The organism is Micromonospora lacuserhaii (assembly GCF_036902735.1).
Taxonomy (GTDB): Bacteria; Actinomycetota; Actinomycetes; order Mycobacteriales; family Micromonosporaceae; genus Micromonospora.
In genome coordinates this window covers 1-57671 of record NZ_JBAKHO010000017.1, presented here as the reverse complement: position 1 = coordinate 57671, position 57671 = coordinate 1, and the positions used below count along the sequence as shown (strand labels likewise).

50 protein-coding genes (1 of these 50 running past the window's edge) are annotated in these 57671 nt (G+C 73.6%); 28 read left to right on the top strand and 22 right to left on the bottom strand.

Annotated features, from left to right (window positions below; all coding sequences use genetic code 11):
* The 4 genes from V6U81_RS14160 to V6U81_RS14145 form a co-directional block, all read right to left on the bottom strand.
* On the bottom strand, window positions 1–900 hold the 5' portion of the coding sequence (locus V6U81_RS14160; RefSeq protein ID WP_334489199.1) for an ABC transporter substrate-binding protein. Its footprint begins 774 nt before the window's first position; the window shows 900 of its 1674 coding nt (coding positions 1–900); the start codon lies at window positions 898–900; the stop codon falls past the left edge of the window.
* Between the two features lie 111 nt (window positions 901–1011).
* Window positions 1012–2013: a LacI family DNA-binding transcriptional regulator gene (locus tag V6U81_RS14155; protein WP_334489195.1), complete on the bottom strand. Its 1002-nt coding sequence runs from the start codon at window positions 2011–2013 to the stop codon at window positions 1012–1014.
* Window positions 2014–2296: 283 nt separating this feature from the next.
* Window positions 2297–3859 (bottom strand): Na+/H+ antiporter, encoded by a 1563-nt coding sequence (locus V6U81_RS14150; RefSeq protein ID WP_334489192.1) that lies wholly within the window; start codon window positions 3857–3859, stop codon window positions 2297–2299.
* Window positions 3860–3985: 126 nt separating this feature from the next.
* A complete protein-coding gene (locus V6U81_RS14145; protein WP_334489190.1) occupies window positions 3986–5182 on the bottom strand; it encodes a PucR family transcriptional regulator in 1197 nt (398 codons plus the stop codon).
* A gap of 93 nt (window positions 5183–5275) precedes the next feature.
* On the opposite strand from V6U81_RS14145, the gene V6U81_RS14140 reads away from it, so the two are divergent.
* Complete coding sequence (locus tag V6U81_RS14140; protein WP_334489188.1) at window positions 5276–6934, top strand: FAD-binding dehydrogenase; 1659 nt, start codon at window positions 5276–5278, stop codon at window positions 6932–6934.
* 97 nt (window positions 6935–7031) lie between these two features.
* On the opposite strand, the gene V6U81_RS14135 is transcribed toward V6U81_RS14140, so the two are convergent.
* The 4 genes from V6U81_RS14135 to V6U81_RS14120 form a co-directional block, all read right to left on the bottom strand.
* On the bottom strand, window positions 7032–7976 hold the full coding sequence (locus V6U81_RS14135) for a sugar phosphate isomerase/epimerase family protein (protein ID WP_334489186.1): 945 nt from the start codon (window positions 7974–7976) through the stop codon (window positions 7032–7034).
* Between the two features lie 423 nt (window positions 7977–8399).
* Window positions 8400–9851: a cellulase family glycosylhydrolase gene (locus tag V6U81_RS14130; protein ID WP_334489183.1), complete on the bottom strand. Its 1452-nt coding sequence runs from the start codon at window positions 9849–9851 to the stop codon at window positions 8400–8402.
* A 230-nt stretch (window positions 9852–10081) separates the two neighbouring features.
* Window positions 10082–10717, bottom strand: coding sequence for a TetR/AcrR family transcriptional regulator (locus V6U81_RS14125; RefSeq protein WP_334489180.1), 636 nt, complete (start codon window positions 10715–10717; stop codon window positions 10082–10084).
* Window positions 10714–11928, bottom strand: coding sequence for an acyl-CoA dehydrogenase family protein (locus V6U81_RS14120; protein ID WP_334489178.1), 1215 nt, complete (start codon window positions 11926–11928; stop codon window positions 10714–10716). The genes V6U81_RS14125 and V6U81_RS14120 overlap by 4 nt, the downstream gene beginning before the upstream one ends.
* 127 nt (window positions 11929–12055) lie before the next feature.
* On the opposite strand from V6U81_RS14120, the gene V6U81_RS14115 reads away from it, so the two are divergent.
* The 9 genes from V6U81_RS14115 to V6U81_RS14075 all read left to right on the top strand — a co-directional run bounded on the left by V6U81_RS14115 (window position 12056) and on the right by V6U81_RS14075 (window position 21327).
* Window positions 12056–12808 (top strand): SDR family NAD(P)-dependent oxidoreductase, encoded by a 753-nt coding sequence (locus tag V6U81_RS14115; protein ID WP_334489365.1) that lies wholly within the window; start codon window positions 12056–12058, stop codon window positions 12806–12808.
* Between the two features lie 88 nt (window positions 12809–12896).
* Window positions 12897–14426: a long-chain-fatty-acid--CoA ligase gene (locus V6U81_RS14110; protein WP_334489175.1), complete on the top strand. Its 1530-nt coding sequence runs from the start codon at window positions 12897–12899 to the stop codon at window positions 14424–14426.
* Entirely contained in the window at window positions 14426–15505 is a 1080-nt protein-coding gene (locus V6U81_RS14105; RefSeq protein ID WP_334489173.1) for a phosphotriesterase family protein, read from the top strand. The genes V6U81_RS14110 and V6U81_RS14105 overlap by 1 nt, the downstream gene beginning before the upstream one ends.
* A gap of 140 nt (window positions 15506–15645) precedes the next feature.
* Window positions 15646–16479 (top strand): ABC transporter ATP-binding protein, encoded by an 834-nt coding sequence (locus V6U81_RS14100; protein ID WP_334489170.1) that lies wholly within the window; start codon window positions 15646–15648, stop codon window positions 16477–16479.
* A complete protein-coding gene (locus tag V6U81_RS14095) occupies window positions 16476–17192 on the top strand; it encodes an ABC transporter ATP-binding protein (protein WP_334489168.1) in 717 nt (238 codons plus the stop codon). The genes V6U81_RS14100 and V6U81_RS14095 overlap by 4 nt, the downstream gene beginning before the upstream one ends.
* 25 nt (window positions 17193–17217) lie before the next feature.
* Window positions 17218–18096, top strand: coding sequence for a branched-chain amino acid ABC transporter permease (locus V6U81_RS14090; protein ID WP_334489166.1), 879 nt, complete (start codon window positions 17218–17220; stop codon window positions 18094–18096).
* Entirely contained in the window at window positions 18093–19226 is a 1134-nt protein-coding gene (locus V6U81_RS14085) for a branched-chain amino acid ABC transporter permease (RefSeq protein WP_334489163.1), read from the top strand. Before V6U81_RS14090 ends, V6U81_RS14085 begins: the two co-directional genes overlap by 4 nt.
* Before the next feature lie 52 nt (window positions 19227–19278).
* The gene (locus V6U81_RS14080) at window positions 19279–20550 is read left to right on the top strand and encodes an ABC transporter substrate-binding protein (RefSeq protein WP_334489160.1); all 1272 of its coding nucleotides are present in this window, start codon (window positions 19279–19281) and stop codon (window positions 20548–20550) included.
* A gap of 150 nt (window positions 20551–20700) precedes the next feature.
* The gene (locus tag V6U81_RS14075) at window positions 20701–21327 is read left to right on the top strand and encodes a TetR/AcrR family transcriptional regulator (RefSeq protein WP_334489157.1); all 627 of its coding nucleotides are present in this window, start codon (window positions 20701–20703) and stop codon (window positions 21325–21327) included.
* A gap of 13 nt (window positions 21328–21340) precedes the next feature.
* On the opposite strand, the gene V6U81_RS14070 is transcribed toward V6U81_RS14075, so the two are convergent.
* Entirely contained in the window at window positions 21341–22780 is a 1440-nt protein-coding gene (locus tag V6U81_RS14070) for an ATP-binding protein (protein ID WP_334489154.1), read from the bottom strand.
* Window positions 22777–24435 (bottom strand): NAD(P)/FAD-dependent oxidoreductase, encoded by a 1659-nt coding sequence (locus V6U81_RS14065; RefSeq protein ID WP_334489151.1) that lies wholly within the window; start codon window positions 24433–24435, stop codon window positions 22777–22779. Before V6U81_RS14065 ends, V6U81_RS14070 begins: the two co-directional genes overlap by 4 nt.
* Before the next feature lie 217 nt (window positions 24436–24652).
* On the opposite strand from V6U81_RS14065, the gene V6U81_RS14060 reads away from it, so the two are divergent.
* On the top strand, window positions 24653–25696 hold the full coding sequence (locus tag V6U81_RS14060) for a zinc-dependent alcohol dehydrogenase family protein (RefSeq protein ID WP_334489147.1): 1044 nt from the start codon (window positions 24653–24655) through the stop codon (window positions 25694–25696).
* A gap of 58 nt (window positions 25697–25754) precedes the next feature.
* Here V6U81_RS14060 and V6U81_RS14055 read toward each other — a convergent pair whose 3' ends face one another.
* Window positions 25755–26351: a TetR-type transcription factor C-terminal domain-containing protein gene (locus V6U81_RS14055; protein WP_334489145.1), complete on the bottom strand. Its 597-nt coding sequence runs from the start codon at window positions 26349–26351 to the stop codon at window positions 25755–25757.
* 154 nt (window positions 26352–26505) lie between these two features.
* Here V6U81_RS14055 and V6U81_RS14050 point away from each other — a divergent pair, with 154 nt between their 5' ends.
* From V6U81_RS14050 to V6U81_RS14020, 7 genes are read left to right on the top strand one after another with little or no spacing between them, the layout of a single operon-like run.
* Window positions 26506–27276, top strand: a complete 771-nt coding sequence (locus V6U81_RS14050; protein WP_334489142.1) for an SDR family oxidoreductase — start codon at window positions 26506–26508, stop codon at window positions 27274–27276.
* On the top strand, window positions 27276–28058 hold the full coding sequence (locus V6U81_RS14045; RefSeq protein ID WP_334489139.1) for an SDR family oxidoreductase: 783 nt from the start codon (window positions 27276–27278) through the stop codon (window positions 28056–28058). The genes V6U81_RS14050 and V6U81_RS14045 overlap by 1 nt, the downstream gene beginning before the upstream one ends.
* Window positions 28055–29071, top strand: a complete 1017-nt coding sequence (locus V6U81_RS14040; RefSeq protein ID WP_334489136.1) for an NADPH:quinone oxidoreductase family protein — start codon at window positions 28055–28057, stop codon at window positions 29069–29071. Before V6U81_RS14045 ends, V6U81_RS14040 begins: the two co-directional genes overlap by 4 nt.
* Window positions 29071–29523, top strand: a complete 453-nt coding sequence (locus tag V6U81_RS14035) for a MaoC family dehydratase (RefSeq protein WP_334489132.1) — start codon at window positions 29071–29073, stop codon at window positions 29521–29523. The genes V6U81_RS14040 and V6U81_RS14035 overlap by 1 nt, the downstream gene beginning before the upstream one ends.
* Entirely contained in the window at window positions 29520–30548 is a 1029-nt protein-coding gene (locus tag V6U81_RS14030) for a phosphotransferase family protein (RefSeq protein ID WP_334489130.1), read from the top strand. Before V6U81_RS14035 ends, V6U81_RS14030 begins: the two co-directional genes overlap by 4 nt.
* Complete coding sequence (locus tag V6U81_RS14025) at window positions 30548–31783, top strand: acyl-CoA dehydrogenase family protein (RefSeq protein ID WP_334489129.1); 1236 nt, start codon at window positions 30548–30550, stop codon at window positions 31781–31783. The genes V6U81_RS14030 and V6U81_RS14025 overlap by 1 nt, the downstream gene beginning before the upstream one ends.
* A gap of 51 nt (window positions 31784–31834) precedes the next feature.
* Window positions 31835–32761, top strand: coding sequence for a diacylglycerol kinase (locus V6U81_RS14020; protein ID WP_334489362.1), 927 nt, complete (start codon window positions 31835–31837; stop codon window positions 32759–32761).
* On the opposite strand, the gene V6U81_RS14015 is transcribed toward V6U81_RS14020, so the two are convergent.
* From V6U81_RS14015 to V6U81_RS14000, 4 genes are all read right to left on the bottom strand, one after another.
* Window positions 32724–33698 carry an EamA family transporter gene (locus V6U81_RS14015; RefSeq protein ID WP_334489127.1) on the bottom strand — a complete coding sequence of 325 codons (975 nt, stop codon included), beginning with the start codon at window positions 33696–33698 and terminating at the stop codon, window positions 32724–32726. The two genes, V6U81_RS14020 and V6U81_RS14015, sit on opposite strands and share 38 nt — an antisense overlap.
* A gap of 10 nt (window positions 33699–33708) precedes the next feature.
* Window positions 33709–34710 (bottom strand): AraC-like ligand-binding domain-containing protein, encoded by a 1002-nt coding sequence (locus tag V6U81_RS14010; protein ID WP_334489124.1) that lies wholly within the window; start codon window positions 34708–34710, stop codon window positions 33709–33711.
* A 121-nt stretch (window positions 34711–34831) separates the two neighbouring features.
* Window positions 34832–35521, bottom strand: a complete 690-nt coding sequence (locus V6U81_RS14005) for a TetR/AcrR family transcriptional regulator (protein ID WP_334489121.1) — start codon at window positions 35519–35521, stop codon at window positions 34832–34834.
* Window positions 35522–35601: 80 nt separating this feature from the next.
* The gene (locus tag V6U81_RS14000; RefSeq protein ID WP_420884020.1) at window positions 35602–36366 is read right to left on the bottom strand and encodes an HAD family hydrolase; all 765 of its coding nucleotides are present in this window, start codon (window positions 36364–36366) and stop codon (window positions 35602–35604) included.
* An 86-nt stretch (window positions 36367–36452) separates the two neighbouring features.
* On the opposite strand from V6U81_RS14000, the gene V6U81_RS13995 reads away from it, so the two are divergent.
* Together V6U81_RS13995 and V6U81_RS13990 are read left to right on the top strand one after the other, a co-directional pair.
* A complete protein-coding gene (locus V6U81_RS13995; protein ID WP_334489117.1) occupies window positions 36453–39254 on the top strand; it encodes a DEAD/DEAH box helicase in 2802 nt (933 codons plus the stop codon).
* A 166-nt stretch (window positions 39255–39420) separates the two neighbouring features.
* Entirely contained in the window at window positions 39421–40311 is an 891-nt protein-coding gene (locus V6U81_RS13990) for an MHYT domain-containing protein (protein WP_334489115.1), read from the top strand.
* Between the two features lie 45 nt (window positions 40312–40356).
* Here V6U81_RS13990 and V6U81_RS13985 read toward each other — a convergent pair whose 3' ends face one another.
* Window positions 40357–41277 (bottom strand): 5'-3' exonuclease, encoded by a 921-nt coding sequence (locus V6U81_RS13985; RefSeq protein WP_334489113.1) that lies wholly within the window; start codon window positions 41275–41277, stop codon window positions 40357–40359.
* A gap of 55 nt (window positions 41278–41332) precedes the next feature.
* Window positions 41333–41572: a hypothetical protein gene (locus tag V6U81_RS13980; RefSeq protein ID WP_334489110.1), complete on the bottom strand. Its 240-nt coding sequence runs from the start codon at window positions 41570–41572 to the stop codon at window positions 41333–41335.
* Between the two features lie 82 nt (window positions 41573–41654).
* Between V6U81_RS13980 and V6U81_RS13975 the strand changes: the two genes are divergently transcribed.
* Complete coding sequence (locus V6U81_RS13975) at window positions 41655–42725, top strand: DUF4037 domain-containing protein (RefSeq protein ID WP_334489107.1); 1071 nt, start codon at window positions 41655–41657, stop codon at window positions 42723–42725.
* 77 nt (window positions 42726–42802) lie between these two features.
* Here the strand turns inward: V6U81_RS13975 and V6U81_RS13970 are convergent, their stop codons facing one another.
* On the bottom strand, window positions 42803–44110 hold the full coding sequence (locus V6U81_RS13970; protein ID WP_334489104.1) for an MFS transporter: 1308 nt from the start codon (window positions 44108–44110) through the stop codon (window positions 42803–42805).
* A gap of 44 nt (window positions 44111–44154) precedes the next feature.
* Between V6U81_RS13970 and V6U81_RS13965 the strand changes: the two genes are divergently transcribed.
* Window positions 44155–45069 carry a winged helix-turn-helix transcriptional regulator gene (locus V6U81_RS13965; RefSeq protein WP_334489101.1) on the top strand — a complete coding sequence of 305 codons (915 nt, stop codon included), beginning with the start codon at window positions 44155–44157 and terminating at the stop codon, window positions 45067–45069.
* Here V6U81_RS13965 and V6U81_RS13960 read toward each other — a convergent pair.
* Entirely contained in the window at window positions 45053–45385 is a 333-nt protein-coding gene (locus V6U81_RS13960; protein ID WP_334489098.1) for a cupin domain-containing protein, read from the bottom strand. The genes V6U81_RS13965 and V6U81_RS13960 overlap by 17 nt on opposite strands.
* A gap of 324 nt (window positions 45386–45709) precedes the next feature.
* On the opposite strand from V6U81_RS13960, the gene V6U81_RS13955 reads away from it, so the two are divergent.
* On the top strand, window positions 45710–50158 hold the full coding sequence (locus V6U81_RS13955; RefSeq protein ID WP_334489360.1) for a hybrid sensor histidine kinase/response regulator: 4449 nt from the start codon (window positions 45710–45712) through the stop codon (window positions 50156–50158).
* A gap of 82 nt (window positions 50159–50240) precedes the next feature.
* On the opposite strand, the gene V6U81_RS13950 is transcribed toward V6U81_RS13955, so the two are convergent.
* On the bottom strand, window positions 50241–51275 hold the full coding sequence (locus V6U81_RS13950; protein WP_334489096.1) for an aldo/keto reductase: 1035 nt from the start codon (window positions 51273–51275) through the stop codon (window positions 50241–50243).
* 155 nt (window positions 51276–51430) lie between these two features.
* Here V6U81_RS13950 and V6U81_RS13945 point away from each other — a divergent pair, with 155 nt between their 5' ends.
* From V6U81_RS13945 to V6U81_RS13925, 5 genes are all read left to right on the top strand, one after another.
* Window positions 51431–52894, top strand: a complete 1464-nt coding sequence (locus V6U81_RS13945; protein ID WP_334489093.1) for a hypothetical protein — start codon at window positions 51431–51433, stop codon at window positions 52892–52894.
* A gap of 116 nt (window positions 52895–53010) precedes the next feature.
* A complete protein-coding gene (locus tag V6U81_RS13940) occupies window positions 53011–54126 on the top strand; it encodes a M24 family metallopeptidase (RefSeq protein ID WP_334489090.1) in 1116 nt (371 codons plus the stop codon).
* Window positions 54123–55265 carry an acyl-CoA dehydrogenase family protein gene (locus V6U81_RS13935; protein WP_334489088.1) on the top strand — a complete coding sequence of 381 codons (1143 nt, stop codon included), beginning with the start codon at window positions 54123–54125 and terminating at the stop codon, window positions 55263–55265. Before V6U81_RS13940 ends, V6U81_RS13935 begins: the two co-directional genes overlap by 4 nt.
* Window positions 55266–55274: 9 nt before the next feature.
* Entirely contained in the window at window positions 55275–55490 is a 216-nt protein-coding gene (locus V6U81_RS13930) for a DUF433 domain-containing protein (RefSeq protein WP_334489084.1), read from the top strand.
* A 59-nt stretch (window positions 55491–55549) separates the two neighbouring features.
* On the top strand, window positions 55550–56032 hold the full coding sequence (locus tag V6U81_RS13925; protein WP_334489081.1) for an Lrp/AsnC family transcriptional regulator: 483 nt from the start codon (window positions 55550–55552) through the stop codon (window positions 56030–56032).
* Between the two features lie 9 nt (window positions 56033–56041).
* On the opposite strand, the gene V6U81_RS13920 is transcribed toward V6U81_RS13925, so the two are convergent.
* Window positions 56042–56611, bottom strand: a complete 570-nt coding sequence (locus tag V6U81_RS13920) for a histidine phosphatase family protein (RefSeq protein ID WP_334489078.1) — start codon at window positions 56609–56611, stop codon at window positions 56042–56044.
* An 85-nt stretch (window positions 56612–56696) separates the two neighbouring features.
* On the bottom strand, window positions 56697–57491 hold the full coding sequence (locus V6U81_RS13915; protein WP_334489075.1) for a maleylpyruvate isomerase family mycothiol-dependent enzyme: 795 nt from the start codon (window positions 57489–57491) through the stop codon (window positions 56697–56699).
* Window positions 57492–57671 lie beyond the last annotated feature (180 nt).

Below are 57671 nucleotides of genomic sequence, written 5' to 3'. Positions count from 1 at the left end.
CCGGCGCAGCGCCGGGTTGTCGAACGGCTTCTTGGTGGTGTTGACGTAGAGACCGTGGATGCCGAGCACCGGCGGCGCCCACACCTTGTGGTTCGCCGGGTCCTTGCCGACGAAGACGGTCTGGACGTTCGGGATGAAGACGAAGCTCCACTCCGACTCGCCGTTCGCCAGCGCGGTGGTCTGCGCGTTGTTGTCGGTGTAGGACGTGTAGCGCAGTTCCTTGACCTTCGGCAGGTCCTGCCAGTACCCGCCGGTGCGCACCGACAGGGTGGTGGTCTGCGGGGTGAACGACTTCAGCGTGTACGGGCCGCTGCCGACCGGGTTCTTGTTGATGTCGGTGGTCGGGTCCTTGATCGCCGACCAGACGTGCTGCGGCACGATCGGCACCATGGCCAGCACCTTCTGCTGGTTGACGAACTGCGGCGAGTCGAAGGTGAGGGTCACGTCGTTGCCGCTGCTCGACACCGACTTGTACGGCGTCGCGTACTGGTTCAGACCCTCGTTGGCCTTGACCAGGTTGTAGCTGAAGGCGACGTCGGCGGCCGTGACCGGCTTCCCGTCGGACCAGGTGGCGTTGTCGCGGACGGTCACGGTCACCGAGGTGTAGTCGCTGTTCCACGTCGCCTTGGTCGCCAGCCACGGCTTGAACGGCTGGGCCGGCTTGACCGGGTTCCACATCATCAGCGGCTCGTAGATCTGCCACCGGTAGCCCAGGGACGACGCCGACGAGGTGGTCAGGAACGGGTTGTGGTTCTCGGTCTGTGGGCCGTTGGGCATGCCGACGTTGAGCACCGTCGCGCCGCCCTTGGCGTCCCGGGCCTTGGTGTTCGCGGTCTCACCGCAGCCGGCGAGGGTCAGCGCGCCGGCCAGCGCGACGGCGACGAACTGTCGTCTTCTCATGGTGGTCTCCCTCGGTGCTCCCGTGCCCGGGAGCGGAGTGGTGGTGGGTGGAGGGTGTGCGGTGTCGCCACCGGCCGTCCGCGACCGGCGTGCTGGGTGGGTGAGTGGGGGTCAGGCGCTCGTCGTCGAGCCCCGGACGGTGAAGGAGGTCGGGATGACGGTCGGGTGGTCGGGCAGCGGCGTGCCGTCGAAGTGGGCGATCAGGGCGCGGGCGGCGGCCGCGCCCATCTCCCGCAGCGGTTGCCGGACGGAGGTCAGCGGCGGGTGGGTGTGCCGGGCCAGCGGCAGGTCGTCGAAGCCGACGACCGCCACGTCGGCCGGGACCTCGCGGCCGGCGTCGCGCAGGGCGTGCAGCGCCCCGGCGGCGGAGAGGTCGTTGTGGGCGAAGACGGCGTCGAACGGCACGCCGGCGGCGAGCAGCCGCTGCACCGCCGCCCGTCCGCACTCGACGGTGAAGTCGCCCTCCACCACCAGGTCGGGGTCGATCGGCAGGCCGGCGTCGGCGTAGCCGTCGGCGAAGCCGGCCAACCGGTCCCGGGTGCACCCGAATCGTCGCAGCCCGGTCACCACCAGGGGGCGCCGCCGGCCGAGCGCCAGCAGATGGGTGGCGGCGGCCCGGGCGCCGTCGGCGTTGGTGGTGCGTACGGAGGGGAAGCCGGGCTGGTGGCCGCGGTCGTCGATCAGGATGACCGGCAGCCCCCGCCGGTGCAGGGTGGTGAGGTAGTCCAACGTGCCCTCGGGCTCGACGACCAGTAGGCCGTCGAAGGACTTCGCGGAGACCTGGGAGGCGAACCGCCGCATCGACTCGTCGCCCCGGTCGCAGGTGGACAGCAGCAGGCCGTACCCCTCGGTCTCGACCACGTCGGCGGCGCCCTGGAGGACCTCGCCCACCCACGGCCAGGTGAGTGAGGGGACCAGCATGCCGACGACCCGGGTCCGGCCCCGGGCCAGTCCGACCGCCCGGGCACTCGGCACGTAGCCCAGTTCGGTGATCACGGCCCGGACCCGGGCCGCGGTGGCCCCGTCCAGCTCGCCCCTGCCGTTGAGCACCCGCGAGACCGTCGTCTTGCTCACGCCCGCCCGGGCGGCGACATCGGCGATGGTGATCGGCACGGGAGGCTCCCGGGAGCGCGGGGGGAGGGGACGGAACCGGTTTCGGAAGCGGTTCCGTCGCAGTCAATCCGAGTGGCGAGGGTCACGTCAATAACGGCCAGGTAACGAAACATGGCTAACTTCAAGAATTTAAAAAAGTACGAACGGCATTACCGGTGTCGATGGCCGGGTCGCGGCCTACCCGCACCGGCACCGACCTGGCTCGATGCGTCCGGCTCACCCGGACCGGAGGCGGCGGCGGGTTCTGCGGTCCGCCGGTCGGCGCCCGGCAGGCTCCGTCGACCTACACCTCGGTCTCCGGCCCGAGCAGCCGGAGCTCCTCGATGTCCAGCGCGGCCTGCACCTCCCGCTGCACGCTGTCGTCGATCTCGTTGCTGTCCCGCAGCCGGGTGACCTCGCGGCGCTTGTGCTCCAGGACGCCGAGCCGCAGCCGGCGGTCCAGCTCGCGCACCCGGTCGGCCTCCTCGCCCCGGCCGGCGGCGGCCGACTCGTCGAGGTGCCGCTGGTAGTCGGCGCGCAGCCGCTCCACCGCGTCGGGGGTCACCCCGAGATCCGTCGCCACCTGCGGCAACGCGGTCAGGCCGGCCTCGGTGGCCTTCAGCCGGGCCTGCCGTACCTCGTCGCCGCGCTCCCGGTCGCCCCGTAGCCCGGCCCACTCGGCGACGGCCGGCAGCGTGGTGCCCTGGATCAGGATGGTCGACACGATCACCACCGCGGTGCAGAAGATGATCAGGTCGCGGCCACGTACCGGCTCGCCGGCCCTGGTGGTCATCGGCACGGCGAGGGCGGCGGCCAGCGACACCGCGCCCCGGAAGCCGGCCCAGCCCGCCGCCAGCCGCACCCGCCGGTCCACCGCCGGGCCCCGCCGGACGACCGGCAGGCCGTACGAGAAGAGCTGCAACCAGACCAGCCGGATCACCATCACCACCGCGGTCACCGCCAGCGCAATGGTGATCGCCTGGGTCACCGACCTGCCGGTGACGCTCTGCACCGCCCGGGGGATCTGCATCCCGAGCAGCACGAAGAGCGACCCGTTGACCAGGAAGGTGGACAGATCCCAGAAGGCGTACGCGATCACCCGGGAGCGGGCCCGGATGACCCGGGGACCGGCGTAGGAGAGGACCAGTCCGGCGACCACGACCGCGAGCACCCCGCTGGCGTGCACGACCTCGGCGAGCAGGAACGCGGTGAACGGGGTGAGGACGCTCAGCGCGCCCTCCCGCATCGGGTCGTCGATGCGCTTGCGGATCAGCACCACCACCAGGCTGACCGCCAGGCCGGCACCGACCCCACCGGCCGCCGACGCGACGAAGCGACCGAGGAACCCGAGCGGCCCGGGCGTGGTGCCGCCGACGATCAGGCCGACGGCGACCGAGAAGAGCACCAGCGCGGTGCCGTCGTTGACCAGGCTCTCCGCGCGCAGGGTGGTCAGGATGCGCCGGGGCATCCGCTTGGCCAGACCGGCCACCGCGGCGGCGTCGGTCGGCGCCAGCACCGCCCCCAGCACCCAGGCGGCCGCCGGATCGAGGCCCAGGCCCTGCGCGACCAGGGCGACCCCGACCATGGTCACCCCGACCAGCGCCACCGACAGGGAGGCGATCACCAGCTTGTTGGCGCGGATCTCCCGGAGGCTGATGACCAGGCTCTCCCGGTAGAGCACGGCCGGCAGGAAGAGCAGCAGCACCACCTCGGGTTCGAGGACCACGTGCGAGAACGGCGGCAGCAGCGCGAGCAGGCCACCCATCGTGATCAGCAGCACCGGCGGGGCGACCCGGTACCGGCCGCCGATGGTCGTGCCGATCAGCACCGTGGCGGCCAGCACCACGATCAGGATCAGTGCCTCCACGGCGTACTCCCGCCTCCCGGCTGCTGTCCCGGCGGCCGCGCCGGGCGTCGCGGTGCGGGGCGTCACCCGACATGCTGGTACGAAGTCGCCGACCGTGGCGGCGGAATCGGTGATCTGGCCCGGGGGTCAGCCCGCCGCGGCCGGCAGCCGGTGGCGCAGCGCGATCTCCAGGGCGAGCCGGGCGTCGGGGTCGTCCAGGGCCGCGCCGAACAGCTCGCGGAGCCGGCGCATCCGGTACCGGACGGTCTGCGGGTGGGTGTGCAGCTCGTCGGCGACCGCGACCACCTGACCCTGCCGGCGCAGCCAGGTGTGCAGGGTCGCGGCCAGGGCCTGCCGGGCGGCGGGCCGGACGTCGGCCAGCGGGGCGAGGACGGTGTCGGCGAGGTGGTCGGCCAGGCCGGGTTCCCACCGGGTGAGCAGGGTGACCAGGTGCTGGTCGCAGTCGACCGGGACGCCGGCCGGCAGGACACCCCGCAGCGTCAGCGCCAGTGCCCGGTGGGACAGCCGGTAGGAGAGCCGGGCCCGGTCCACCTCGACGGCCGGCCCGACCGCCGCCCGCCGGCCGGCCAGCACCTGACGGGCCCGGGCGAGGCGACCGGGGGTGTATGGCTCGGGCAGCACGATCCGCACGGCGTCGTCGATCACGGTGGCGATCGCCCCGGCGCCGATGGCCCCGGCCAGCGGGTCGGCGTCGGTGCCGTCGACGCTGAGCACGGCGACGGTGGCGGGCAGCGGCCAGCGCGCGGCGTCGGCGGCGGCCCGCCGCACCCCGTCGGCCGGCAGCTCGGGCTGCACGAGCAGGGTGATCAGGCGCCGCCGCGCGGTCGCCCAGTCCCGCGCGGCGTCGCGCTGCTCGTCGAGGTACCCCTCGGCGGCGGCGCCGGCCAGCACGTCGGCGTAGCCGAAGAGCGCGCCGGCGACGACGTACAGGTCGGCCGGGGCGGGGCCGGCCGCGGTGGCGTGCTCCACCAGGAAGGCCCAGAGGTCGCGGGCGCCGAGGGTGAGCACGGCGCGCAGCGCGTCCACCCGGTGGCCCTCCCGGTACTCGGTGCGGCCGAGGGCGTGGAAGACGGCCCGGGTGGGGGCCAGGTCCCGGCCGGGGCCGGCGACCGCGTCGACGAAGGTGTCCACGGCGGTCCGTACGCCCAGGGCGAGGCCGCGGCCCTGCCCGCCGGTCAGCGACCGGCCCTGCTGCCGCATCGCGGCGCGGACCGTGCCGAGGATCCGCTCGTGCAGGGCGGCGCGGAGGGCGCGGACGTGGTCGCCGACCGCCGGGTCGAGCCCGGCGAGGCCGGGCTCGAGGTCGACGAACGCGTCGGACATCCAGCTCCCTTGTCATCCGGGTTACAAAAGCGGGGCCGAATCCTGCGCCCTGCCGCCGATGATTTTGGCACGCCGGTACGTACCGTCGGTGCCATGGATACCGATGTCATCGTCGTGGGGGCCGGCCTGGCCGGGCTGGTCGCCGCCGCCGAGGCGGCCGACGCGGGCCGCCGGGTGCTGCTGCTGGACCAGGAGCCGGAGCAGAATCTGGGCGGTCAGGCCTTCTGGTCGTTCGGCGGGCTCTTCCTGGTCGACTCACCGGAGCAGCGGCGGATGGGCATCCGCGACTCGGTCGAGCTGGCCTGGCAGGACTGGACGGGCAGCGCCGCCTTCGACCGGCCGGAGGACCACTGGCCGCGCCGCTGGGCCGAGGCGTACGTGCACTTCGCCGCGGGGGAGAAGCGGGCCTGGCTGCGCGGCCTGGGGCACCGGGTCTTCCCGGTGGTCAGCTGGGCCGAGCGCGGCGGCGGGGCGGCCCACGGCCACGGCAACTCGGTCCCCCGGTTCCACATCACCTGGGGCACCGGCCCGGGGCTGGTCGAGCCGTTCGCCCGCCGGGTCCGCGCCGCCGTCGCCGACGGCCGGTTACGACTGCTGTTCCGGCACCGGGTCGACGAGCTGGTCACCGCGGACGGCGTGGTCACCGGCGTGCGCGGCGCGGTTCTCGAACCCGACGACGCGCCGCGCGGGGTGAGCAGCTCGCGAGTGGTCGTCGGCGACTTCGCCTACGGCGCGCAGGCGGTGATCGTCACCTCCGGCGGCATCGGCGGCAACCACGACCTGGTCCGGCGGGCCTGGCCGGCGCGGCTCGGCACGCCGCCGGCGCGGATGGTCGCCGGGGTGCCGGCGCACGTCGACGGTCGGATGCTGGCGATCACCGAGGAGGCCGGCGGTCAGGTGATCAACCCGGACCGGATGTGGCACTACACCGAGGGGCTGCGCAACTGGGACCCGGTCTGGCCCGGCCACGGCATTCGGATTCTGCCCGGCCCGTCGTCGCTCTGGCTCGACGCGACCGGCCGGCGGCTGCCGGCGCCGCTGTTCCCCGGCTTCGACACCCTGGCCACCCTGCGCCACCTGCGCGCCACCGGCCACGACTACAGCTGGTTCCTGCTGACTCAGAAGATCATCGAGAAGGAGTTCGCGCTGTCGGGCTCCGAGCAGAACCCGGACCTGACCAACCGCAGCGTCCGGCAGCTCCTGCACCGGGTACGCCCCGGCGCGCCCGCGCCGGTCGAGGCGTTCAAGCGAAACGGGGCGGACTTCGTCGTCGCCGCCACCCTGCCGGAGCTGGTCGACGGGATGAACACGCTGGCGGCCGGCACCGGCGGCCCGCAGCTCGACGCCGCCGAGGTGCGCCGGGTCGTCGAGGCCCGGGACCGGGAGCTGGCCCACCCGTTCGGCAAGGACGCCCAGCTGCACGCCATCCGCGACGCCCGCCGCTACCGGGGCGACCGGCTCATCCGGGTCGCCCCGCCGCACCGGCTGCTCGACCCGGCCGCCGGCCCGCTGATCGCCGTCCAGCTGCACGTGCTCACCCGCAAGACGCTCGGTGGCCTGCACACCGACCTGGACGCCCGGGTGCTGCGCCCCGACGGCGAACCGCTGGGCGGCCTCTACGCCGCCGGGGAGGTCGCCGGCTTCGGGGGCGGCGGCATGCACGGTTACAACGCCCTGGAGGGCACCTTCCTCGGCGGCTGCCTCTTCTCCGGCCGGACCGCCGGCCGGGCCGCGGCGGCGGCCGTCGCCTGAAGGGGTCCCGCGCGGTCGCTCGCGCGGGGCCCGTCCGGCACCGGGGTCCGCACGGCGAACCGGGGCCGCGGTGCCGGTCAGCGGTGCGGCCCGCGGGTCAGTACCGCAGCCTGCGCAGGTAGCGGTAGCCGACCTCGGCGGTCTGCTGGGGCGTCAGGTCGGGGGTGTCGTTCTCGACGATGTACTCGAGCACCCGGTGCGCCCGGAAGATCCGGGCGAAATCGATCATCCCGGTGCCCAGGTCGGCCATGTCGCCGTCCGCCTCGTGCCGGTCCTTGACGTGGTACTGCAGGACCCGCTGCGGCGCGGACCGGATGACGTCGATCGCGAAGCCCTCCGGGTCGGCGACCCCGTCACCGGAGTTGATGCCGCCGGTGACGGCCCAGTAGAGGTCGATCTCCAGGTGGACGAGCCGGGGATCGAGCTCCGAGGTCAGGACGTCCCACGGGCGCTTGCCGCCGCCGAGGTCGATGGTGAACTCGTGGGCGTGGTTGTGGTAGCCGTAGCGCAGGCCGGCCGCGGCCGCCGCGGCGGCCTCGACGTTCATCTGTTCCGCCCAGCGCTTCCAGTCGTCCTCGCGGTTCGAGTTGAGGTACGGCACCACCATGAACGACTGGCCCAGGGTGACCGCGTTCTCGACCTTCTGCGCCAAGCCGGCGGCGTCTCCGCTGATCCCGTCGTGGCTGGACGTCGGCTTGATGCCGATGCCGTCCAGGAACTGCCGCAGCTGCGCGGCGGTACGCCCGAAGTATCCGAGCGCCAGCTCCACGCGCGGATAGCCGATCTGGGCGAGGTGGGTGAGGGTGGCGTCGTACCCCGGCGCGCCCCAGAGTGCGTCGCGCATCGTCCACAGCTGAATGCTGATCAGGCCCGGGGGCACGTGCCGCTGCCCGGTGGGACGGGCGGTCGCCTGGGCACCGGTCGCGCCGAGGCCCGAGGCGAGCCCGACACCGGCGAGCGTGGCCAGGGAACCGCGCAACACGCTGCGTCGGTCGATGACGGACTGGCGTAGCGCGCCCGCCCCGTCGTATCCGTAACACATGATGACTCCTTCCGTCGATCTACGCGGTGGGCATCAGGACGACCTGGTCCGTACCGGTCGGCGCGGTGGCTCCCTTCCGGACGGTGTCCGGGCGTGGGGGAACCGCCCGTCGCCGGGGACGCGGCGACCGCGGGCCGGCGGTGCGTCGCGGCTGCGCCGGGCGACGGGTGAGGGAGCTGGGTGGTGGAGAGTGGACGGTGCGGTCAGGGCCTGCCGGCCGCCGAGGGCCGGTGTGCCGTGCCGGTGGCTCGACACGTCGGCACGCGGCCGACGCTAACAAGCTTCACGTCGATACGTCCATACCTTTCGCCTGTTCGGACTCGACTTTCTCTCAATGAGACGAAAGTTCGAACCGAGGAAGCCGGACGCGGTGGCGCCCCGTCCCGGGGCCGGGACGGGGCGCCACCGCGGTGGTGACCGGGGTCAGCTGGTCGGGAAGGTGTCCGGGGTGCGGATCCGGTTGCGCAGGAAGTTCCCGGACTCGGTCAGCACGCCGGTGCCGGCGTACGTCCCGCCGTAGCAGGTGCCGGGTCGGAACGCGGCGCTGCTCTCGTTGGCGTCGGAGTACGTCCAGTTGGCGTAGCTGATCTTCAGCCGGTCCAGCAGGTCCAGCCAGGCGGTGCTGCTGGCGCTGTCGAACGCACCGCCGCCGGTGTACGTGACCGTGCCGAACTCGGTGACGAAGAGCGGCAGCCGGGCGGCGGCCCGCTCCACCTCGGCCCGGTACGCGTCCTTGTGCGAGGCCGCGTAGAAGTGGAACGTGTACATGACGTTGCCGGCGTTGACCGGGTTGTTGATCACCTCGGTGGAGTTGCCACCCTCCGACACCCCGAGCGAGGACCAGCCGCGGGTGCCGACGACGACCACCGCGTCCGGGTCGTTGGCGCGGATCACCGGGATGACCTGCTCGGCGTAGTTCTTGATGGTCTGCCAGCTCACGCCGTTCGGCTCGTTGGCGATCTCGTAGATCACGTTGTTCCTGCCGGCGTTTCGGGCCGACACGGCGGCGAAGAAGGTCTTGGCACGCTCCAGGTTGTACGTCGGGTCGCCCGGGGTCAGCGTGTGGAAGTCGATCAGGGCGTACATGCCCCGCTCGCCGGCCTCGTCGACGAGGCTGTTCACCCGGTTGGTGAAGCCCGTGGGGTCGGTCTCGTAGCCCTGCTCCTGCACGTACATCGCGATCCGCAGCAGGTCGGCGCGCCAGTCCGTGGCGAGCGCGTCCAACGACGCGTCGTTGTAGCACTGGGCGAACCACTGCAGGCCGTGGGTGCTCATGCCGCGTAGCTGGATGGGCCTGCCGTACTGGTTGCAGAGGTTGACCCCGCAGACCCGCAACTGCCCGTTGATCGCCACCGGCGTCGTACCGGTCGGCGGCGGGGTGGTGGGCGGCGGCGTGGTGGGCGGTGGAGTGGTCGGGGGAGTGGTGCTCGGGGGTGGCGTCGTCGGCGTCGTGCCGCCGGTGCAGGTCGTCCCGTTGAGGGTGAACGAGGTGGGCGCCGGGTTGGCGGTGGTCCAGGTGCCGGTGAAGCCGATCGTGGTGCTGGCGCCGGTGGCCAGTGAGCCGTTGTAGTCCACGTTGCGCGCGGTGACGTCCTGACCACTCTGCTGGTACGTCGCGGACCAGCCCTGGCCGACCCGCTGGCCGGCGTCGGGGAAGCGGAAGCCGAGGGTCCAGCCGGTGACCGCATCCCCGAGGTTGGTGATGGTGATGTTGGCGGTGAACCCACCCGTCCAGGAACTGGTGGACCATCCGACGGTGCAGCCGGTCGCCGCCGAGGCGTTCGCGAGCGGCAGGAGCGCCGAGGCGCCGAGGGTGAGGGCGGCGGCGGTGACCGCGAGCAGGTGCCGCCGCGCCGGGCGGGGGATCTTCGTCATGGGACCGTCTCATTCTCCGCGGGTGGCTGGGGGTGGTCGCACCCGCGTCGCTGGATCACGTGGGGTGGTGCCCATCCCTCGCCACTGATCCGTACGGCGCCCGCGGGCGGTCGCGACCTCGCCGTCGACGTCCGGTCGAGATTCGGGAGCGCTCCCACAGAGGCTAGAGCGTGGTTAACCTCTTCGCAACACGTCGATGCCTGGATGGCCCCGGGGGAAGTTGGCGACGCTCAGGCGTGGCCGCCGTCGGCGGGGCCGTCGGGGGCGCGCAGGCCGCCGACGAAGAGGGCCACCAACTGCCGGCCGACCTCCTCGAAGGTCAGCGGCCCGTCCGGGTGGAACCAGGTGTGGGTGTTGCCCAGGGCGCTGAGGAAGGCATGGGTGATCACCGTGGCGGAGACGTCGGCGCGGACCGCGCCGGTGGCCTGCCCCTCGCGTACCAGGTCACGAAACAGGTCGTGGTAGCGGCGCCGTTCCCGGCGGGTCGCCTCGGCCTGCTCGTCGTCGAGCAGGTGCGCCGACCGCGCCCATACGGTCAGCTCGGCGAGGTGCGCCGCGGTGTGCGTCACCACGTCGAGGGCCGCGTCGCGCAGCCGCTCCTCGACCGGCCCGGGACCGTCGGCGATCGCCCGCAGCCGGGCGGTCTGCTCGGCGAGCAGCTCCCGGTAGATGCTGGTGAGCAGCTCCGACTTCGACCCGAACCAGTGGTACAGGGCGCCCTTGGTGACCTCCGCCGCCGCGACGATCTCCTGCACGCTGGTCGCCTCGTAGCCGCGGCGGGCGAACAGCTCGGTCGCGGCGGCGACGATGCTCTGCCGGGCGGAGCCGCGCGGCGCCCGTCGCCGGCCGGTGGCCGCCACGGTCACCGCGACTCCAGCTGTCGGCGGATCTCGCGGCGGGCCACGTCGCGGACGTGCACCTCGTCCGGGCCGTCGGCGATGCGCAGGGTACGGGCGCCGGCGTACATCGAGGCCAGGGGAACGTCGTCGGAGACGCCGGCTCCACCGTGCACCTGGATGGCCCGGTCGAGGACCTCCAGCGCCACCCGGGGCGCGATCACCTTGATCGCGGCGATCTCGGTCCGGGCGGCCTTGGCGCCGTACCGGTCGATCATCCAGGCCGCCTTGAGGGTGAGCAACCGGGCCTGCTCGATGGCCATCCGCGACTCGGCGATCTGCTGCTGCACCACGCCCTGCCGGGCCAGTTCCTGACCGAAGGCGACCCGGGTGGTGGCGCGGTGCACCATCAGGCTCAGCGCCCGCTCGGCCAGCCCGATGGCGCGCATGCAGTGGTGGATGCGGCCGGGGCCGAGCCGGGCCTGGGCGAGGGCGAACCCGCCGCCCTCCTCGCCGAGCAGGTGCGACGCCGGCACCCGGACGTCGGTGAACACGACCTCACCGTGGCCGTGCTGGTCGTGGTAGCCGAAGACGGGCAGCGAGCGCACCACCTCGACGCCGGGGGTGTCCACCGGCACCAGGATCATCGACTGCTGCCGGTGGGTGTCGGCCGTGGGATCGGTCTTGCCCATCACGATCATGATCCGGCAGCGCGGGTCGGCGATGCCGGTGGTCCACCACTTGCGGCCGTTGATGACGTACGAGTCGCCGTCGCGTTCGATCCGGGTGGAGATGTTGGTGGCGTCGCTGGAGGCGACGTCCGGCTCGGTCATCGCGAACGCCGAGCGGATCTCCCCGTCGAGCAGCGGGCGCAGCCAGCGCTCCTGGTGCTCCGGGGTGCCGAACATGTGCAGGATCTCCATGTTGCCGGTGTCCGGTGCCGCGCAGTTGATCGCCTCGGGGGCGAGCTCGATGGACCGGCCGGTCAGCTCGGCCAGCGGGGCGTACTCCAGGTTGGACAGCCCGGAGATCGCGGGCAGGAAGAGGTTCCACAGCCCCCGGCGGCGGGCCTCGGCCTTGAGTTCCTCGACCACGGCGGGGAGCTGGTGGCGGTGGCCGGCGGCGGTGAGCTCGGCGCGCTGGGCGGCGTAGACCGGCTCGGCCGGGTAGACGTGCTCGTCCATGAACTCCTGGAGCCGCTTCAGGTGCTCGGTGGCCTTGGCGGTCGGTTCGAAGTCCATGGCTGCCTCCCCATTGACGGGCCGGTCGGCGGCTCGCTACCGTCGCCGGACGCCGAACATACCGGCTGGTCGGTACGGCGTCCAGGTGTGCGGTAGGACGGACGTGAGGAGTCCCAGGGTGAGCGTGATGGACCGGTTCCGCCTCGACGGGAAGGTCGCCGTGGTCACCGGCGCCTCGTCCGGCCTGGGGGTGTCCTTCGCCCGCGCCCTCGCCGAGGCCGGCGCCGACGTGGTGCTCGGCGCCCGCCGCGCCGACCGGCTGTCGGAGACCGGCGCGCTGGTCGAGGCCGCCGGCCGCCGGTACGCCGCCCGCGCCACCGACGTCAGCCGCCCCGAGGACTGCGACGCCCTGATCGCCACCGCGATCGAGACGTTCGGCCGGGTCGACGTGCTGGTCAACAACGCCGGCGTCGGGACCGCGGTGCCCGCCACCCGGGAGACGCCGGAGCAGTTCCGCTCGGTGGTCGACGTCAACCTGATGGGCTGCTACTGGATGGCCCAGGCCTTCGCCCGGGCGGCGAAGCACGGCGGCGCGATCGTCAACATCTCCAGCGTCATCGGGCTCCGCCCCGGCGGCATCCCGCAGGCCGCGTACGCCGCCAGCAAGGCCGGCCTGATCGGCCTGACCCGCGACCTGGCCGCCCAGTGGACCGGCCGCAAGGGCATCCGGGTCAACTGCCTCGCCCCCGGCTTCTTCGCCTCGGAGATGAGCGACCAGCTCGAGCAGAGCACCTTCGAGATGGTCAAGGCGCTGGCCCCGGCCGGGCGGCTCGGCGAGCACGAGGAGCTCGCCGCCACCCTGGTCTGGCTGGCCAGCGACGCCTCGTCGTACGTCACCGGGGTCACCGTGCCGGTCGACGGCGGTCTCGTGATGCCTTGACGCCAGGTGGACCCGGGGGTAGAGAGGCTGTCACGTCGATCTATGCGTCGCTTCGTCGGCGCGGGAGTCGCCACACAGGAGGAGCAGGATGAGCTTCAACCTCGCCACCATCCTCCGGGAGCCCCGCCGGGCCCACCCGGACAAGCCGCTGTGCCACCTCGGTGACCTGACGTTCAGCTACGCCCAGGTCGACGAGATCTCCGGCCGGGTGGCCGCCGCCCTGCTCGCCGCGGGTCTGCGCCCCGGCGACAAGGTGGCGGTGCAGCTGCCCAACGTGCCGCAGTTCCTCTTCAGCTACTTCGCGATCCTCAAGGCGGGCCTGGTGATGGTCCCGCTCAACCCGCTGCTGCGCGCCGGTGAGATCGCCTACCACCTGGCCGACTCCGACACCCGGGTCCTGGTCACCTTCGAGCTCTTCGCCGACGAGGCCGTCAAGGGGGCCGCCGAGGTCGACGGCGTCACCACGTACGTGGTGAACCTGCCCGGCAGCGACCAGCGGCCGGACGGCACCCGGCACTTCGACGAGCTGTACGCGGCCGCCGACACCGGTGAGATCGCCCCGACCAACGCCGACGACACCGCGGTGCTGCTCTACACCAGCGGCACGACCGGCCGGCCCAAGGGCGCCGAGCTGACCCACTTCCAGCTCTACATGAACTGCACCGTCGGGGGCGAGCTGTTCGGCTTCCGCGACGACGACATCGGCCTGGCCGTGCTGCCGCTGTTCCACGTCTTCGGCCTCTCCAGCGTGCTCAACGTCGCCGTCCGCTACGGCGGCACCGTGGTGCTCGTGCCGCGCTTCGAGGTGGGGCCGGTTCTCGACGCCGTCGAGCGGCACCGCTGCACCATCTTCTCCGGCGTGCCCACCATGTACTTCGCGCTCAACCAGGCCGACCTCACCGGCCGGAACCTCTCCTCGCTGCGGGTCGGCGTCTCCGGCGGTGCGGCCATCCCCGGCGAGGTCATCCGGGCCTTCGAGGAGAAGTTCCCCGGCGTGGTCGTGCTGGAGGGGTACGGCCTCTCCGAGACGGCCAGCACCACCACGTTCAACATCAGCGCCGCGCAGCGCAAGGTGCTCTCCATCGGCAAGCCGATCTGGGGCGTGGAGACCCGGATCGTCGACGACCTCGACCGGCCCCTGCCGCCCGGGCCCGAGCACGTCGGCGAGATCGTGGTGCGCGGCCACAACGTGATGAAGGGCTACTACAAGAACCCGGAGGCCACCGCCGAGGCGTTCCGCGGCGGCTGGTTCCACACCGGCGACCTGGCGTACGCCGACGAGGACGGCTACCTGTTCATCGTGGACCGGAAGAAGGACATGATCATCCGGGGCGGCTTCAACGTCTACCCCCGGGAGGTCGAGGAGGTGCTCTACGCCCACCCGGCGGTGGTCGAGGCCGCGGTGATCGGCCGGCCCGACGAGAAGCTGGGCGAGGAGGTCGTGGCGGTGCTCAGCGTCCGGCCGGGCGCGGAGGTCACCCCGGAGGAGATCATCGGGTACTGCCGGGAGCGGCTGGCCGCGTACAAGTATCCGCGGCAGGTGCGGATCGTCGAGGAGTTGCCCAAGGGGCCGACCGGAAAGCTGCTCAAGCGGGAGCTGAAGGGGGAGCTGAGCTGATGGGCCAGGTGGCCACCGTGCGCGGGCCGGTCGACAGCGCCGAGCTGGGCCGCACCTACCTGCACGAGCACATTTTCACCCTCACCGCGGACGTGCAGCAGAACTACCCGCAGGAGTGGGGGAGCGAGGAGGACCGGGTCGCGGACGCGGTGCGGAAGCTGCGCGCGCTCGCCGCCCAGGGCGTCCGGACCATCGTGGACCCGACGGTGGTCGGCCTGGGTCGCTACATCCCGCGGATCCAGCGGATCGCCGACCAGGTCCCCGAGCTGAACATCGTCGTCGCCACCGGCGTCTACACGTACGACAGCGTGCCCTTCTACTTCCACCACCGCGGCCCGGCCCTCAACGCGGCGCTCGGCGTGGAGCTGCCCGACCCGATGGTGGACATGTTCGTCGCCGACATCACCGAGGGCATCGCCGGCACCGGCGTGCGCGCCGGCATGCTCAAGTGCGCGATCGACGAGCCGGGCCTGACGCCGGGGGTCGAGCGGGTGATGCGGGCCGTCGCCCGGGCCCACCACCGCACCGGTACGCCGATCACCGTGCACACCCATCCCGGGTCGCGCACCGGGCTGGCGGTCAAGCGGGTGCTCTGCGACTCCGAGGGTGTCGACCCGGGCCGGGTGGTGCTGGGCCACAGTGGCGACACCACCGACTGCGACCACCTCGCCGAACTGGCCGACGCGGGGTTCGTCCTCGGCATGGACCGCTTCGGGATCAACCTGGCCACCACGTTCGAGGCGCGCGCCGACACCCTCGTCGAGATGTGCCGGCGCGGCTACGCCGGCAGCATGGTGCTGTCCCAGGACGCCTCCTGCCATCTCGACTGGATCGACCCGGCGGTGCTGCCCTTCCTGCCCCAGTGGCACTACCTGCACATCGGCGCCGAGGTGCTGCCGTACGTCCGTGAACGCGGCGTCACCGACGCGCAGATCGAGACGATGCTGGTGGAGGTGCCGCGGCGGATCCTGGCGCCCGGTCAGCGCGGCGCGGAGCCGGCGACCCCACAGCCGCGCGGCGCGAATCATGCACAGCGAGTGCAAGAGCCATCGCGCGCCGAGTCGCCGCCAGGCTCCTGACCAGGAGTACGTTGCGACGCGGTAACGATGATATTGACGAACGACGTTCGAAAAGTACACTGCCGGTGTCATAACCAGTCCCATGCTTCGCCCGAGTCGCTCTGCGCATCCCCCGCCGCCGCGTCCTTGCCGAGGTGAAGATGAGCCCACCGCCCTCCGAAGCCCGTACCGACGGCATCGACCTGGCCCTGCACCACGTCGGCGTGCGGTTCGGCGGGCTGGTCGCCCTCGACGACGTCTCGCTGCGGGTGCCACCCGGCCGCATCGTCGGGGTGATCGGCCCCAACGGCGCCGGCAAGACCACCCTGTTCAATGTGGTCTGCGGCTTCGTCCCGCCGACCAGCGGCTCGCTCACCCTGGACGGCCAGCCGTTCCGGCCGCGCCCGCACCGGCTCACCGGGCTGGGCATCGCCCGCACCCTCCAAGGCGTCGGCCTCTTCCCCGGCCTCACCGTCGTCGAGAACGTTGTCGCCGGCGCCAGCCACGCCGCCCGGGCCGGCTTCGCCACCGCCCTGTTCGGACTGCCCCGCAGCGACCGGGACGAACGGCGGCTCCGGGACGAGGCCCTCGACCTGCTGGCCGAGCTGGGCGTCGCGCAGCACGCCGCGGCGAGCCCGGCCACCCTGCCGTATGCGGTGCGCAAGCGGGTCGCCCTCGCGCGCGCCCTGATCGCCCGGCCCCGGCTGCTCCTGCTCGACGAACCGGCCGGTGGCCTCGGCGCCGAGGACATCACCGAGCTGGCCGACCTCGTCACGGCGCTGCCCGCCCGGGCCGGCGGCGCCTGCTCGATCATGCTCGTCGAGCACCACATGGACCTGGTGATGTCCGTCTGCCACGAGATCGTGGTGCTGGACTTCGGCCGGGTCATCGCCGCCGGCAGCCCCGAGCAGGTGCGCGACGACCCGCTGGTGGCCGAGGCGTACCTCGGCGCCGAGGTGCCGGCCGAGGCCGGCGGAGCGGGAGCCGGGTCGTGAGCGCCCTGCTGGAGGTCGACCAGCTCAGCTCCGGCTACGGCCCGGTGCCCGTGCTGCACGAGGTCACCCTCGAGGTGCCCGCCGGCACCGTCACCGCCGTGCTCGGGGCCAACGGCGCCGGCAAGACCACCCTGCTGCGCACGCTGTCCGGCCTGCTCCGACCGACCGCCGGCCGGATCCGCTTCGACGGCGCCGACCTGCGGGGCGTCCGCGTCGAACACCTCGTGCGGCGCGGTCTGGCGCACGTGCCGGAAGGCCGCGGCGTCGTCGCCGAACTGACCGTCGAGGAGAACCTGCGCCTCGGCGGGCTGTGGCGCCGGGACCGGGCCGACGCCCGGCGGGCCCAGGACGAGGTGTACCAGCTCTTCGAGCCGCTGGCCCGGCGCCGACGACACGCCGGGCACCAGCTCTCCGGCGGGGAACGGCAGATGCTCGCCCTGGGCCGGGCGCTGATCGCCCGCCCCCGGCTGCTCCTGCTCGACGAACCGTCCCTCGGGCTCGCTCCCCGGGTGACCGCCCAGATCATGGCGCTGCTGCGTCAGCTCTGCACCGACAGCGGGCTGACCGTCCTGCTGGTCGAGCAGAACGTGCGCAGCGCCCTGCGGATCGCCGACCAGGGCGTGGTCATGTCCCTGGGCCGGATCGTCATGGCCACCCCGGCGGAGCGGCTGCGCGACGACGAGCAGCTCCGCCACGCGTACCTGGGGTTCTGACCCGCCGGAGTAGGAAGGATCCACGTTGGACCGGTTCTTGTTCCTCACCTTCGACGGACTGTCCACCGGCGCCGTCTACGCGGCGTTCGCCCTCGCCCTCGTGCTCATCTGGCGGGCGGCCCGTCTGGTCAACTTCGCGCAGGGCGCGATGGCGGTGGCGACGGCCTACGTCGGCTACGCCGTCGTGACCGCCACCGGCTCGTACTGGCTCGGCCTCGGCGCGGCCGTCCTCGCCGGGCTCGCGCTGGGCGCGCTGGTCGAACGGGTGCTGATGCGCTTCGTCGGCCACGCCAACCCGCTCAACGACGTCATCGTCGCCCTCGGCCTGGTGCTGCTGATCCAGGCGGTGCTCGGCATCGTCTTCGGCAACGAGTACCGGCCGGCGGCCGCACCCTTCGACACCGATGCGCTCTCCGTCGGCGGGGTCGCCGCGATGTCCCCGTACGACCTGTGGGTCCTCGGCGCGGCCATCGTGGTCGTGGTCCTGCTCGCGCTGCTGTTCACCCGGACGCCGATCGGGCTGCGGATGCGGGCCTCCGCCTTCGCGCCGGAGGTCTCCCGGCTGCTCGGCGTCAACGTGTCCCGGATGCTCACCGTCGGCTGGGCGCTGGCCGGCGCGGTCGGCGCCCTCGCGGGAATGCTGGTCGTCCCCACCGGGCTGGGACTGCACCCGCACGCGATGGACCTGGTCTTCGTCGTGGCGTTCACCGCCGCCGTGGTCGGCGGCCTGGACAGCCCGGCCGGCGCGGTGGTCGGTGGCCTGCTCGTCGGGCTGATCCTGTCGTACGTCACCGGCTACCTCGGCCCCGACACCACGCCACTGGCGATCCTCGTCCTGCTGCTGGCGGTCCTGCTGGTCCGGCCCGGAGGGCTCTTCTCCGGCGTGAGAGCGAGGCACGTGTGACCACCACCCGCCCCGATGCGCCCACCGTCCCGCCGCGGCCGGCCCGGTCCCCGCTGCGCCGGCTGCTGCCCGGCCCGCCGCACGCCGCCGGCCAGGGGTCGACCCTGCTGCGTCACCTGGTCGTGGCGGTGCTCGCCGGCACCGCGGTCGTGCTGGTCACCAACCAGCTGCCGCCGTACCAGAACCTCCAGGTGGCGCGGGTCTGCGCGTTCCTCTGCGTGACCGCCGGCTACACCGTCCTGGTCGGACTCAACGGCCAGCTCTCCCTCGGGCACGGGGCGCTGATGGCCACCGGCGCGTACACGGTCGCCCTGGTGCAGCAGGGCTTCGAGGAGCGGAGCGTGCAGGGCCGGTGGATCCTGCCGCTGTCCCTGCTGCTCGCCGCCGTGGTGACCGCGGCGGCGGGACTGGTCATCGGGCTGGCCGCCGCCCGGCTGCGTGGACCGTACCTGGCCGGTGTCACCCTCGCCGTCGCCACGCTGGTCCCGGCGATCACCACGATCTTCACCGACGTGTTCAACGGGGAACAGGGCCTGCGCTTCCCGGCCGAGACGCCGCCGGCGTTCCTCGGCGCGTACTTCCAGCCGGAGCGCTGGCTCGCCTGGATCGCGCTGCTCGCCGCGCTGGTGACGATGGTGCTGATGGCGAACCTGGTGCGCAGCCGGTTCGGCCGGTCGCTGCGCGCCGTCCGCGACGACGAGGTGGCCGCCCGGCTCGCCGGCCTGCACGTGGCCCGCAACCAGGTGCTCGCCTTCGTGGTCAGCGCCGCCTGCGCCGGCCTGGGCGGGGGCGTGTACGCCGTGCTCACCGGCACCGTCGCGCCGGGCAAGTTCTCCCTCGACCTGTCCCTGTTCCTGCTGATGGCGATCGTCATCGGCGGCCTGGGCAGCCTCGCCGGGGCGGTCTGGGGAGCCGTCCTGCTGGTCGCGCTGCAGGACCTGCCGAGCCTCGTCACCGACACCTTCACCCTGCCGTCGGGCCTGGCCCAGCGGCTGGAGGGCAACCTCGCCCTCGCCGTGTTCGGTCTGATCCTCATCGTCGTCATGCTCGTGGCCCCGGGGGGCCTGCAGGGCGCCGCCCGCACGCTCACCGCACGCCTCGCGCCGGGTCGCCGGTCCCCGCGCCGCTGACCCACCCGGTTCCGCCCACCCGTTCGCACCCGTCGTACCGGAATGGAGAACCATGCATCCCACCGCACGCCGCGCTCTCGCGGCCGCCACCGCCCTCGCCCTGCTGGTCGGCGCGTCGGCCTGCGCCGACGACGAGCAGCAGGCGGCCGAGAACGTCCCGGGGGTCACCGACACCGAGTTGCTCGTCGGCACCCACCAGCCGCTCACCGGCCCCGCCGCCCCCGGCTACTCCCGGATCTCCGCCGCCACCAAGGCGTACTTCGAGCACGTGAACAGCAAGGGCGGGGTGAACGGCCGGAAGATCGTCTACAAGGTGATGGACGACGGCTACAACCCCGCGAACACCGACAACGTGGTCCGCAAGCTCGTCCTGCAGGACAAGGTCTTCGCGCTGCTCGGCGGGCTCGGCACGCCCACCCACACCAACGTGCTGGAGTTCGTCAAGGCGCAGAAGGTGCCCGACCTGTTCGTCTCCTCCGGCAGCCGCAACTGGAACCAGCCCGACAAGTACCCGACCACCTTCGGTTGGCAGCCCGACTACACGGTCGAGGGCAAGATCCTCGCCACCTTCGTCAAGCAGCAGTTCCCCGGCGCGAAGGTGTGCCACTTCGGGCAGAACGACGACTTCGGCCGCGACTCCCTCGCCGGCGTCGAGAAGGTCCTCGGGCCGGTGGCGGCCAAGCAGACCTACACCACCACCAACCAGCAGGTCGGCCCGGCGATCGGGGCCCTGAAGGCGGCCGGCTGCCAGGTGGTGATCTCCGCCAGCATCCCCGGCTTCACCGCGCTGGCCATGGGCCAGGCCGCCGGCCAGGGGTTCAAGGCGCAGTGGGTGGTGTCCAACGTGGGCGCCGACTACACCACGTTGTCCAAGCAGCTCGGGGACAAGAAGGTGATCCTGGAGGGCATGATCGCCGACAACTACCTGCCGATGGCGAACGACGCGGGCAACCCGTGGATCCAGGAGTTCACCAAGATCCACCAGCAGTACAACGCGGCCAACCCGATCGACGGCAACGCCGTGTACGGCTACTCGATGGCGTACACCTTCGTGCAGGCGTTGCAGGCGGCCGGCAAGGACCTCACCCGGGAGAAACTGGTCGAGGCGGTGCGCAAGGGCGGCTTCTCCGGGCCCGGCCTGACCCCCTTCCGGTACGCCGACGACGTGCACGCCGGCTACAGCGGCGTCCGGATGAACAAGGTCACCAACGGCGTACAGAGCTACTTCGGTCCGACCTGGACCACCGACGACGGTGACGGTGCGGTGAAGGAGTTCACCGAGGCCCCGAGCACGCCGCCGGCGGACGCGATCCCGACGACGTGACCTCGCGGCACGGGCAGCGGGCCGCCGCAGCGATGGGGCGGCCCGCGGGCCCGGACGTACCGACGGGCGCGGGTCGCCCACCGGCGGGCGTCGATACACTTCCGACGCGGTTTCTCCGCAACGGCCGGCCGTACCGACGGGGGACTTCACATGATCGACGTGGACGCCGAGGTGCCGGCGCGGGTGGACGGGCGCGCGGCGCGGGCCGAGCGGACCCGCAGCGCCATCGTTGACGCGCACCTGGCGCTGATCGACGAGGGGAACCTCAAGCCCACCGGGGAGGCCATCGCCGCCCGGGCCGGGGTGTCGCTGCGCACGCTGTGGACCAACTTCAAGGACATGGAGACCCTGTTCGCCGCCACCGGGCGGCGGGTCAGCGAGCGGCAGGAGGCGCTGTTCCGCCCGATCCCGCCGGACCTGCCGCTGACCCTGCGGATCGGCGAGTTCTGCGCCCAGCGCGCCCGGATGCTGGAGGCGCTGGCGCCCACCGCCCGCGCGTCCGCCCTGCGCGAGCCCTTCTCACCCCAGTTGCGGCGCAACCGCGAGGGCAACATCGCCCGGGTACGCGCCGAGATCGAGAAGGTGTTCGGCCCGGAGCTGGCGCACGCGGGACCGGAGCGGGACCGGCTGCTGGACGCCCTGACCGTGGCGAGCACCTCGTCGGCGTGGTTGATGATGCGCGACGCGATGGGGCTCGACGTGCCGGGCGCCCGGGCCACCGTGGCGCGGATCCTCGGCGCTCTGCTCGTCGACGCCATCGCCGCCGGCCTGCGCTGACCGGCGGGCCGGCTCACCCCACCCCGGGCACCGCCGCCTGCTCCCGCAGCGGCAGCAGCACCCGGAAGGTGGTGGCGCCGGGCACCGACTCCACCCGGATGTCGCCGTGGTGCTTGTGGACCACGATCCGGTACGAGATGTCCAGCCCGAGGCCGGTGCCCGCGCCGACCGGCTTGGTGGTGAAGAACGGTTCGAAGATGCGGGGGCGCACGTCGGCCGGGATACCCGGGCCGGTGTCGTGGACCTCCACCGCGAGCTGCTCGCCGGCCACCCCGGTGCGCACCGTCACCGTGCCCGCCTCGCCCACCGCGGCGAGGGCGTTGTCGATCAGGTTGGTCCAGACCTGGTTCAGCTCGGCGGCGTACGCCGGGACGGGCGGCACGCTCCGGTCGTACTCCCGGACCAGCCGCACCCCGGCGGGGATCTTCGCCCTGAACATCACCAGCGTCGCGTCGAGCAGCTCGTGCACGTCGACCACCTGGTGCGGCGCCCGGTCCAGCTGGGAGTACTGCTTGGCCGCGCCGACCAGCCCGGAGATCCGGGTGACCGCCTCGTCGATCTCCCGCATCAGCAGCTCGGTCTCGACGGTGTAGCTGAGCCAGCGCACCGCCGACGCCAGGTCGGCCGGGCCGACCGCCTCGCCGACCCGGGTCAGCCAGGCCACGTCGAGGCCCCCGCCGACCAGCGTGGGGGCCAGCTCCCAGCCACCCTCGACCCCCCGGTCGTCGAGCCAGTCGGCCAGCTCGTCCTCGGCGTCCGAGGCGGCCATCGCGGAGAGCTCCGGCGCCGTCGCGACCCGGGCGACCGCCTCCTCCTGCAACTCGACCAGCCGGTGCAGGGCCCGCCCGTCCAACCGCCCGTCGGCGATCATCGCCAGCTTGTGCCGCATCCCGGCGACCCGGTCCCGCAGCACCGAGGTGGCCCGCACCGCGGCGGCCGCCGGGTTGTTCAGCTCGTGGGTCAGGCCCGCCGACAGCGAGCCCAGCGCCAGCAGCCGTTCCCGCTCGCCGACGATGGTCTGGCTGTCGCGCATGCCGAAGAAGAGCCCCTCCAGCAGGTGCATGGCCATCGGGAACCAGGACCGCACCGCGTCGGCGAAGGTCTCCGCCGGCAGCACGAAGAAGTCGGCCTCGTCGATCGCGCGCAGGGTGTTGCGGTAGACCTGCTCGACCTGCTCGCCCAGGTACGCCTGGGTGGCGCCGCCGTACACGCCGCGCTGGTCGGTGCGGTTGACCTCGACGTCGTCGCCGCGTACCCGCCGGCTCATCGCCACCGTGCCGCGCAGCAGGACGACGAAGCAGGTCGCCTCCTCACCCTCGGCGTAGACCACGGTGCCGGCGGCGCGCCGCTCGACCCGCCCGTGCTCGGCGAGCCAGTCCAGCTGCCCGTCGTCGAGCGCCGAGAAGAGGAACAGGGTGCGTAGCCCGGCGGGGGTCAGACGGTCCGTACTCACTGTGCCTCCAGGTAGCGGTGCACCAGCGAGACGGCCATCGCCCCCTCGCCGACGGCGGAGGCGACCCGCTTGACCGACTCGGCCCGTACGTCGCCGGCGGCGAACACCCCGGGCAGGCTGGTCTCCAGGTGGTACGGGTCGCGGGGGAGCGTCCAGGCCGGCGGCCGCCGGCCCTCGCTGACCAGGTCCGGCCCGGTCACCACGAAGCCCCGCCGGTCGCGGACCAGCACCCCGTCCAGCCAGTCGGTGCGCGGTTCGGCGCCGATGAAGATGAACAGCCAGGACGCGTCCACGGTGCGGGCCTGCCCGGTGCGGGTGTCGCAGAGGGTGAGCCGTTCGAGGTGCTCCCCGCCCGACCCGCCCGCGACGACGGTGTGCGGGTGCACCTCGATCCGGTCGTTCTGCTCCAACTGCTCGATCAGGTAGTGCGACATGGAGGCGGTCAGATCGGCGCCCCGGATCAGCACGTGCACCCGGGTGGCGTACCGGGCGAAGTGCATCGCCGCCTGGCCGGCGGAGTTGGCTCCGCCGACGACGTAGACCTCCTGGTCGACGCAGCTGGGCGCCTCGGTGGCGGTGGAACCGTAGAAGACGCCCCGCCCGGTCAGCTCGGCCAGGCCCGGCGCGTCCAGCAGCCGGTAGGAGACCCCGGTGGCCAGCACCACGGTGTGCGCGGCGATCTCGCCGCCGTCGGCGAACCGCAGCAGCCGCGTCGACCCGGTGTCGGTCAGGCCGACCACCTCGCGGGTGCTGATCAGCTCGGCGCCGAACTTCACCGCCTGCCGGCGCGCCCGGTCGGTCAGCTGCGCGCCGGAGACCCCGTCCGGGAAGCCGAGGTAGTTCTCGATCCGGCTGCTCTGCCCCGCCTGGCCGCCGGTCGCCCGCCGCTCCACCAGCACGGTCCGCAGCCCCTCGGACGCGCCGTAGACGGCGGCGCCCAGCCCGGCCGGCCCGCCCCCGACCACCACCAGGTCGTAGAAGTCGGCGGCCGGGGCCACCGTCAGCCCGACCAGGGCGGCCAGTTCCGCCTCGGTGGGGCTGATCAGCGCCTTGCCGTCCGCGGTGACCACCAGCGGCACGTCCGCCTCGCTCGCCCCGGCGGCGGCGAGCAGCCGTCCACCCTCCGGCTCGTCGGCCAGCAGCCAGCGGTACGGCACCAGGTTGCGGGCCAGAAAGTCGCGGACCTTGAAGGAGGGTGCCGACCAGCGGTGGCCCACCACCCGGACCTCGTCGGTGCCCGCGTCGGGGCTGGCAGCCCAGGCGTCGAGCAGCCCGTCGAGCACCGGGTAGAGCTTCTCCTCCGGCGGGTGCCACGGTTTGAGCAGGTAGTGGTCGAGGTCGACCAGGTTGATCGCGTCGATCGCCGCGTCGGTGTCCGCGTACGCGGTGAGCAGCACCCGGCGGGCGGCGGGGAAGAGGTCCATCGCCGCCTCGAGGAACTCGATGCCGGTCATCCCGGGCATCCGGTGGTCGGCCACGAGCACCGCCACCTGCTCGCCGCGCAGCTTGATCTCCCGCAGCGCGTCCAGCGCCGCCGCGCCGGAGTCCGCCCGGACCACGCGGTAGCGGTCGCCGTAGCGGCGGCGCACGTCGCGGGCCACCGCGCGGGAGACCACGGGGTCGTCGTCGATGGTCATGATGACCGGATGTGCCATGGCGCCCATCGAACCACTGTCGGGCGCTGCTGCCCACCGCGTCGGATCCCGCTCTCGCCCGCCGGGCCTTGCGTCGTCCGTCGTCGTGACCCCCGCCACCACACCACCGCGACGCGTTGGCGCCCGGCGATGCCGGGTCTACCGTCGTGTCGGCGGGTGCCGGGGCCGGAAACGGACGGCACACCCCTACCCGATGCCTTGCCGAAGGATGGTCAGCTTGCGCGCCACCGTGATCCACGGACCGAACGACATCCGCGTCGAGGAGGTCCCGGACGCCGTCGTCCGACAGTCCACCGACGCCGTGGTGCGGGTGCTCACCGCCTGCATCTGCGGCAGCGACCTGTGGGCGTACCGGGGGGTGGCGGCCCGGCAGCCGGGCCAGCGGATCGGGCACGAGTTCCTCGGCGTGGTCGAGTCCGCGGGCGCCGACGTGACGTCGGTGCGCGTCGGCGATCTGGTGGTGGCGCCGTTCGTCTGGTCCGACGGGGTCTGCGACTTCTGCCGCGAGGGGCTGCACACCTCCTGCCCGCACGGCGGGTTCTGGGGCTCCGAGGGCTCCGACGGCGGGCAGGGCGAGGCGGTGCGCGTCCCGTTCGCCGACGGCACGCTGGTGAAGCTCCCGGCCGAGGCCGCCGGGGACGAGCGGCTGCTCACCGCGATGCTCGCGCTCTCCGACGTGATGTCGACCGGGCACCACGCCGCGCTGGCCGCCCGGGTCCGCCCCGGCGCGACCGTCGCGGTGGTCGGTGACGGTGCGGTCGGGCTCTGCGGCGTGCTGGCGGCCCGCCGGCTGGGCGCCGAGCAGATCATCGCGCTGGGCCGGCACACCGCCCGCACCGACATCGCCCGCTCCTTCGGCGCCACCGACGTGGTCGCCGTGCGGGGCGAGGCGGCGATCGAGGCGGTGAAGGAGCTGACCAAGGGGCAGGGCGCGCACGCGGTGCTGGAGGCGGTGGGCACCGAGGAGTCGATGCGTACGGCGATCTCGATCACCCGCGACGGTGGCGCGGTCGGCTACGTTGGGGTGCCGCACGGCGGCAGCGCCGGCGTGGACATCGGTCAGATGTTCGGCCGCAACGTGGCCCTCGGTGGTGGCGTCGCCCCGGCCCGGGCGTACATCCCGGAGCTGCTCGTGGACGTGCTGAACGGCACCATCGACCCGTCGCCGGTCTTCGATCGCACCGTCGGCCTCGACGGGGTGCCCGAGGGCTACCGGGCGATGGACGAGCGGACCGCGCTGAAGGTCCGCATCGCCTTCTGACCGTGACGTCGCCCGGTGGGCGACGTCCGTGGACACGGCGGTTGAGCGCGCTCCTCGTTCAGCGGGCGCCGACGATGCGCAGCGCCATCTCGGCGTACTGGCCCGCGATGTATTCCGGGCTCCAGCCGCCGTCGTCGCGGTACCACCGGCCGAGGTCGACGCCGAGGGACAGCAGGGCCGCTCCCGCCATCCGCGGGTCTGGGGCGTCGAAGACCCCGGCGGCGACGCCTGCCTCCACGAGCTGGCGGAACGCCTGCTCGATGCGGTGGCGCAGGGCGCGGATCTCGGCGTGATGCTCGGGGCTGAGCGCGGCCAGCTCGTAGTTCACCACGCGGGTACGGGTGTGGTCGCGGGCGTGCGAGACGACGAAGGCGTGGACCACCCGCCGCAGCGCCGTGGCCGGGTCGTCGGACGACGCGATCGCGTCCTGCACCAGCCGCAGCACGTGGTCGTGTCCCGACCGTGAGATCAGGTAGAGCAGCTCCTCCTTGGATCTGTGGTGCACGTAGAGCGCGGCCGGGCTGAGCCCCGCCGCGGCGGCGATGTCGCGCGTCGTCGTGCCGTGGAAGCCGCGCTCGGCGAACGCGCTGACGGCCGCCTCGAGCAGCCGGGCGCGGGTCGCGTCGGCGCGGGAGTGCTCGGCGGTGTCGGTCAACGCGCCTCCGTCCTGTCCTGCCTGGTCGGGCATTGATACCACGGCGCCGGGCGCAGGCCGGCGGGCCGGACCTGTTGACGGCGGCCACTGTGGCGTCGCACACTTCACCGAGCCTAACGTAAGCAAGCGCTTAGTAACCCCGAAGGGGAGGCCCGTGTCCGAAGCCGCAGCGATCTCCACGAGATTCACCGGACGAACGGCGATCGTCACCGGTGCCAGCCGGGGCATCGGCCTGGCCATCGCCGAGCGGCTGGTCGCCGAAGGCGCCAAGGTCGTCGTCACCGCCCGCAGGCAGGAGGCGCTCGACCAGGCCGTCGCCCTGCTGGGCCCGGAGCACGCGCTCGGCATCGCCGGCCACGCCGACGATGCCGACCACCAGGCCGAGGTCGTCGCCCGCGCGGTCGACACCTTCGGCAGCGTCGACCTGCTGGTCAACAACACCGGCATCAACCCCACGTACGGCCCGATGGTCGAGCTGGACCTGGCCGTGGCCCGCAAGATCTTCGAGGTGAACTGCCTCGCCGCCCTGTCCTGGGTGCAGCAGGCCCATCGGCGCTGGATGAAGGAGCACGGCGGGGCCGTCGTCAACGTCTCCTCGGTGGCCGGCGTCCGGCCCGCGCCCGGCATCGGCTTCTACGGGGCCAGCAAGGCGATGCTCACCCACCTCACCCAGCAGCTCGCCGTGGAGCTCGGCCCGGACATCCGGGTGAACGCGGTCGCCCCGGCCGTGGTGAAGACCAGGTTCGCCACCGCCCTGTACGAGGGCCGTGAGGAGCAGGTGGCCGCGGCGTACCCGCTCAAACGGCTCGGCGTCCCCGATGACGTCGGCAGCGTCGTCGCGTTCCTGCTCTCCGAGGACGCCGCCTGGATGACCGGTCAACTGCTGGTGGTCGACGGCGGCGTCACCCTGACCGGAGGTGCCTGATGCCGGTACGGGACAAGGGCGTCGTCGTTACCGGCGCCGGCCACGGCATCGGCCGTGCGCTGGCCACCCGACTCGCCGCCGAGGGCGCGCGGGTCGTCGTCAACGACCTCGACGCCGAGGCGGCCAACCGGGTCGCCGAGGAGATCGGTGGCCACCCCGCTCCCGGCGACGCCGCCACCGAACAGGGCGTCGCGGCGCTGGTCGAGACGGCCCGAGGCCACCTGGGCGGCATCGACGTGTGGATCGGCAACGCCGGAATCGACCGTGGCGACGGGTTGCGGGCCACCGAGGAGGACTGGGCCGCCAGCCACGAGGTCAACGTCATGGCCCACGTGCGGGCCGCGCAACTGCTGCTGCCCGGCTGGGTCGATCGGGGCTCCGGTCGGTTCGTGGTGACCGCGTCGGCGGCCGGGCTGCTCACGATGCTCGGGAGTCCGACGTACTCGGTCAGCAAGCACGCCTGCGTGGCGTTCGCCGAGTGGCTGTCGGCGACCTACCGGCACCGCGGCGTCGTGGTGCAGGCGATCTGCCCGCAGGGTGTGCGGACCCGGATGCTCGACAAGGCCGGGCCGCTGCAGGAACTGCTCAGCCACGACGCGGCGCTCACTCCCGAGGACGTCGCCGAGGCGATGTGGCAGGCCCTGCACGACGACCGGTTCCTCGTCCTGCCGCATCCCCAGGTGGCCAGCTACTACGCACACCGCGCCGCCGACACCGACCGCTGGCTCGACGGCATGAACAAGCTCCAGCGGCGACTCGAGGACCAGGGGGCATCCCGATGAGAGCATGGCGGGTCGGCGAGCTCGGCGAGCCCCGCGACGTGCTGCGGCTCGTCGACGTGGCCGACCCGGAGCCGGGTCCGGGGCAGCTCGTGGTGCGGGTACTGGCCTGTCCGGCCAACTTCCCGGACGTCCTGATGTGCCGTGGCGCTTACCAGGTCAGGCCGGAGCTCCCGTTCACCCCGGGCGTCGAGCTGTGTGGCGAGGTCGTCGCGCTCGGCGAGGGTGTCGACGGGTTCACCGTCGGCGACCGGGTGCTCGGCGGCCCGGTGCTCCCGTTCGGCGGGTTCGGTGAGTTCGCGCTGCTGGACGCGGCGACCACGTTCCCCGCGCCCGCGGAGCTCGACGACGCCGAGGCGGCCTCGCTCTACATCGGATACCAGACCGGCTGGTTCGGCCTGCACCGGCGGGCCGGGCTGCGCGCGGGCGAGACGCTGCTGGTGCACGCCGCGGCCGGCGGCGTCGGCAGCGCCGCCGTCCAGCTGGGCAAGGCGGCCGGCGCCCGGGTGATCGGCGTCGTCGGCGGTCCGGAGAAGGCCGCGGTGGCCCGGGCGCTCGGCGCCGACGTGGTGGTGGACCGTCGGGACGAGGACTTCGTCGAGGTGGTCAGGGCCGAGACCGGTGGTCGGGGCGCCGACGTCGTCTACGACCCGGTGGGCGGCGAGACCTACCAGCGGTCGACCAAGTGCGTCGCCTTCGAGGGTCGGATCCTGGTGGTCGGCTTCGCCGGCGGTCAGATCCAGTCCGCCGCGCTCAACCACGCCCTGGTGAAGAACTACTCGATCGTCGGCCTGCACTGGGGCCTGTACCACCGCCACGACCCGGCGGCCGTCGTCGAATGCCACCGTGCCCTCACCGCGCTGGCCGCCCGAGGCGCCGTCCGGCCCCTGGTCAGCCAACGCCTCGCGCTCGACGAGGTGGCCGACGGGGTGCAGGAGCTCGCCGACGGCGTCACCGTCGGCCGGGTGGTGTACGTCGCCGGCGGGCCGACGGCCCGACCGATGAAGGAGAGATGATGAAGGTCTTCCAGGGCATCGCAGAGCTGGAGCGGGCCGTCGGCACCCACCTCGGCTACTCCGACTGGCACACCGTCACCCAGCAGCAGATCGACGCCTTCGCCGAGGCGACGGGTGACCGCCAGTGGATCCACGTGGACCCCGCGAAGGCGGCGCACGGCCCGTTCGGCGGCACCATCGCGCACGGCTACCTCACCCTGTCGCTGGTGCCGATGCTGGTCTGGCAGGTGTACAAGATCGAGGGGCTGACCATGGGCGTGAACTACGGCGCCAACAAGCTCCGCTTCCCCTCGCCGGTCCCCGTCGACTCCGAGGTGCGTGCCGGGGTGGAGCTGCTGTCGCTGGTGCCCGGCGGCGGTGGCTACCAGCTGACGGCGAAGGTGACCGTCGAGCGGGCCGGCGCCGAGAAGCCGGCCTGCGTGGTCGAGACCGTCAGCATCCTGGTGCCGTGACCGCCTCCGCACCACCGGACCCACCCGGTGTCGACCTGGCCCGGCTCGCGGACTGGTTGGCCGCCTCGGTCCCCGGGGCGGCCGGGGAGCTGACCGCCCGGCTGATCGCCGGTGGGAAGTCCAACCTCACCTACGAGATCGGCGACGGGCGGCAGACCTGGATCCTGCGGCGGCCACCACTGGGGCATGTGCTGGCCACCGCGCACGACATGACCCGGGAGTATCGCGTCATGTCGGCGCTGCGGACGACCGACGTGCCGGTGCCGACGACCTACGCGCTCTGTACCGACGTCGGCGTGCTGGGCGCCCCGTTCTACCTGATGGAGCGGGTCGGCGGTACGGCGTACCGGCAGGCGGCCGAACTCGAGCGGCTCGGTCCGGAACGTACCCGGGTCATCTCGACCCGGCTGGTCGACACCCTGGCCGCCCTGCACGCGGTCGACCCGGCGGCCGTGGGGCTGGCCGACTTCGGCCGGCCCGACGGCTTCCTGGCCCGGCAGGTGAGTCGCTGGAGGAAACAGCTCGACGCGTCGTACTGTCGGGACCTGCCGGCCGCCGAGGAGCTGCACGCCCGCCTGGCGTCCGGCGTGCCGACCGGCTCGGCGCCGGGCATCGTGCACGGCGACTACCGCCTCGACAACGTCCTCACCGACGACCGCGACCACCTCGCGGCCGTCATCGACTGGGAGATGGCCACCCTCGGCGACCCGCTGACCGACCTGGCGCTGCTGGTGCTCTACCAGCGTCTCGGGCGGCTCGTCGAGGGGGCGGTCGCCGACGCCTCCTCCGCGCCCGGCTTCCTCACCGAGGACGAGATCCTCGCCCGGTACGCCGCCAGCAGCACCCGTCCCCTCCCGCCACTCGGCTTCCACCTCGGGCTGGCGGCCTTCAAGCTGGCCGCGATCCTCGAGGGCATCCACTACCGCCACCTGCGCGGCCAGACCGTCGGCTCCGGCTTCGAGCGCGTGGGCGAGGTGACCGAGCTGTTGCTCGACGCGGGCCTGACCTACCTCAAGGAGCACTGATGGACTTCGCCCTGGACCCGAGGACCGAGGGGCTGTGCGACAACCTCCTGGACTTCATGGACAGCCACGTCTACCCGGCCGAGCACGCCTTCCACGAGCAGCTCGGGCAGCTCGGCAACCGCTGGGCCTGGGACGCGGTGCCGGTGCTCGCGGAGCTGCGCGCCGCGGCGCGGAAGCGCGGGCTGTGGAACCTCTTCCTGCCGGGTGAGCAGGGGGCCGGTCTGACCAACCTGCAGTACGCCCCGCTGGCGGAGATCACCGGACGTAGCCACCTGGCGCCCGCCGCCCTGAACTGCGCTGCCCCGGACACCGGCAACATGGAGGTGCTGGCGATGTTCGGAACCGAGCAGCAACGCAAGCAGTGGTTGGAGCCGCTGCTGGAGGGCCGGATCCGGTCGTCGTTCGCCATGACCGAGCCGGACGTGGCGTCCTCGGACGCCACGAACATCGCCACCCGGATCGAGCGGGACGGCGACCAGTACGTGATCAACGGCCGCAAGTGGTGGATCACCGGCGCGATGAACCCGAACGCCCGGATCCTCATCGTCATGGGCAGGACGGACCCGGACGCCGAGCGGCATCGTCAGCAGTCCATGGTGCTGGTCCCGCGGGACACCCCGGGCCTGGTGATCAAGCGGGGCCTGGAGGTGCTGGGGTACGACGACCACGACCACGGCGGGCACGCCGAGCTGGAGTTCCATGACGTACGGGTGCCGGTCGAGAACCTGATCGGGGCCGAGGGCGACGGCTTCGCGATCGCGCAGGCCCGGCTCGGTCCCGGCCGCATCCACCACTGCATGCGCTCCATCGGCGTCGCCGAGCAGGCCGTCGAGCTGATGTGCGCCCGCGCCGAGCAGCGGATCGCGTTCGGCAGGCCGCTGGCCGAGCAGGGGGTGATCCGGGACTGGATCGCCGAGTCCCGGGTGCGGATCGAGCAGCTGCGCCTGCTGGTGCTCAAGGCGGCCTGGTTGATGGACACGGTCGGCAACAAGGGCGCGCACACCGAGATCCAGGCCATCAAGATCGCCACCCCCGCGACCGTCCAGTGGATCCTGGACAAGGCGATCCAGGTGCACGGCGCCGCCGGCCTCTCCCAGGACTTCCCGCTCGCGGCCGCGTACGCCCACATCCGGACGCTGCGCTTCGCCGACGGACCCGACGAGGTGCACAAGAACGCCCTGGCCCGGCACGAACTCCGTCGCCAGGCCGCCGCGAGGCGGCACAGCCGGGGGTGACCACATCGCGTGACGCCGCCCCTGGTGGGCGGCGTCCGCCGTACCGGTACCGTGCTCGCCGTGACCGCAGACGATCACCCTCCTGCCGGCCCCGTCGCCGTGCTCGCCAACCCCACCGCGGGCCGGGGTCGGCACCGTGGCCTGCTACCCCGGCTGCTGGACGGGCTCGCCGCCGCCGGCCGGCCGGTGGAGCTGTTGACGGCGCGAACCCCGGACGAGGCCGAGGCGGCGTGCCACGCCGCGGTGGCCGACGGCGCCGGTGCGGTCGTCGCGGTGGGCGGCGACGGCACCGTGCACCGGGCGTTGCAGGCGGTCGCGGGTACGACGGTGCCCTTCGGGCCGGTCCCGGCCGGCACCGGCAACGACTTCGCGGTCGACACCGGCTTCCCCGCCGACCCGCTCGCCGCGGTCGGGGTCATCGCCGCGGCGCTGCGCGACGGCCGCAGCCGCCCGGTCGACCTGGCCCGGATGACCACCGCCGCCGGCGCCGACCGCTGGTACGGGGCGGTGCTCGCCGCCGGCTTCGACGCGATCGTCAACGAGCGGGCCAACCGGATGCGCTGGCCGCGCGGCCCCCGCCGCTACGACCTGGCCATCCTGGTCGAGCTGGCCCGGCTGCGCCCGCGCGCCTACACGCTTCGCCTCGACGGCGAGGAGCACCGCCTGGACGCGGTCCTCGTCGCCGTCGGCAACTGCGCCAGCTACGGCGGCGGGATGCGCATCTGCCCGGACGCCGACCCCACCGACGGGCTGCTCGACGTGGTGGTCGGCGGCCGGTTCGACCGGCGCACCCTGATGCGGGTCAAGCCGCGCATCTACGCCGGCACGCACGTGGCGCACCCGCTGGTGACCAGCTACCGCGCCCGGACGGTGGAGCTGGCGGCTGAGGGCATCACCACGTACGCCGACGGGGAACGGGCACTGGACCTGCCGGTGCGGATCAGCGCCGTGCCGGCGGCGGTGCGACTGCTGCGCTGAGCTGCCCGTCCGGCCCCTCGGCGACCGGCCCTTCGGCGACCGGCGCGGCGGTTCCCCGGGGCGCGCCGGCTCGTACCGCGCCGATGCTGGCGGCGATGACCAGGCCGATCGCCAGCACCTCCACGGGATGCAGCGCCTGGTCGAGGATCAGCCAGCCGGCGAGCGCGGCGAGTGCCGGGCCGAGGCTCATCAGCACCGCGAAGGTCGAGGTGGCCAGCCTGCGCAGGGCCAGCAGCTCCAGGGTGTACGGCAGCACCGAGGCGAGCAACGCCAGCCCGGCGCCGAGTCCCAGCACTGCCGGGTGCCAGAGCCGGGTCCCGGCGTCGACCAGGCCGATCGGCAGGGTGACCACGGCCGCCAGGGTGAGGGACAGGGCGAGCCCGTCGGCCCGGGGGAAGTGGCCGCCGACCCGCGCCGAGCAGACGATGTACGCCGCCCAGAGCGCCCCCGCGCCGAGCGCCAGGCCCGCGCCGAGCGGGTTCAGCCGGTCGAAGCCGCCCTGGCCGAGCAGGGCGACCCCGGCCAGGGCGAGCCCCGCCCAGCACCAGGCGGTCCACCGGTGCGCGGTCAGCACCGACAGGGTGAGCGGTCCCAGCACCTCCAGGGTCACCGCCGGGCCGAGCGGGATCCGCTCGATGGCCTGGTAGAAGACCGAGTTCATCCCGGCCAGGGCGAGCCCGAAGGCGACCACGGACAGCCAGGCGGCCCGGCCGTGGCCGCGCAGCCGGGGCCGGCACACCGCGAGCATCAGCAGCGCACCGATGGCCAGCCGCAGGGTGACCGTGCCGGCCACCCCGACGCGGGGGAAGAGCAGCGCGGCGAGCGCCGAGCCGGTGTGCACCGACAGCGCCCCGCCGAGTACCAGCGCGACCGCCCCGAGGTGACCGTCGGTCCGGGGGCCGGCGGCGGGCGGGGACGTGGCTGGGCTGGTCGTCATGGCGGCGACGCTAGCCCGCCGCCCGATCCGGGCTCCGGCCGGCATCCGGCACGGTGGCGGGCGCCGCTCCCGCGCGGTAGTCCCGCGCGGAGACGCCGTACGCGGCGCGGAAGCTTCGGCTGAAGTGGGCCGGGTCGGGGAAGCCCCAGCGGGCGGCGACGACCTGGATCGGCTGGCCCGCCAACAGCGGATTGCGCAGGTCGCGCCGGCAGCGTTCGAGGCGACGCCGGCGGATGGACTGGGCGACGGTCTCGTCGTCGTCGGCGAAGAGGCGGTGCAGGGTCCGCAGGGACACGTGGTGGGCGGCGGCGACCGCGCGGGGGTCGAGCGCGGGGTCCGCGAGATGCCGCTCGATGAAGGCCTCGATCCGCAGCCGGGTCGCACGGTGGCGGGTGTCGGGTGTCAGCTCGCGCTCGGCGTCGGCATGGCGGGCCAGGATGGCGCTCACCAGATCGAGGCCGGTCCTGCCGAGCTGTGCGACGTCGTCCGGCCCGTACTGGTCGGGGTGCCCGACCACCTGCCGGAGGAACTGCGCCAGCAGCACACCCATCCCGCGGTCGGCCGGCATCGCGGTGGCCAGCAGCCGGTTCACCGTGGCGGCGGGCAGGGGCAGCAGGTGATGGGGAATGTTGAGGCAGATCGTCGACGTCGGCCGGGCGTCGCCCGCCCGGTGCTCCGCCTCGTACGGCCGGGAGGTGTCGAAGAACGTGAACCCGGTCCGCTCGATGCTGGCGGTGTTGCGGGCCTGGCTGATCGCGCTGAAACCGGCGATCGGGAGGGCGAGTTGGAACAGCCCCGGGTCGGCCTGCCGGATCTGCCGGGCGGTCCGCTTCAGTCGCAGCGTGGGGTACCGGAACGAGGTGAGGTGCACCCCGCCGAGGTCGATCAGCTGCGCGAAGGCGTCGAACGGCCCGTCCGCGTCGACGGCGATGCTCATCGGGTTGTCGCCGACGGCGAAGTCCATCCACCGGTCGAAACGGTCGGCCTCGGGGACGAGCGCGGTGTCGAGCACCTGACGTGGCAGGATCGCGTCCTCCCGGTGACCGCTTGCGGTGGAGAACGCATGCTACGACACCTCGTCAAGCGTTTCGACCGGAAAGGGATCCGGGTGGGCGGGCCGGGCGGGCGGTGGACTACGCCCCGTTGAGCCGGTCCAGCCACTCGGCGAGCAGCGCCCGCTCGGCGGCGGTCAGGTCACCGGTCAGCTCGGGCAGGGCCGTGCGGAGCGCCACGGCGTGCCGGACCGCCCGGTCCGGCGGGCGGACGGCGCGGGCGGCCGGGCTGTCGGCGCAGACGGCGGCGAGCACCGCCTCCCGGGTGGCGGGGGAGAGGCCCGGGTCGCCGCCCTGGATCAGGGTGAGGGCGACCCCGCAGCTCGCCGCGTGCACCATCTCGGCGGCCCGGTCGACGCCGACCCGCAGCCGGCCCGCCTCGGCGACCCGCGCGACGAGCTGGCCGAAGATGTCGGCGGCCACCCGGGCGGCGGTGGGTCGGACGCCCGGGCGCGGGTCGCCGTACATCAGGGCGTGGAAGGCCGGGTTCGCCACCCCGAAGCCGACGTGCAGGTCCCAGCCGCGACGCAGGGCGTCCACCGGGTCGTCGGCCGGCTCGCGCGCCGCCTCGGCGTGCAGGTACGCGGCGAAGCCGTAGCTGGCCGCGGCGTCGAGCAGCCCGGCCATGTCGCCGAACTGGCGGTAGATGGTCGGGGCCTGCACGCCCGCGGTCCGCACCACCGCCCGGGTGGTGACCGCCGCCCGGCCGCCCTCGGCGAGCAGGGCGGCGGCGGCGCGCACGATCCGGTCCCGGGACGACGTGTCCGTCACGACAACGACGATAACCTCCGGCTGTTAGCGGCGTGCAGTAACGCGAGCAACAAGATCGCGTTAGCGGTGATAAGGGCTGCTCAGGAGGGCAGGGCGAGGTCGAGCACCGCGCCCAGGCCGTTGGCCCGCCCCGGCTCCGCGCAGGGCAGCACCAGCACCGCGCACCCCGCCCGTACCGCGCCGGCGTCGGCCGGGGTGTCGCCGACCATCAGCGCGCGCTCCGGATCCACGCCCACCATCCCGCACGCCCGCAGGAAGATCCCCGGATCCGGCTTGCAGCGCCCCACCTCGTACGACAGGGCGTACGCGTCGACCAGCCCGTCGAGCCCCCAGGCGGCGAAGAGCGGCCGGATGTCGAAGCCGATGTTGCTCACCACCGCCACCCGTACCCCGCGCTCGCGCAGCGCCGTCAGGGTGGCCGGGGTGTCCGGGTAGGGCACCCAGCCCTCCGGGACCAGCACCCGCTCGTAGAGCGCCTCGGCGAAACCGTCGATGCCGGCGTCCACCGTCTCGGCCAGCCCGGTGTAGGCCCCCCGGTGGGCGTGCTCGTAGAGATCCCGGTCGGCCCAGAGCTCGGCCAGCCGGGGCGGCACCCGCGCGGGCAGCGGCCCGCCGGCCCGGCCCGCGGTCAGCAGCCGGTCGGCCAGCGCGGTGGCCCGCACCCGATCCAGCTCCACCCCGCACGCCGCCGCGGCGGCCAGCACCCAGTCGCGGGGCTCCTCCACCTGGGCGAGGGTGCCGTGGAAGTCGAAGAGAACCGCCTCCACGGGGCGTCGGGACGCGCCCGGGCGGACGGCGTCGTCGGCGCCGCGCGGGGCATCGGTCGGTTCGGCATGATCCGGCACGTCGTGCACCCTACCGATCCCCTCCGACCGCCCTGCCGGACGGCCTTGGCCGGTGTTCGTCGGCGGTACCAACTAATCTTGGAGACATGTCGAGCCCCGCCGAGCGGTACGCCGCGGCGCGCCGCCGGGCCGCGCAGGCCTCACAGTTCCCGGCGCTGGACGAGTTCGCCTCCGATCTGGGGTTCGATCTCGACGACTTCCAGCGGGAGGCGTGCCAGTCCCTGGAGCGGGGCAGTGGCGTCCTGGTCTGCGCCCCGACCGGTGCCGGCAAGACCGTGGTCGGCGAGTTCGCCGTACACCTGGCCCTGCGCGGGACGCCCGGCGAGCCGACGGCGGCCGACGGCGCCGCGGGCCCGACCACCCGGCGCAAGTGCTTCTACACGACCCCGATCAAGGCGCTGTCGAACCAGAAGTACCACGACCTGGTCGACCGGTACGGCGCCGACCAGGTCGGCCTGCTCACCGGCGACAACGCGATCAACGGCGACGCCCCGGTGGTGGTGATGACCACCGAGGTGCTGCGCAACATGCTCTACGCCGGTTCCAGCACCCTGCGGGGCCTCGCCTACGTGGTGATGGACGAGGTTCACTACCTCGCCGACCGGTTCCGCGGCGGGGTCTGGGAAGAGGTGATCATCCACCTGCCCGCCTCGGTCACCCTGGTCTCGCTGTCGGCGACCGTGTCCAACGCCGAAGAGTTCGCCGACTGGCTGGTCACCGTGCGCGGCGAGACCGCCGTGGTGGTCAGCGAGCACCGGCCGGTGCCGCTCTGGCAGCACATGCTGGTCGGCAAGCGGATGTTCGACCTGTTCCACGACGCCGACGCGGCCCGCAAGCACGACGTGCACCCGGAGCTACTGCGTTACACCCGGGACACGATGCGCCGGCTGGAACTGGGCGAGGGGCGCAGCGCCGGCCCCGGCAGCGGGCGGCGCGGCCCGCGCTGGCGCGGCCCGATGCGGCCGGACATCGTCGACCGGCTGGACCGGGAGGGGCTGCTCCCGGCGATCCTGTTCATCTTCAGCCGGGCCGGCTGCGCCGCCGCCGTGCAGCAGTGCCTCGCCGCCGGCCTGCGGCTCACCTCCGCGGAGGAGCGCGCGGAGATCCGCCAGGTGGTGGAGAGCAAGGTCACCGCCATCCCCGGCGAGGATTTGACCGTGCTCGGCTACTGGGAGTGGCTCGACGGGCTGGAGCGCGGCCTGGCCGCCCACCACGCCGGGATGCTGCCGGTGTTCAAGGAGGTCGTCGAGGAGCTCTTCGTCCGCGGCCTGGTCAAGGCGGTCTTCGCCACCGAGACGCTGGCGCTGGGCATCAACATGCCGGCCCGCTGCGTGGTGCTCGAACGGCTGGTCAAGTACAACGGCGAGGCGCACGTCGACCTGACCCCGGGGGAGTACACCCAGCTCACCGGCCGGGCCGGGCGACGGGGCATCGACGTCGAGGGGCACGCCGTGGTGGTCTGGTCGCCGGAGACCGACCCGCGGCACGTGGCCGGGCTCGCCTCCACCCGCACCTACCCGCTGCGGTCCAGCTTCCGGCCGTCGTACAACATGGCGGTCAACCTGGTCGGCACGGTCGGCGCGGAGCCGGCCCGGGCGCTGCTGGAGTCGTCGTTCGCGCAGTTCCAGGCGGACCGGTCGGTGGTCGGCCTGGCCCGGCAGGTGCAGCGCAACACCGAGACCATCGAGGCGTACGCCGCCGAGTCGGCCTGCCACCACGGCGACTTCGACGAGTACTTCGGCCTGCGGGTGGCCATCGCCGACCGGGAGCGGGCCATCGCCCGGCAGGGGCAGACCCAGCGCAAGGCCGCCGCGGTGGCGTCGCTGGAACGGCTGCGGGTCGGCGACGTGATCCGGGTGCCGTCCGGGCGCCGCGCCGGCCTGGCCGTGGTCCTCGACCCGGCCACCGGCGGTTTCGGCGAGCCCCGCCCGCTGGTGCTCACCCAGGACCGCTGGGCCGGGCGGGTCAGCCCGGGCGACTTCACCACCCCGGCGGAGGTGCTGGCCCGGATCCGGGTGCCGAAGCACTTCAACCACCGCTCGCCCGGCGCCCGGCGGGACCTCGCCGCCGAGGTCAGCGGGACCGGTCTGGACCGGCACGGCGGGCGGCGCGGCGGCCGGAGCCGGCAGGCCGCCGGCGAGGACCACCGGCTCAGCCAGCTCCGCACCGAGCTTCGCAACCACCCGTGCCACGGCTGCGCGGAGCGGGAGGAGCACGCCCGCTGGGCCGAGCGGCGGCGCCGGCTGGAGAACGACACCGAGGAGCTGCGGCAGCGGGTGTCCGGGCGGACCGGCTCGCTGGCCCGCACCTTCGATCGGATCGTGGCGCTGCTCACCGCCCGGGGCTACCTGGCCGCCGACGGCACGGTGACCGACGCCGGCCGGATGCTCGGCCGGATCTGGACCGAGGCGGACCTGCTGGTCGCCGAGTGCCTGCGCCGGGGCGTCTGGGACGGGCTCTCCCCGTCCGAGCTGGCCGCCGCGGTCTCGGTGGTGGTCTTCGAGGCCCGCCGCGACGTCGACGAGCGGGCGTCGCTGCCGCGCGGCCCGGTCGCCGACGCGGTCGACGAGACCCTGAAGCTCTGGGGCGACATCGAGGCCGACGAGGCCAACCGGGGCCTCGCCGTCACCCGGGAACCGGACCTCGGCTTCGCCTGGCCGATCTACCGGTGGGCCCGGGGCGAGGCGCTGGCCAAGGTGCTGGCGAGCGGGCACGAGATCGACGGCGAGATGCCGGCCGGGGACTTCGTCCGCTGGTCCCGGCAGGTGGTCGACCTGCTCGGTCAGCTCGCCGACTCCGGCGGCGCGTCGACCGAGCTGCGGGCCACCGCGCGACAGGCGATCGCCGCGGTCAACCGGGGCGTGCTGGCCTACCACACCTCTGCCTGACCGTCACTTTCGGTCACCGCCAGCGGTCAATCGACGCATCGCACCGTCACCACGACAGCACCCACCGAACACTGTGGGGGGTGCTGTCGTGCCTGCTCCGGGCCTCCCTGATCATTGCTGCGGCGCGGTTTCTACGCGCCGGTAACGAGTGGGGGGAATAGCCGTCGTGGCGGAAATCAATCACTTTGAGTACGGGTGGATCACGCCGGCGCTGAGCTACGCGCTGTCCGTGCTCGGCTCGTCCCTCGGTCTGGTCTGCGCCGGCCGGATCCGCACCGCGTCCACCTCGGGCCAGCGGATCTGGTGGGGCCTGCTCGCGGCCTGGGCGATCGGCGGGACCGCGATCTGGGCGATGCACTTCATGGCGATGCTCGGCTTCGCCGTGGACGGCACCCGGATCCGGTACGACGTGCCGCTCACCGTGGCCAGCACGGTCATCGCCGTGGTGGCGGTCGGCATCGGCCTGTCCATCGTCGGCACCGGCCGGCTCAACGCGGCGCGGGTGCTCGTCGGGGGCGTGTTCACCGGCGCGGGCGTCGCCGCGATGCACTACACCGGCATGGCCGCCATGCGGCTGGACGGCGACCTGGACTACGACGGCGCCCGGGTCGCCCTCTCGGTGCTCGTCGCGATCGTCGCCGCCACGGTGGCGCTCTGGCTGGCGATGACCGTGCGCCGGGGGCTCGCCATCGCCGCGTCCGCGCTGCTGATGGGGATCGCGGTCAACGGCATGCACTTCACCGGCATGAGCGCGCTCTCGGTGCACCTGCACGACCAGCGCGGTGAGCTGGCCGGCGCCGGGGTCAGCACCCTGCTGGTGCCGATCGTCCTCGCGGTGATCTTCGTGGTGGTGGGTCTGGTCTACGCCCTGCTCGCCGCGCCCACCGAGGACGACCTCGCCGGGGCGGCGTACCTGGACGGCCGGGCCGCCGGAGTGCCGGCGACGGTCACGCCGGAGCCGACCCCGGACCCGGTGGGCCTGCGCGGCCGGGGCACCCTGGGGCAGCCGGGCACCCCGTTCCCGTCCCGCCGGAGTGCGGACACCCCCCGGCGCTGACCCGCGTGCGTGGCGAGGGGCGGTGGTCGGCGTACCCGCGGGTGATCAGGAACGGACGGCGAGCGCGTCCACCAGCCGCCGGCAGGAACCGGCCAGGTTCCACCGCTGCGCCAGCGCCAGCAGCCGCTCCGGGTCCGCCGGCGCGTGCGGCAGCGCGGTGGGCAGCTCCGGCAGCGGTACGTCCCGGGCCACCTCGACCACCTTCGGCGCGACCGCCAGGTAGTCCCGCGCCCCGAGCAGCTTGGCGCGCAGCCCGGGGGCGAAGCCCGACGCGGGGTCGTCCAGCGCGGCCAGGATGCCGGGCAGTCCGCCGTACCGGTCGATCAGCCGGGCGGCGGTCTTCTCGCCCACCCCGGGCACCCCGGGCAGCCCGTCGCTGGGGTCGCCGCGCAGCGCCGCGAAGTCGGCGTACCGGTCGGCGGGGACGCCGTAGCGGGCCCGCACCGCCGCGTCGTCGCAGTCCTCCAGCTTGGCCACCCCGCGCCCGATGTAGAGCAGCCGCACCCGGCGGGCGTCGTCGACCAGCTGGAACAGATCCCGGTCGCCGGAGACCACCTCCACCGGGCCGGGCTGGGTCACCGACAGCGTGCCGAGCACGTCGTCGGCCTCGTAGCCGGTCGCGCCGGTCGCGGTGATCCCGATCGCCTCGAGAACTTCCAGGATCACCGGCACCTGCGGGGAGAGGGTGTCCGGCACCTCCTCGCCACCCTCCGGCGCCACCCGGTGCGCCTTGTACGACGGCAGCAGCTCCACCCGCCATGCCGGCCGCCAGTCGTGGTCCAGCGCGCAGACCATCCGGTCCGGCCGGCGGGTGCGGACGAGCTGGGCGAGCATGTCGAGGAAGCCGCGGACGGCGTTGACCGGCTGGCCGTCGGCATCCCTCGCGGCCGACTCGGGAATGCCGAAGTAGGCCCGGAAGTAGAGGCTGGGCGCGTCGATCAGCAGGATCGGGGATTGGTCTGCCACCCGGACAGCCTGGCACAGCCCTACGACGACACGGGGGACGCCGGGACCGGTCGGTTCAACCCTCGTCGCCGTGCCGGTAGAGCGTCTCGCGCCGGGCCAGCCACTGCACGGCGTAGCTCGCCACCAGCAGCACGATCGCGACCACCACCTCGACCCCGGCGAGCGGACCGTTGGCGACGGTGAGGCCGAGCGCGAGCAGGGCCAGCCCGACCAGGGCGAGGATGCCGGCGCCGAGCAGCCGGCGTCGCCGCAGCACCGCCCGGTCCACCGCCACCGTCGTCCTCCCGTCACCCACCGGCTTCAAGGCTATCGGCGGCGACCCGGGCCGGAGTCGATAACGGGTGGGCCGGCCGGGTCGCGGAGGGCAGACTGCCGGGATGGCGTTCGTACCCGGGTTGACGCTGGCCCGCCGCTTCCACGACGAGGTGGTCGCGCCGCTGCTCGGCCGACGGCTGCCCGGCCTGCGGTACGCCGCCGCGCTGCTCGACGGCGGCTCGGAGCTGCTCGGCCTGGACACCGCGCGCTCCGCCGACCACGACTGGGGTCCCCGCGTGCAGCTCCTCGTCGGCGAGCCCGGCGACGTCGCGGCGGTCCGCGCCGTCCTCGACGCCGACCTGCCGCCGGAGTTCCTCGGCTGGCCGACCCGCTTCGCCGGCGGCCCGGACACCCGGCTGGGCGTGGCCGACGCCGCCGGGGAGCGGCACGGGGTCACGGTCGACGAGCGCGCCGGCTGGCTGCGCGGCCGGCTGGGCTTCGACCCGGCCGCCGGCGTCACGGTCGACGACTGGCTGGCCACCCCGACCCAGCGGCTCGCCGAGCTGACCGGCGGCGCGATCTTCCACGACGGCCTCGACGGCGCGCTCACCGCCGCCCGGGCCCGGCTGGCCTGGTACCCGGACGACGTGTGGCGGCACGTGCTGGCCGCCGGTTGGGCCCGGGTCGGGCAGGCCGAGCACCTCGCCGGCCGGTGCGCGGAGGTCGGCGACGAGCTGGGCAGCCGGGTGGTCGCCGCCGGGCTGGCCCGTGACCTGATGCGGCTGGGCCTGCTGCTGCACCGCCGCTGGCCCCCGTACGACAAGTGGCTCGGCACCGTCTTCGCCGGGCTGCCGGCGGCGGCGCCGGTGGTGGGGGCGCTGGCCGACGCCCTCGGCCCGGGCGGCTGGCCGGACCGGCAGGCCGGGCTGGTCCGGGCCCTGACGACCGTGGCGGGCTGGACCAACGACACCGGGCTGGCCGCGCCGGTCGACCCGACGGCGCGTCCGTTCCACTCCCGGCCGTTCCTGGTGCTCGACGCCGGCCGGTTCGCCGACGCGCTGCGGGCTGCGATCCGCGACCGGGCTCTGCGCGCCCGCCCGCCGCTCGGCGCGATCGACCAGTACGTGGACGGCGTCGACGTCCTCGCCCACCCGGAGCGGGTCCGTCGGGTTGTCGGGGCGCTGACGGCCTGACCGCCGGGCGCCCGGCGGTCCGCGCCGAGCGACCCGTCAGCCGTCGGCCGTCGACCACGCGCGGTGGGAGAAAGCGGTCACCGTCCCGCCGGTTCGGCCCGGTGCCCCACCGGGTCGTCGCCGGGCGCGTCGGCGAGGTCGCGCAGCCGGCGGACGGGGGAGAGGATCAGCGCCAGCGGTGCGAGCGTCGCCGCCGCGGCGAAGACCAGCAGGGTGACCCGGGGACCGACCACCCCGGCCAGCGTTCCGGCCACCAGCCCGCCCACCGGGATGGCGCCCCAGGAGACGAAGCGGACCGTCGCCATCACCCGGGCCAGCAGCTCCGGCGGGCTGGCGATCTGCCGGTAGGTGCGGGTGGTCACGCTGAGCACCACCACGCCGCCGGCGAAGACCACGTTGCCGGCCGCGAACGCCAGGTACGCCGCCCAGCCGGCACCCAGCGGCACGACGAACGCGCCGGCGGTGGCGATCGCGCAGCCGACCAGCACCGAGCGGGCGGTGCCCCACCGGCGGGTGATCCACGGGGTGGCGGCCGCGCCGACCAGCGAGCCGACGCCCTCCACGGCCAGCAGCACGCCGACCAGGGCGGCCGGGGCGTGCAGCTCCCGGACCAGGTAGAGCGGGTAGACCGCGAGCTGCGCGCCGCAGACGAAGTTCACCGCGGTCGCGGCCCACATGGTGGGGCCCATGATCCGGTGGCGGGTGACGTACCGCCAGCCCTCGCCGATCATCTCGCGAACCGGGGGCCATCGCTCGGGCACCGCCGACCGGCGGGCCGGCAGGGAGCGCAGCAGCGTCGCGGAGACGAGGTAGCTGACCGAGTCCACCAGCACGGTCGGCACCGGACCGAGTGCCTGCACGGCGAGTCCGCCGAGGGACGGGCCGCTGAGCTGGGTGACGGCGTGCGTGGCGGAGGTGAGGCTGTTGCGGGCGTGCAGCTGCTCCCGGCCGACGATGGCGGGCAGGAAGGTGGAGTTGGCGACGTCGAACAGCACGGTGGCGAAGCTGACCACCAGCGCCACGACGACCAACTGGGCGACGGTCAGCCGCCCCCACCACCAGGCCACCGGGACGGATGCGACCGCGACCGCCCGGGCCAGGTCGGCGCCGACCTGGGCGCCGCGCAGCGGCAGGCGCTGCACGATGACGCCGGCCGGCAGCCCGATCACCAGCCAGGCGACGTAGCTCGCGGCGGCGATCAGCCCCATCTCGAAGGCCGACGCGTCCAGCACGGTCAGCGCGGTCAGCGGCAGCGCCACCGCGCCGACCGCCGACCCGACCGAGCTGGTCGTGCCGGCGGTCCACCAGCGCCAGAACACCCCGGTCGCCTCCCCGGCGGTCGTTCGGCCGCCAACCCCCGTCCGCGATCGGGTCAGTTCCAGCATGGAACGGACTATAGTCGAGTGATCCGGGCGGCGGGAGGTGCGAGGTGAGGCGGGCCGATCTCTCCGACGCCGACTGCGGTATCGCCCAGGCCCTCGGGGTGCTCGGCGACTGGTGGACGTTCCTGATCGTCCGGGACGTGGCCGGCGGCACCACCCGGTTCGACGCGCTGCAACGCGAGCTCGGGGTCAGCCGCCGGGCGCTGACCGAACGGCTGACCGCACTGGTGGCGCACGGGGTGCTGCGCCGCGAGGCGTACTCGCGGCATCCGCCGCGCTACGACTACCTGCTCACCGCCAAGGGTGAGGGCCTGCTGCCGGTGCTCATCGCGCTGCAGGACTGGGGCACCCGGCACGTGATGGGCGACGGCCAGCTGACCGCCACCGCCGACGCAGCGTCCGCCGAGGCCCGCCGGATGCACCAGCTCGTCGGCCGGCGACTGCCCCCGCTCACCCTCCGCCGCCACGACGGCGGCACCGAGAACCCCGCGGTACCCGGCCGGTGGACCGTCCTCTACCTCTTCCCCGGGGCGTTCGCCCCCGGCGGGCAGGCCCTGCCCCCCGGCTGGGGCGACATCCCCGGTGCGGCCGGCTGCACCCTCGAATCCCGCACGTACGCCGACCGCCACCCGCTCTTCGCGGCCGCCGGCGTGGAGGTGCGCGGGGTGAGCACCCAGCGGCCGGACCAGCTCGCGGAGTTCGTGGCGCACGCCAAGCTGCCGTACCCGCTCCTGTCCGACCAGGACGGGCGGTTCGCCGCGGGGCTGCTCCTGCCCACCTTCCGCGCCGGCGGGGTGGACCGGTTCAAGCGGCTCACCCTGCTGGTCGACCCGGAGGCCCAGGTCCGTGCCGTGCAGTTCCCGGTGACCGACCCGGCCGGTTCGGTGGACGAGATCCTCGACCTGGTCCGGCGCCGTGCCGCCCCGACGCCGCTCGACCCGGCCGTCAGTCGCACATCGTGACCAGCGGCTGAGCCTCGTCGGCCAGGTACGTGGAGAGCATCATCGTCTCCACGGTGCCGATGTTGCGGGCGTTGTGCACGACGCCCGGGGGGATCAGGAACGGCTCGCCCGCGTGGATGGTCAGCGTGGGGCGGTCGTCGAACTCCATCGCCACGTCACCCTGGATGAGGTAGCCGACCTCCTCGCCCGGGTGGCGGTGCCGCCCCGACGCCTGACCCAGCGGGATCTGGAACAGCGTCTGGACGATCAGCCGTCCCGGCACCGAGGCGTGCGCCCGTTGCAGCTCCGTACGCGTGATCGTGGCCTGCTGCGCCATCCTGTCCTCCTGCCGTCGGCGCTGACGACCGCCGGTCCGTACGCGGCCCGCGGGCACCATGGACAGGGCGAACTCTAGCCGCGCCGGGCATCCCGTTCCGGTGAGCGGCGGCGTGCCACCCGGCCGGGCGCGTACGCCTGATTCCGCAGGCCCCGACGCATCTCACTGGACGATCGGCCCGCGCTGCGGGAGATCCGCATCGTGTGCATACTTGCGCGGTTGATGTTGTGCCGGCGCCTCGTCGTCGGCTGCTACGCATAGGTGGTTGTGGTGGTCGAGACGACGGCGAAGCGGCGTACCCCGGCGACCGGTGCGAGCGCGCCGATGGCCGATCCGGGGCTGCGGCAGCTGCTGGCGGGCCTGACGGCGGTCCGCGACGGTGACTTCGGCACGCGGCTGCCGGAGGACGCCGACGGGCTGCTCGGCGAGATCGCCACCGTCTTCAACGGCATGGTCGATCAGTTGTCGCTCTTCACCTCCGAGGTGACCCGGGTGGCCCGGGAGGTGGGCACCGAGGGGCAGTTGGGCGGCCAGGCCGAGGTGCCCGGCGTCTCGGGCACCTGGAAGGACCTCACCGACTCGGTGAACGCGATGGCCGGCAACCTGACCGACCAGGTCCGCGACATCGCCGAGGTCGCCACCGCGGTCGCCCGGGGCGACCTGTCGCAGAAGATCACCGTCGACGTGCGGGGTGAGATCCTCGAACTGAAGATCACCATCAACACGATGGTGGACCAGCTGTCGTCGTTCGCCGACGAGGTGACCCGGGTGGCCCGGGAGGTGGGCAGCGAGGGGCGCCTCGGCGGCCAGGCCGAGGTGCCCGGCGTCGCCGGCACCTGGCGAGACCTCACCGACTCGGTCAACTTCATGGCCGGCAACCTGACGAGTCAGGTCCGCAACATCGCCCAGGTCACCACCGCCGTGGCGCGGGGCGACCTGTCCCAGAAGATCACCGTCGACGCGCGCGGCGAGATCCTGGAGTTGAAGAGCACCATCAACACGATGGTGGACCAGCTGTCGTCGTTCGCCGACGAGGTCACCCGGGTGGCCCGGGAGGTCGGCACCGACGGCCGGCTCGGCGGCCAGGCCCAGGTCAGCGGCGTCGCCGGCACCTGGCGCGACCTCACCGACTCGGTCAACTCGATGGCCGGCAACCTCACCGACCAGGTCCGCAGCATCGCCCAGGTGGCCACCGCCGTGGCGCGGGGCGACCTGTCCCAGAAGATCACCGTCACCGCCCACGGGGAGATCCTGGAGCTGAAGAGCACCATCAACACGATGGTGGACCAGCTGTCGTCGTTCGCCGACGAGGTGACCCGGGTGGCCCGGGAGGTCGGCACCGAGGGGCGCCTCGGCGGCCAGGCCGACGTCAAGGGCGTCTCCGGCACCTGGAAGGACCTCACTGAGTCGGTCAACGTGATGGCCGACAACCTCACCGCCCAGGTCCGCAGCATCGCCGAGGTGACCACCGCGGTGGCCAAGGGCGACCTGACCCAGAAGATCCGGGTCGACGCCCGCGGGGAGATCCTGGCGCTGAAGGAGACCATCAACACGATGGTCGACCAGCTCTCCGCGTTCGCCGACGAGGTGACCCGGGTGGCGCGCGAGGTGGGCACCGAGGGGCGGCTCGGTGGACAGGCCCGGGTGCTCAACGTCGGTGGCACCTGGAAGGACCTGACCGACAACGTCAACGAGATGGCCAACAACCTGACCAACCAGGTGCGCTCGATCGCGCTGGTCGCCACCGCCGTCGCGCAGGGCGACCTGAGCCGGCAGATCACCGTGGAGGCCAAGGGCGAGGTGGCCGTCCTCGCCCAGACCATCAACACGATGGTCGGCACGCTCGGCGCGTTCGCCGACGAGGTGACCCGGGTGGCGCGCGAGGTGGGCACCGAGGGACGGCTCGGTGGACAGGCCCGGGTGCCCAACGTCGCGGGCACCTGGAAGGACCTGACCGACAACGTCAACTCGATGGCCAACAACCTGACCGGCCAGGTCCGCAACATCGCCCAGGTCACCACCGCCGTCGCGCAGGGCGACCTGACCAAGAAGATCGACGTCGACGCGCGCGGCGAGATCCTCGAGCTGAAGACCACCATCAACACGATGGTCGACCAGCTCTCCAGCTTCGCCGCCGAGGTCACCCGGGTCGCTCGGGAGGTGGGCAGCGAGGGCCGCCTGGGCGGTCAGGCCGAGGTCGAGGGCGTCTCGGGTACCTGGAAGCGGCTCACCGAGAACGTCAACGAGCTGGCCGGAAACCTCACCCGGCAGGTGCGCGCGATCGCCGAGGTGACCAGCGCCGTCGCCACCGGAGACCTGACCCGGTCGATCACCGTGGACGCCCCGGGCGAGGTCGGTGAGCTCAAGGACAACATCAACTCGATGGTGGAGTCGCTGCGCGAGACGACCCGCACCAACCAGGAACAGGACTGGCTCAAGACCAACCTGGCGCGCATCTCCGGGCTGATGCAGGGTCACCGCGACCTCGACGTGGTCGCCGGCCTGGTGATGAACGAACTCGCCCCGCTGGTGTCGGCGCAGCTCGGCACGTTCCTGCTGGTCGACGACACCGCCGAGGGGGCCGCCCTGCGGGTGGTCGGTGGCTACGGCCACGACGCCGCCCGCCGCCGGTACGCCCTCGGCGACTCCCTCGTGGGGCAGGCCGCGGTGAGCAAGCGGGCCATCGTGGTCGACGCCGTACCGGCCGACTACGTCACCGTCTCCTCCAGCCTCGGCGCCGCCGCGCCGCTGCACCTGGTGGTGCTGCCGGTCCTCTTCGAGGACCAGGTCCTCGGCGTCATCGAGCTGGCCAGCATGAGCCGCTTCACCGAGGTGCAGCGCGACTTCCTCGACCAGCTCACCGAGACGATCGGCGTCAACGTCAACACCATCGTCGCCAACGCCCGGACCGACGTCCTGCTCACCGAGTCCCAGCGCCTCGCCGCTGAGCTGCAGGCCCGGTCGGAGGAGCTGCAGGCCCGCTCGGAGGAGCTCCAGCGCTCCAACGCGGAGCTGGAGGAGAAGGCGGCGCTGCTGGCTCGGCAGAACCACGACATCGAGACGAAGAACTCCGAGATCGAGCAGGCCCGTCAGGAGCTGGAGGCCCGGGCCCAGCAGCTCGCGCTCGCCTCGAAGTACAAGTCCGAGTTCCTCGCCAACATGAGCCATGAGCTGCGTACCCCACTGAACTCGCTGCTCATCCTCGCCCAGTTGCTGGCCCAGAACCCGAACCGCAACCTGACGGGCAAGCAGGTCGAGTACGCGACGGTGATCCACTCCGCCGGCACCGATCTGCTCCAGCTCATCAACGACATCCTCGACCTGTCGAAGGTCGAGGCCGGCAAGATGGACATCAACCCGGAGACGTTCGAGCTGTCCGTCCTGCGGGACTACGTCGACGCCACCTTCCGTCCGTTGACCACGCCCCGAGGCCTGGAGCTGGACATCGTCACCGGCCCGGACGTCCCCACCCAGCTGCACACGGACGAGCAGCGGCTCCGCCAGGTGCTGCGCAACCTGGTCTCCAACGCGGTGAAGTTCACCGAGCACGGCAGGGTGCAGCTGCGCATCGAGCGGGCCCGCCCGGACGAGCTCCCCGGCGGCGTCGGGCCGGCGGAGGACGTCATCGCGTTCCGGGTCATCGACACCGGCATCGGCATCGCCGAGCAGCACCTGACCGCGATCTTCGACGCCTTCCAGCAGGCCGACGGCACCACCAGCCGCCGTTACGGCGGCACCGGACTGGGCCTCTCCATCAGCCGGGAGATCGCCCACCTGCTGGGCGGTCGGATCACGGCGCGCAGCGTCCTCGGGCAGGGCAGCACGTTCACGCTCTACCTGCCAGCCAACGCCGGTCCGTCGTTCGCGGTCGACACCGTGCCGCCACCGGCCACCGTCGCACTGTCGGCGGTCGAGCCGGACGGGCCCCGGCGTACCGAGCAGCGGCGCCTGCTGGTGCTGGAGCCCCACGACAAGGGGCTGCTCACCATGCTGACCCAGGGTGTCGCCGCGGGACCGGCGGGCCACGGGGCTGACGTGTCGACGGCGGTGGACGCCACGTCGGCGATCGAGGCACTCACCGCGCATCGCCACCACCTGCTGGTGCTGGACCTCGACACGTCCGCCGACAGCGGCACCGCGCTGTTCAAGGCCTTGGACGACACCCCGGGGCTGCGCGGCGTGCCCGTGCTGGCCTACCACGGGCGGCCGCTGGCGGCCGGCCAGGAGACCCTACTGCGGACCATCGCCCAGGACCGGCCGTTGGAGGTCCTGCGCAGCCTCGACGACCTGCGCGAGCGCATCGCCCTGCATCTGTCGGCGGAGAGCCCCGACCGGGTCGTGCCGCTCGCTCCCGCGGCCGTCGACCTCCCGTCCGTCGGCGAACCCTTCGCCACGGCGCTGGCGGGCCGGAAGGTCCTCGTCGTGGACGACGACGCCCGTAACGTGTTCGCCCTGACCAACATCCTCGAGCTGCACGGCATCGACGTCGTCTACGCCGAGGACGGCCGCAAGGGCATCGAGACGCTCATGCGCCACGACGACATCGACCTCGTCCTGATGGACGTGATGATGCCGGAGATGGACGGCTACGCCGCGACCGCCGCGATCCGCGCCATGCCCCGCTACGCCGACCTGCCCATCATCGCGGTGACCGCCAAGGCCATGTACGGCGACCGGGAGAAGAGCCTCTCCTCCGGCGCCAGCGACTACGTCACCAAGCCGGTCGACGCCGAGGATCTCCTGCACTGCATCCGCCGCTGGCTCGACAGCTGACGGCTACGGCCGCGGTCCGGGACCGGCGGGGCCGACCCACGACCGGGCGGAGCGCGTCGTCGGCGCGCTCCGCCCCGACCGGTCAGCCCGGCGTGCCGGGCAGGTCGCGGCCGCGCTGGCGCACCCCCGCCTCGCCGTACGGGTAGTCGGCCACCGCCGGGGCGCTGGCCGTGTCCAGCAGCCGGGACTGCTCCTCGTCCAGGCGCAGGTCGGCGGCGGTGAGGTTGTCGTCGAGCTGGTCGGTGGTGCGGGCGCCGAGGATGACCGAGGTGACGGCGGGCCGGTCGGCCAGCCAAGCCAGCGCCACCGCCGACATGGAGACCCCACGCTGGTCGGCGACGGTGCGCACCGCGTCGAGCACCCGCCAGGTCCGCTCCTGGGCGTTGCGCCCCGCGTACGCCTCGACGCCGCGCTGCGGGTCCTCGCCGAGCCGGGTGGCCCCGGTGGGCGGGCTGTCCCGCCGGTACTTGCCGGTCAGCCAGCCTCCGCCGAGCGGGGACCAGGGCAGGATACCGATGCCCTCGTTCTCGCAGACCGGCACCAGCTCGAACTCGATCTCCCGGACCAGCAGGTTGTACTGCGGTTGCAGGGTGACGATCGGGGCGAGCCCGAGGTGCTGGGTCAGCAGGGCCGCCTTCTGCAGCTGCCAGCCGGTGAAGTTGCTGACCCCGGCGTAGCGGATCTTGCCGGCGCGGATCGCGTCGTCGAAGAAGCGCAGCGTCTCCGGCAGCGGCGTCAGCGGGTCCCAGGCGTGCGCCTGGTAGAGGTCGACCGCCTCGAAGCCGAGCCGGCGCAGGCTGGCCTCCAGGGCGCGGGTGAGGTGCACCCGGGACAGGCCGGCGTCGTTCGGGCTCGGCCCCATCGGGAAGCGACCCTTGGTGGCCAGCACCACCCGGTCGCGCACGCCCGGCCGGCCGCGCAACCAGCGGCCGACGATCTCCTCGGAGACGCCGGTGGAGTAGACGTCGGCGGTGTCGATGAAGGTGCCGCCGGCCTCGACGAACCGGTCCAGCTGGGCGAAGCTGCCCGCCTCGTCGGTCTCCGCGCCGAAGGTCATCGTGCCGAGGCAGAGGTTCGACACCACCGTGCCGGTGGCGCCGAGGGTGCGGTAGCGCATGGTTTCCTTCCGGTCGTGGACTGCGCCGATCCTCGCACCGGGCCGCGCCGGGCGCAGGGCGAGCGCCGCCCGCGGTGCAGGTCAGCCCGGTATGAGGCAGAGTGGCACCCGCGGTCGGGGCGCCCCGGCGGCGAGTCGGGGAAGGGGTGGTCCTCGTGGAGGGTCCGAGCGGGGTGGTGTTCCCCCGTACCGGTGAGGGACGCAGCACGAGCGCGGTCGGCCGGGCCGTCGTCGCGGACGCCCTGCGCGCGGTCGACCCGGTCGGCGCCCGGGCGGCCGAGCACGAGACCAACTGGCGGCACGGCTACCTGGCGCACTTCCGCCGGCTCGTCGAGGCGGGGCTGCTCTCCCGCGACGCCGCGCTCACCATCGCCCGGGACGGACTCGCCTCGCTGCACTCCCGGATGACCGTGATCGGCGCGGACGGGCGCGAGACCGGGCTGGCCGAGGTCTTCGCCGCCCCCACCGACCACGAGCCGCTGGAGACGGCCACCGTCAGCGGCGGCGGCCCGATCGAGCGGGAGCTGTCGCTGCCGTACCGGGGCCAGCGGCTGCGCGGCGACGACCTGCGCCGGCGGCTCGACGCCTGGGTGGGCGCCGGCGTGGTCGAGCCGTCCTGCGCCGAGGCGGTCGGCGCGGTACTCGCCAACCCGGACTGGCTCGACCTGCGCGACCAACAGGTCGTGGTGCTGGGCGCGGGCGCGGAGATGGGTCCGCTGCCGTCGCTGCTCCGCTGGGGCGGCGACGTCCTCGCGGTGGACCTGCCGAGGCCGGAGCTGTGGCGGCGCGTCCTGCAGACCGCCCGCCGGCACGGTGGTCGGCTCCGGCTGCCGGTGCGCCCCGGCACCGCCGGCGACGACGCGGCGCTGGCCGCGCACGCCGGGGCCGACCTGCTGCACCGCCTGCCGCAGGTCGCCGACTGGCTGGGCGGCGTCGACGGCCGGCTGGTGCTCGGCAACTACGTCTACGCCGACGGGGCGACCAACGTGCGGGTCGCCACCGCCGTCGACGCGCTGACGGTCCACCTTCAGCGGCAGCGCGACGACCTGGCGCTGGCGTTCCTCGCCACGCCCACGGACGTCTTCGCCGTCCCGGCCGATGCGGTGCGGCACGCCGAGCGGGGCTACGCCGACCGGGGTTGGGTACGCCGCTCGCTGCGGCTCGCCTCCGGCGGCCGGCTGCTGCACCGCAACTACCCGCCGGGCGCCGACCCCGGCGTCAACGACAGCCTGGTCCCGCAGCAGGGGCCGAACTACGCCCTCGCCAAGCGGCTGCAGCGCTGGCGGGCCGCGGTGGCCCGGGACGCCGGGTCGACGGTGTCGTTCACCGTCGCGCCGCCCACCCGCACCCGCTCGGTGCTGCGCAACCGGGCCCTGGCCGCCGCGTACGCCGGCGCGCACCGGTTCGGCATCGAGGTGTTCGATCCGGCCACCAGCAACACGCTGATGGCCGCGCTGCTGGTGCACGACCTGCGCACCGGCGGCGGCCCGGCGCAGCCGCACCCCTGGCAGGACGAGGCGTACGCGGCCGCGCACGGCGGGCTCTGGCGGGTGCCGTACGCCCCGCGCAGCGCCCTCGGCCTCGCGGTGCTGCTCGGTCTGGGCGGTGCCCGCGCCTGACCGGGTGGCGCGGGCGCCCGCACGGCCCCGGCGCAACCACACCGGAGCCGCCGCGGCTCGGGTCGGGCGCACCTGCCCGGCTGGGTGGGCGCCCAAACGACCGTTAAGCTGGCGGGGTGGGAACCGACGAGCTGTACCCCGCCGACCGGCTGGCCGCCGCGCAGCGCGCCACCGCCGCCGCCGGCCTGGACGCGCTCCTGCTCACCCCCGGCTCGGACCTGCGCTACCTGACCGGCTACCACGCCCACGCGGGGGAGCGGCTGACCTGCCTGGTGCTGCCCGCGCAGGGCGAGGCGACGCTGATCGTGCCCGCCCTGGAGCGCCCCGCCGCCGAGGCGTCCCCCGCCCCGGCCACCGGCGTCCGGATCGTCGACCACACCGACGGCAGCGACCCGTACCCGCTGGTCACCGCCGCCCTCGGCGGGCCGGTCGCCGCCGTCGGCCTGACCGACCGGATGTGGGCCGAGCAGGTACTCGCCCTGCGCGCCGCGCTGCCCGGCGCCGCCCAGCGGCTCGCCGGGGAGGTGCTGCGCGAGCTGCGGATCCGCAAGTCCCCGGCCGAGGTGGCGGCGCTCGCCGAGGCCGGCGCGGCGATCGACGCGGTGCACGCCCGGATGGGGGAGTGGCTGCGCCCCGGCCGAACCGAGGCGGAGATCGCCACCGACATCGCCTCGGCCATCCGCGCCGCCGGCCACGCGACCGTCGACTTCGTCATCGTCGCCGCCGGCCCGAACGGCGCCAGCCCCCACCACGGCACCTCCGACCGGCCCATCGGCGCCGGCGAGCCGGTCGTGGTCGACATCGGCGGCACCATGCCGTCGGGCTACTGCTCCGACTCCACCCGCACCTACGTCGCCGGCGGCCCCGCGCCGGCCGAGTTCGCCGACTACTACGCGGTGCTGCACGCGGCCCAGCTCGCCGCGGTGGCCGCCGTCGCGCCCGGCGTCACCGCCGAGGCGGTCGACGCCGCCGCCCGCGAGCCGATCACCGCCGCCGGGTACGGGGAAGCCTTCCTGCACCGCACCGGCCACGGCATCGGCCTGGACGGGCACGAGGAGCCGTACGTGGTGGCCGGCAACCCCCGGCCGCTCGAGCCCGGCATGGCGTTCTCGATCGAACCGGGCATCTATCTCGCCGGGCGGCACGGCGCCCGGATCGAGGACATCGTCGTCTGCACGACGGACGGCGTCCGACGGCTCAACACCACCCCCACGGAGCTCATCGCGCTATGACTGTCGACCGGATCCTCCCCACCGACGAGGCCCACGACCTGCTGGACCTCGCCACCGAACTCGCCGACCGCGAGCTCGCCCCGAAGGCCGCCGAGTTCGAGGAGCGCGCCGAGTTCCCCCGCGAGGTGCTGCGCACCCTGGGCCGGGCCGGCCTGCTCGGCCTGCCGTACGCCGAGGAGCACGGCGGCGCCGCCCAGCCGTACGAGGTCTACCTTCAGGTGCTGGAGATCCTGGCCGGCCGCTGGCTCGCCGTGGCCGAGGCGGTCAGCGTGCACACGCTGTCCTGCTACCCGGTCGCCCAGTTCGGCAGCGCCGAGCAGCGCAAGCTGCTGCCCGACATGATCGGCGGGGAGCTGCTCGGGGCGTACTGCCTCTCCGAGCCGCAGGGCGGCTCCGACGCCGCCTCGCTCACCACGAAGGCGGTCCGCGACGGCGACGCGTACGTGGTCACCGGCACCAAGGCGTGGATCACCCACGCCCGGGTCGCCGACTTCTACAACATCTTCTGCCGCACCGGTGAGCCCGGCCCGAAGGGCATCTCCTGCCTGCTGGCCGACCGGGGCACGCCCGGGATCCTCCCGCAGGCGGCCGAGCGGACCATGGGCCTGCACTCCTCCCCGGTCGCGCAGATCGCCTTCGACGACGCCCGGGTGCCCGCCGACCGGCTGATCGGCGGGGAGGGGATGGGCTTCACCATCGCCATGTCCGCCCTGGACTCGGGGCGGCTCGGCATCGCCGCCTGCGCGGTCGGCCTGGCCCAGGCGGCGCTGGACTACGCGGTCGGCTACGCGAAGGAGCGGCGGCAGTTCGGTCGCGCGATCATCGACTTCCAGGGCCTCGGGTTCGGGCTGGCCGACGCGGCCACCCAGATCTCCGCCGCCCGGGCGCTGACCCTGGCCGCCGCCCGGCTGCGCGACGCCGGCCGGCCGTACTCCATCGAGGCGGCGAAGGCGAAGCTCTTCGCCACCGACGTGGCGATGCGGGTGACCACCGACGCGGTGCAGGTGCTCGGTGGGGCCGGCTACGTCGCCGACCACCCGGTGGAGCGGTACATGCGGGAGGCGAAGGTGCTCCAGATCGTCGAGGGCACCAACCAGATCCAGCGGCTGGTGATCTCCCGGGCGCTGGCCAGGGACTAACCTGTCCCGGTGACGTTCCCCCGGATCACCGTCGACCCCGAGGTGATGGGCGGCGCACCCTGCGTGCGGCAGTCCCGGATCCCGGTGGCGACCCTGCTGGCGATGATGGCGGAGGGGATGTCCGTCACGGACATCCTCACCGACCTGCCCTTCCTAGACGAGGAGGACATGGCCGAGGTGCTCAACTTCGCCGCGGACGCGGTGCGCGACCGCACGGCCCGCTGAGCGTCACGCCGGCGGGACCGTCGTCGCGTGGGAGCGCTCGACCGGGTAGGTTGCGTGCCGTGGAGGAGATCGACCGGGCCATCGTCGCCGCGCTGACCGCTGACGGCCGGCTGTCGTACACCGATCTGGCCGAGAAGGTCGGGCTGTCGGTCTCCGCGGTGCACCAGCGGGTCCGCCGGCTGGAGCAGCGCGGCGTGATCAGCGGCTACACCGCGCGGGTGTCGTTCGAGGCGCTGGACCTGCCGCTGACCGCCTTCGTGGCGATCCGGCCGTTCGACCCGTCGCAGCCGGACGACGCGCCGGAGCGGCTGGCCCACCTGCCCGAGATCGACTCCTGCTACTCGGTGGCGGGGGAGGACTTCTACCTGCTGCTGGTGCGGGTGGCCGGCCCGGCGGACCTGGAGCGGGTGCTGCAGGAGATCCGCACGGCGGCGAACGTCACCACCCGCACGACCGTGGTGCTGTCCACCCCGTACGAGTCGAGACCGCCTAAGATCGCCGCCGGCGAGCCGGTCCGCCGCTCTCGCAACGGGGACGCCTGACCGGCGGGCTCAGCCGCCGTTCCAGCGCAGGATGACCTGCCGGCCGTGCTCGTAACCGAGGACGCTCACCGTGGCGGTGTCGAGCCGTAGCCGGCCACCGCCGGCGGGCGGCAGGCCGATCCATCGGGCGCCGACCACCCGCAGGCTGTGCGCGTGGCCGACCAGGCCGACGCTGCCCTGCGCCAGCAACGGAGTGATCCGGGCGAGCAGCCGGTCGACCCGCTCGGCCACCTGCTCGGGCGACTCGCCGCCGGGGCAGCCGTCCATCCAGATGTTCCAGTTCGGATTGTCCTCGGCGTGGATGTCCACCGTGGTCCGGCCCTCGTAGGAGCCGTAGTTCCACTCGGCGAGGTCGTCGTCGGTGGCGTCCACGGTCAGGCCGGCGAGTTGCGCGGTGCGAAGGGCCCGCAGCCGGGGGCTGGAGAGCACCCGGGCGAACCGCCGGCCGACGAGCACCCCGGCGAGCGCGCGGGCCTGCCGCTCCCCGTCGGCGGTGAGTTCCAGGTCGGTGTACGAGGTGTGCCGATGGGTGGCGCTCCAGGTGGTCTCGCCGTGCCGGATCAGGACGATCTCGCTCATCCGCCCAGTCAACCAGGTCCCGGGGGTCCCTGGCGGCAGGTGGTGCCTTCGCCCTCGGGCGCACGAGGTGGCGCATCGTCACGTCCTACTCATCGGGTTCCCAGGCGATGAGCGGGTCGAAGAGACGTCGGTCGCCGTCGAGCTTCAGGGAGTCCAACGGAATACGGCCGTAAAAGGCCAGGACCAGCTCACTGGCCGTGCCTCGGGCGGCGGCGTCGGCCGCGTCCGGGTCCTCGCGGGCGGCGGTGGCGGGCATTGTGCCGGGTGTGGGCAGGCGCGCGGCCCGTGAGCCGTCGGCGGAGAGCCAGTTGCGCCAGGATCGGCCCTCGGTGGCGTGGTAGTCGACGGCAGCGGGCTCGTGCGGCCAGGCGGCCGTCGTGGTGCAGCAGGTGGACAGGAACTCCTCGACACCGTCGAGTGCCACCTCCTCCGGCAGCGGCTGCGGGGCGCCCAGGGTGAGCTGAGCGTCGTAGGTGTGCACCGCGATCTCCTGGAGCTGGTGTCGGGCGACGGCAGCGCAGGTCTGCGGCGACTGCGACGCACCCCACCACGTCCAGCACCCGCGATCCGGGCCGGCCTCCCGCAATGCGTCCAGTAGCTGCCGCGTCGATGCGGCCAACCAGGCCAGCAGGGCCTCGCGCTCCCGAGGCGCAGCCGGACCCTCCGATGCGAACTTCGCCGGGGCGGTAGGCCCTGCGGCGATGGTGGCGGCCCAGGAGCGGCGTCCCTCGCCCAGGTGCTGCGCCAGGTCGAACAGCGTCCACTCGGGGCAGGTCGGCACCTGCACGTCGAGGCTGGGCGCGGAGGCGACCGCGGCGCGGAAGGTGGTCGATCGTTCGTCGATCAGCCGCAGCGCCCTCGGGTGACGCGGTGTCCTCATTCTGAAACTGTTCACGGCATCCGTCAGCGTGCTGGGGTGGGCACGGAGCGGAATGTGCCGGGCCCGGCGGCCTTCGGGGCGGATCTCCTGATGAGCGGTATGACGCTGGGTCATAAATATGGGTCTTGTGACGGGTTAGTGGGTTGTGGTGGGGGCCGGTGACGGCGCATGCCGTTGTTC

Excerpts from the sequence above, each read along its gene's own strand:
- V6U81_RS13920 (WP_334489078.1), bottom strand. The coding sequence starts at position 56,611 with ATGAGCGAGATCGTCCTGATCCGGCACGGCGAGACCACCTGGAGCGCC.
- V6U81_RS13915 (WP_334489075.1), bottom strand. The coding sequence starts at position 57,491 with ATGAGGACACCGCGTCACCCGAGGGCGCTGCGGCTGATCGACGAACGA.
- V6U81_RS14130 (WP_334489183.1), bottom strand. The coding sequence starts at position 9,851 with ATGACGAAGATCCCCCGCCCGGCGCGGCGGCACCTGCTCGCGGTCACC.
- V6U81_RS13975 (WP_334489107.1), top strand. The coding sequence starts at position 41,655 with ATGGCGTTCGTACCCGGGTTGACGCTGGCCCGCCGCTTCCACGACGAG.
- V6U81_RS14015 (WP_334489127.1), bottom strand. The coding sequence starts at position 33,698 with ATGACGACCAGCCCAGCCACGTCCCCGCCCGCCGCCGGCCCCCGGACC.
- V6U81_RS14110 (WP_334489175.1), top strand. The coding sequence starts at position 12,897 with ATGAGCTTCAACCTCGCCACCATCCTCCGGGAGCCCCGCCGGGCCCAC.
- V6U81_RS14115 (WP_334489365.1), top strand. The coding sequence starts at position 12,056 with ATGGACCGGTTCCGCCTCGACGGGAAGGTCGCCGTGGTCACCGGCGCC.
- V6U81_RS14080 (WP_334489160.1), top strand. The coding sequence starts at position 19,279 with ATGCATCCCACCGCACGCCGCGCTCTCGCGGCCGCCACCGCCCTCGCC.
- V6U81_RS14135 (WP_334489186.1), bottom strand. The coding sequence starts at position 7,976 with ATGTGTTACGGATACGACGGGGCGGGCGCGCTACGCCAGTCCGTCATC.
- V6U81_RS13960 (WP_334489098.1), bottom strand. The coding sequence starts at position 45,385 with ATGGCGCAGCAGGCCACGATCACGCGTACGGAGCTGCAACGGGCGCAC.
- V6U81_RS14040 (WP_334489136.1), top strand. The coding sequence starts at position 28,055 with ATGAGAGCATGGCGGGTCGGCGAGCTCGGCGAGCCCCGCGACGTGCTG.
- V6U81_RS14075 (WP_334489157.1), top strand. The coding sequence starts at position 20,701 with ATGATCGACGTGGACGCCGAGGTGCCGGCGCGGGTGGACGGGCGCGCG.
- V6U81_RS13950 (WP_334489096.1), bottom strand. The coding sequence starts at position 51,275 with ATGCGCTACCGCACCCTCGGCGCCACCGGCACGGTGGTGTCGAACCTC.
- V6U81_RS14065 (WP_334489151.1), bottom strand. The coding sequence starts at position 24,435 with ATGGCACATCCGGTCATCATGACCATCGACGACGACCCCGTGGTCTCC.
- V6U81_RS13935 (WP_334489088.1), top strand. The coding sequence starts at position 54,123 with ATGACTGTCGACCGGATCCTCCCCACCGACGAGGCCCACGACCTGCTG.
- V6U81_RS14120 (WP_334489178.1), bottom strand. The coding sequence starts at position 11,928 with ATGGACTTCGAACCGACCGCCAAGGCCACCGAGCACCTGAAGCGGCTC.
- V6U81_RS14140 (WP_334489188.1), top strand. The coding sequence starts at position 5,276 with ATGGATACCGATGTCATCGTCGTGGGGGCCGGCCTGGCCGGGCTGGTC.
- V6U81_RS14035 (WP_334489132.1), top strand. The coding sequence starts at position 29,071 with ATGAAGGTCTTCCAGGGCATCGCAGAGCTGGAGCGGGCCGTCGGCACC.
- V6U81_RS14105 (WP_334489173.1), top strand. The coding sequence starts at position 14,426 with ATGGGCCAGGTGGCCACCGTGCGCGGGCCGGTCGACAGCGCCGAGCTG.
- V6U81_RS13955 (WP_334489360.1), top strand. The coding sequence starts at position 45,710 with ATGGCCGATCCGGGGCTGCGGCAGCTGCTGGCGGGCCTGACGGCGGTC.
- V6U81_RS14025 (WP_334489129.1), top strand. The coding sequence starts at position 30,548 with ATGGACTTCGCCCTGGACCCGAGGACCGAGGGGCTGTGCGACAACCTC.
- V6U81_RS13970 (WP_334489104.1), bottom strand. The coding sequence starts at position 44,110 with ATGCTGGAACTGACCCGATCGCGGACGGGGGTTGGCGGCCGAACGACC.
- V6U81_RS14145 (WP_334489190.1), bottom strand. The coding sequence starts at position 5,182 with ATGTCCGACGCGTTCGTCGACCTCGAGCCCGGCCTCGCCGGGCTCGAC.
- V6U81_RS14045 (WP_334489139.1), top strand. The coding sequence starts at position 27,276 with ATGCCGGTACGGGACAAGGGCGTCGTCGTTACCGGCGCCGGCCACGGC.
- V6U81_RS13995 (WP_334489117.1), top strand. The coding sequence starts at position 36,453 with ATGTCGAGCCCCGCCGAGCGGTACGCCGCGGCGCGCCGCCGGGCCGCG.
- V6U81_RS14100 (WP_334489170.1), top strand. The coding sequence starts at position 15,646 with ATGAGCCCACCGCCCTCCGAAGCCCGTACCGACGGCATCGACCTGGCC.